This window comes from Aeromonas sp. QDB62 (assembly GCF_027705695.1).
Taxonomy (GTDB): domain Bacteria; phylum Pseudomonadota; class Gammaproteobacteria; order Enterobacterales; family Aeromonadaceae; genus Aeromonas; species Aeromonas allosaccharophila.
The window spans coordinates 57,672-114,181 of sequence record NZ_JAPDCD010000007.1 but is presented as its reverse complement, the minus strand read 5'-3'; the positions used below and the strand labels follow the sequence as shown (position 1 = coordinate 114,181).

Annotated in this window: 52 protein-coding genes and 1 pseudogene (2 of these 53 cut by a window edge); 27 read left to right on the top strand and 26 right to left on the bottom strand. The window is 62.1% G+C overall.

Annotated elements, in window-relative coordinates; genetic code table 11:
- The 3 genes in view from OKC27_RS05485 to OKC27_RS05475 are tightly spaced (at most 27 nt apart) and all read left to right on the top strand, a layout consistent with a single transcriptional unit that may run on beyond the window.
- Window positions 1-1,187 carry the 3' portion of a sucrose-specific PTS transporter subunit IIBC gene (locus tag OKC27_RS05485; protein WP_058053628.1) on the top strand. Its footprint begins 178 nt before the window's first position, so 1,187 of the gene's 1,365 nt are visible here — the last part of the coding sequence; its start codon lies beyond the left edge, outside the window; its stop codon occupies window positions 1,185-1,187.
- Window positions 1,187-2,602: a glycoside hydrolase family 32 protein gene (locus OKC27_RS05480; RefSeq protein WP_270805993.1), complete on the top strand. Its 1,416-nt coding sequence runs from the start codon at window positions 1,187-1,189 to the stop codon at window positions 2,600-2,602. The genes OKC27_RS05485 and OKC27_RS05480 overlap by 1 nt, the downstream gene beginning before the upstream one ends.
- Window positions 2,603-2,629: 27 nt before the next feature.
- Window positions 2,630-3,640, top strand: coding sequence for a substrate-binding domain-containing protein (locus tag OKC27_RS05475; protein ID WP_182939245.1), 1,011 nt, complete (start codon window positions 2,630-2,632; stop codon window positions 3,638-3,640).
- Window positions 3,641-3,735: 95 nt separating this feature from the next.
- Here OKC27_RS05475 and OKC27_RS05470 read toward each other — a convergent pair.
- The 3 genes and pseudogenes from OKC27_RS05470 to OKC27_RS05460 form a co-directional block, all read right to left on the bottom strand.
- A pseudogene (locus OKC27_RS05470) lies at window positions 3,736-4,393 on the bottom strand (MgtC/SapB family protein).
- Between the two features lie 287 nt (window positions 4,394-4,680).
- Window positions 4,681-5,085, bottom strand: coding sequence for a hypothetical protein (locus OKC27_RS05465; RefSeq protein WP_042657035.1), 405 nt, complete (start codon window positions 5,083-5,085; stop codon window positions 4,681-4,683).
- Between the two features lie 421 nt (window positions 5,086-5,506).
- On the bottom strand, window positions 5,507-5,692 hold the full coding sequence (locus OKC27_RS05460) for a YgaP family membrane protein (RefSeq protein ID WP_111807469.1): 186 nt from the start codon (window positions 5,690-5,692) through the stop codon (window positions 5,507-5,509).
- A gap of 88 nt (window positions 5,693-5,780) precedes the next feature.
- Between OKC27_RS05460 and OKC27_RS05455 the strand changes: the two genes are divergently transcribed.
- Genes OKC27_RS05455 through OKC27_RS05415 form a run of 9 tightly spaced genes read left to right on the top strand, consistent with a single transcriptional unit; the run spans window position 5,781 to window position 15,554 of the window.
- Window positions 5,781-6,095, top strand: coding sequence for an ArsR/SmtB family transcription factor (locus tag OKC27_RS05455; RefSeq protein WP_005338008.1), 315 nt, complete (start codon window positions 5,781-5,783; stop codon window positions 6,093-6,095).
- The gene (locus OKC27_RS05450) at window positions 6,095-6,508 is read left to right on the top strand and encodes a YeeE/YedE family protein (RefSeq protein ID WP_270692793.1); all 414 of its coding nucleotides are present in this window, start codon (window positions 6,095-6,097) and stop codon (window positions 6,506-6,508) included. The genes OKC27_RS05455 and OKC27_RS05450 overlap by 1 nt, the downstream gene beginning before the upstream one ends.
- Before the next feature lie 13 nt (window positions 6,509-6,521).
- The gene (locus OKC27_RS05445; RefSeq protein ID WP_182939249.1) at window positions 6,522-6,992 is read left to right on the top strand and encodes a YeeE/YedE family protein; all 471 of its coding nucleotides are present in this window, start codon (window positions 6,522-6,524) and stop codon (window positions 6,990-6,992) included.
- Between the two features lie 41 nt (window positions 6,993-7,033).
- Window positions 7,034-8,104, top strand: a complete 1,071-nt coding sequence (locus OKC27_RS05440; protein ID WP_182939720.1) for an efflux RND transporter periplasmic adaptor subunit — start codon at window positions 7,034-7,036, stop codon at window positions 8,102-8,104.
- The gene (locus OKC27_RS05435) at window positions 8,097-11,273 is read left to right on the top strand and encodes an efflux RND transporter permease subunit (RefSeq protein WP_182939250.1); all 3,177 of its coding nucleotides are present in this window, start codon (window positions 8,097-8,099) and stop codon (window positions 11,271-11,273) included. Before OKC27_RS05440 ends, OKC27_RS05435 begins: the two co-directional genes overlap by 8 nt.
- Window positions 11,274-11,300: 27 nt before the next feature.
- Window positions 11,301-12,440, top strand: coding sequence for an efflux RND transporter periplasmic adaptor subunit (locus tag OKC27_RS05430; protein ID WP_182939251.1), 1,140 nt, complete (start codon window positions 11,301-11,303; stop codon window positions 12,438-12,440).
- Window positions 12,433-13,140, top strand: a complete 708-nt coding sequence (locus OKC27_RS05425; RefSeq protein WP_107684168.1) for an ABC transporter ATP-binding protein — start codon at window positions 12,433-12,435, stop codon at window positions 13,138-13,140. Before OKC27_RS05430 ends, OKC27_RS05425 begins: the two co-directional genes overlap by 8 nt.
- Window positions 13,141-14,355, top strand: a complete 1,215-nt coding sequence (locus OKC27_RS05420; RefSeq protein WP_182939252.1) for an ABC transporter permease — start codon at window positions 13,141-13,143, stop codon at window positions 14,353-14,355. It abuts the gene before it with no gap.
- A complete protein-coding gene (locus OKC27_RS05415; RefSeq protein ID WP_182939253.1) occupies window positions 14,355-15,554 on the top strand; it encodes an ABC transporter permease in 1,200 nt (399 codons plus the stop codon). The genes OKC27_RS05420 and OKC27_RS05415 overlap by 1 nt, the downstream gene beginning before the upstream one ends.
- Before the next feature lie 105 nt (window positions 15,555-15,659).
- On the opposite strand, the gene OKC27_RS05410 is transcribed toward OKC27_RS05415, so the two are convergent.
- On the bottom strand, window positions 15,660-18,122 hold the full coding sequence (locus tag OKC27_RS05410) for a diguanylate cyclase domain-containing protein (protein ID WP_270805992.1): 2,463 nt from the start codon (window positions 18,120-18,122) through the stop codon (window positions 15,660-15,662).
- Window positions 18,123-18,550: 428 nt separating this feature from the next.
- Here OKC27_RS05410 and OKC27_RS05405 point away from each other — a divergent pair, with 428 nt between their 5' ends.
- Together OKC27_RS05405 and OKC27_RS05400 are read left to right on the top strand one after the other, a co-directional pair.
- Window positions 18,551-19,567 (top strand): lipoate--protein ligase A, encoded by a 1,017-nt coding sequence (locus OKC27_RS05405; protein ID WP_270795410.1) that lies wholly within the window; start codon window positions 18,551-18,553, stop codon window positions 19,565-19,567.
- Between the two features lie 222 nt (window positions 19,568-19,789).
- A complete protein-coding gene (locus OKC27_RS05400; protein ID WP_270795408.1) occupies window positions 19,790-21,484 on the top strand; it encodes a pyridoxal phosphate-dependent decarboxylase family protein in 1,695 nt (564 codons plus the stop codon).
- Window positions 21,485-21,630: 146 nt separating this feature from the next.
- Here the strand turns inward: OKC27_RS05400 and OKC27_RS05395 are convergent, their stop codons facing one another.
- On the bottom strand, window positions 21,631-22,260 hold the full coding sequence (locus tag OKC27_RS05395) for an NAD(P)H-binding protein (RefSeq protein ID WP_270805991.1): 630 nt from the start codon (window positions 22,258-22,260) through the stop codon (window positions 21,631-21,633).
- A gap of 184 nt (window positions 22,261-22,444) precedes the next feature.
- On the bottom strand, window positions 22,445-22,783 hold the full coding sequence (gene bamE / locus OKC27_RS05390; protein WP_005337980.1) for an outer membrane protein assembly factor BamE: 339 nt from the start codon (window positions 22,781-22,783) through the stop codon (window positions 22,445-22,447).
- A gap of 165 nt (window positions 22,784-22,948) precedes the next feature.
- Between bamE and OKC27_RS05385 the strand changes: the two genes are divergently transcribed.
- Entirely contained in the window at window positions 22,949-23,911 is a 963-nt protein-coding gene (locus tag OKC27_RS05385) for an IS1595 family transposase (protein WP_270805990.1), read from the top strand.
- 49 nt (window positions 23,912-23,960) lie between these two features.
- On the opposite strand, the gene yiaY is transcribed toward OKC27_RS05385, so the two are convergent.
- Window positions 23,961-25,112 carry an L-threonine dehydrogenase gene (gene yiaY / locus OKC27_RS05380; RefSeq protein ID WP_270805989.1) on the bottom strand — a complete coding sequence of 384 codons (1,152 nt, stop codon included), beginning with the start codon at window positions 25,110-25,112 and terminating at the stop codon, window positions 23,961-23,963.
- 381 nt (window positions 25,113-25,493) lie between these two features.
- Between yiaY and udp the strand changes: the two genes are divergently transcribed.
- Window positions 25,494-26,249 (top strand): uridine phosphorylase, encoded by a 756-nt coding sequence (gene udp / locus OKC27_RS05375; protein ID WP_042018691.1) that lies wholly within the window; start codon window positions 25,494-25,496, stop codon window positions 26,247-26,249.
- A 164-nt stretch (window positions 26,250-26,413) separates the two neighbouring features.
- On the opposite strand, the gene OKC27_RS05370 is transcribed toward udp, so the two are convergent.
- Window positions 26,414-27,142, bottom strand: coding sequence for an RluA family pseudouridine synthase (locus OKC27_RS05370; protein WP_270806000.1), 729 nt, complete (start codon window positions 27,140-27,142; stop codon window positions 26,414-26,416).
- Between the two features lie 221 nt (window positions 27,143-27,363).
- Between OKC27_RS05370 and rihA the strand changes: the two genes are divergently transcribed.
- The gene (gene rihA, locus OKC27_RS05365; protein WP_270795401.1) at window positions 27,364-28,299 is read left to right on the top strand and encodes a pyrimidine-specific ribonucleoside hydrolase RihA; all 936 of its coding nucleotides are present in this window, start codon (window positions 27,364-27,366) and stop codon (window positions 28,297-28,299) included.
- A 33-nt stretch (window positions 28,300-28,332) separates the two neighbouring features.
- A complete protein-coding gene (locus tag OKC27_RS05360; RefSeq protein WP_270805988.1) occupies window positions 28,333-28,800 on the top strand; it encodes a hypothetical protein in 468 nt (155 codons plus the stop codon).
- 98 nt (window positions 28,801-28,898) lie between these two features.
- Here the strand turns inward: OKC27_RS05360 and OKC27_RS05355 are convergent, their stop codons facing one another.
- The 3 genes from OKC27_RS05355 to OKC27_RS05345 form a co-directional block, all read right to left on the bottom strand.
- Window positions 28,899-29,195, bottom strand: coding sequence for a winged helix-turn-helix domain-containing protein (locus OKC27_RS05355; protein WP_139472933.1), 297 nt, complete (start codon window positions 29,193-29,195; stop codon window positions 28,899-28,901).
- Window positions 29,192-29,722, bottom strand: a complete 531-nt coding sequence (locus OKC27_RS05350; protein WP_005344342.1) for a DUF1523 family protein — start codon at window positions 29,720-29,722, stop codon at window positions 29,192-29,194. The genes OKC27_RS05355 and OKC27_RS05350 overlap by 4 nt, the downstream gene beginning before the upstream one ends.
- Window positions 29,723-29,897: 175 nt before the next feature.
- Window positions 29,898-31,520 carry a methyl-accepting chemotaxis protein gene (locus OKC27_RS05345; RefSeq protein WP_270795398.1) on the bottom strand — a complete coding sequence of 541 codons (1,623 nt, stop codon included), beginning with the start codon at window positions 31,518-31,520 and terminating at the stop codon, window positions 29,898-29,900.
- Between the two features lie 232 nt (window positions 31,521-31,752).
- On the opposite strand from OKC27_RS05345, the gene OKC27_RS05340 reads away from it, so the two are divergent.
- A complete protein-coding gene (locus OKC27_RS05340; RefSeq protein ID WP_042058111.1) occupies window positions 31,753-32,385 on the top strand; it encodes a LysE family translocator in 633 nt (210 codons plus the stop codon).
- A gap of 73 nt (window positions 32,386-32,458) precedes the next feature.
- On the opposite strand, the gene OKC27_RS05335 is transcribed toward OKC27_RS05340, so the two are convergent.
- The 8 genes from OKC27_RS05335 to OKC27_RS05300 all read right to left on the bottom strand — a co-directional run bounded on the left by OKC27_RS05335 (window position 32,459) and on the right by OKC27_RS05300 (window position 39,794).
- Complete coding sequence (locus OKC27_RS05335; protein WP_270805987.1) at window positions 32,459-33,667, bottom strand: cation:proton antiporter; 1,209 nt, start codon at window positions 33,665-33,667, stop codon at window positions 32,459-32,461.
- Between the two features lie 31 nt (window positions 33,668-33,698).
- A complete protein-coding gene (locus OKC27_RS05330) occupies window positions 33,699-34,802 on the bottom strand; it encodes a beta-N-acetylglucosaminidase domain-containing protein (protein WP_270796873.1) in 1,104 nt (367 codons plus the stop codon).
- A 43-nt stretch (window positions 34,803-34,845) separates the two neighbouring features.
- A complete protein-coding gene (locus tag OKC27_RS05325) occupies window positions 34,846-36,573 on the bottom strand; it encodes a potassium/proton antiporter (RefSeq protein WP_270805986.1) in 1,728 nt (575 codons plus the stop codon).
- Window positions 36,574-36,843: 270 nt separating this feature from the next.
- A complete protein-coding gene (locus tag OKC27_RS05320; protein WP_270796871.1) occupies window positions 36,844-36,990 on the bottom strand; it encodes a hypothetical protein in 147 nt (48 codons plus the stop codon).
- Window positions 36,987-37,676 carry a M15 family metallopeptidase gene (locus tag OKC27_RS05315; protein ID WP_270796870.1) on the bottom strand — a complete coding sequence of 230 codons (690 nt, stop codon included), beginning with the start codon at window positions 37,674-37,676 and terminating at the stop codon, window positions 36,987-36,989. The genes OKC27_RS05320 and OKC27_RS05315 overlap by 4 nt, the downstream gene beginning before the upstream one ends.
- Window positions 37,673-38,800: a succinyl-diaminopimelate desuccinylase gene (gene dapE, locus OKC27_RS05310; protein ID WP_270796869.1), complete on the bottom strand. Its 1,128-nt coding sequence runs from the start codon at window positions 38,798-38,800 to the stop codon at window positions 37,673-37,675. Before dapE ends, OKC27_RS05315 begins: the two co-directional genes overlap by 4 nt.
- Window positions 38,801-38,809: 9 nt before the next feature.
- Window positions 38,810-39,160, bottom strand: a complete 351-nt coding sequence (locus tag OKC27_RS05305; RefSeq protein ID WP_270796868.1) for an ArsC family reductase — start codon at window positions 39,158-39,160, stop codon at window positions 38,810-38,812.
- Window positions 39,161-39,479: 319 nt separating this feature from the next.
- Entirely contained in the window at window positions 39,480-39,794 is a 315-nt protein-coding gene (locus OKC27_RS05300; RefSeq protein ID WP_005337929.1) for a hypothetical protein, read from the bottom strand.
- A gap of 285 nt (window positions 39,795-40,079) precedes the next feature.
- Here OKC27_RS05300 and dcuC point away from each other — a divergent pair, with 285 nt between their 5' ends.
- Together dcuC and OKC27_RS05290 are read left to right on the top strand one after the other, a co-directional pair.
- Window positions 40,080-41,456: a C4-dicarboxylate transporter DcuC gene (gene dcuC, locus OKC27_RS05295; protein ID WP_201981268.1), complete on the top strand. Its 1,377-nt coding sequence runs from the start codon at window positions 40,080-40,082 to the stop codon at window positions 41,454-41,456.
- A gap of 134 nt (window positions 41,457-41,590) precedes the next feature.
- Window positions 41,591-42,730 carry a M20 family metallopeptidase gene (locus OKC27_RS05290; RefSeq protein ID WP_182939265.1) on the top strand — a complete coding sequence of 380 codons (1,140 nt, stop codon included), beginning with the start codon at window positions 41,591-41,593 and terminating at the stop codon, window positions 42,728-42,730.
- 125 nt (window positions 42,731-42,855) lie between these two features.
- Here OKC27_RS05290 and OKC27_RS05285 read toward each other — a convergent pair whose 3' ends face one another.
- From OKC27_RS05285 to asnS, 4 genes are all read right to left on the bottom strand, one after another.
- Window positions 42,856-43,512, bottom strand: coding sequence for an adenine nucleotide alpha hydrolase (locus OKC27_RS05285; RefSeq protein ID WP_182970740.1), 657 nt, complete (start codon window positions 43,510-43,512; stop codon window positions 42,856-42,858).
- A 143-nt stretch (window positions 43,513-43,655) separates the two neighbouring features.
- Window positions 43,656-44,999: an anaerobic C4-dicarboxylate transporter gene (locus tag OKC27_RS05280; RefSeq protein WP_042062536.1), complete on the bottom strand. Its 1,344-nt coding sequence runs from the start codon at window positions 44,997-44,999 to the stop codon at window positions 43,656-43,658.
- A 377-nt stretch (window positions 45,000-45,376) separates the two neighbouring features.
- On the bottom strand, window positions 45,377-46,129 hold the full coding sequence (locus tag OKC27_RS05275) for a substrate-binding periplasmic protein (protein WP_139407501.1): 753 nt from the start codon (window positions 46,127-46,129) through the stop codon (window positions 45,377-45,379).
- Between the two features lie 110 nt (window positions 46,130-46,239).
- On the bottom strand, window positions 46,240-47,640 hold the full coding sequence (gene asnS / locus OKC27_RS05270) for an asparagine--tRNA ligase (protein ID WP_182939267.1): 1,401 nt from the start codon (window positions 47,638-47,640) through the stop codon (window positions 46,240-46,242).
- A gap of 200 nt (window positions 47,641-47,840) precedes the next feature.
- Between asnS and OKC27_RS05265 the strand changes: the two genes are divergently transcribed.
- Window positions 47,841-48,185 carry a hypothetical protein gene (locus OKC27_RS05265; RefSeq protein ID WP_182939268.1) on the top strand — a complete coding sequence of 115 codons (345 nt, stop codon included), beginning with the start codon at window positions 47,841-47,843 and terminating at the stop codon, window positions 48,183-48,185.
- Between the two features lie 9 nt (window positions 48,186-48,194).
- Here OKC27_RS05265 and OKC27_RS05260 read toward each other — a convergent pair whose 3' ends face one another.
- Entirely contained in the window at window positions 48,195-49,007 is an 813-nt protein-coding gene (locus OKC27_RS05260) for a HAMP domain-containing protein (RefSeq protein ID WP_182939269.1), read from the bottom strand.
- A gap of 177 nt (window positions 49,008-49,184) precedes the next feature.
- Entirely contained in the window at window positions 49,185-50,459 is a 1,275-nt protein-coding gene (gene bioA, locus OKC27_RS05255; protein ID WP_182939270.1) for an adenosylmethionine--8-amino-7-oxononanoate transaminase, read from the bottom strand.
- Between the two features lie 193 nt (window positions 50,460-50,652).
- Here bioA and bioB point away from each other — a divergent pair, with 193 nt between their 5' ends.
- From bioB to htpX, 5 genes are all read left to right on the top strand, one after another.
- Window positions 50,653-51,741, top strand: a complete 1,089-nt coding sequence (bioB, locus tag OKC27_RS05250) for a biotin synthase BioB (protein WP_182970741.1) — start codon at window positions 50,653-50,655, stop codon at window positions 51,739-51,741.
- Window positions 51,738-52,934: an 8-amino-7-oxononanoate synthase gene (gene bioF / locus OKC27_RS05245; protein WP_213393646.1), complete on the top strand. Its 1,197-nt coding sequence runs from the start codon at window positions 51,738-51,740 to the stop codon at window positions 52,932-52,934. The genes bioB and bioF overlap by 4 nt, the downstream gene beginning before the upstream one ends.
- A complete protein-coding gene (gene bioC, locus OKC27_RS05240; protein ID WP_213393645.1) occupies window positions 52,927-53,742 on the top strand; it encodes a malonyl-ACP O-methyltransferase BioC in 816 nt (271 codons plus the stop codon). The genes bioF and bioC overlap by 8 nt, the downstream gene beginning before the upstream one ends.
- A gap of 60 nt (window positions 53,743-53,802) precedes the next feature.
- Entirely contained in the window at window positions 53,803-54,480 is a 678-nt protein-coding gene (gene bioD / locus OKC27_RS05235) for a dethiobiotin synthase (protein WP_163128164.1), read from the top strand.
- A 113-nt stretch (window positions 54,481-54,593) separates the two neighbouring features.
- Window positions 54,594-55,466, top strand: a complete 873-nt coding sequence (htpX, locus tag OKC27_RS05230) for a protease HtpX (protein WP_005337890.1) — start codon at window positions 54,594-54,596, stop codon at window positions 55,464-55,466.
- Between the two features lie 77 nt (window positions 55,467-55,543).
- Here the strand turns inward: htpX and OKC27_RS05225 are convergent, their stop codons facing one another.
- Window positions 55,544-56,510, bottom strand: partial view of a methyl-accepting chemotaxis protein gene (locus tag OKC27_RS05225; RefSeq protein WP_182939275.1) — the 3' portion only. It continues 746 nt past the right edge of the window; the window shows 967 of its 1,713 coding nt (coding positions 747-1,713); the start codon falls outside the window, past its right edge — the gene reads right to left on this strand; the stop codon is at window positions 55,544-55,546.

Genomic DNA, 56,510 nt, shown 5'->3' with positions numbered 1-56,510 from the left:
AAATCCAGGTGATCTTCGGCACCGGTCTGGTCAACAAGGTCTATGCGGAGTTTGTGGCGTTGACCGGTACCGGCACCGCCAGCAAGGCGGAGCTGACCGACATGGCGGCGGCCAAGCTCAACGTGGCCCAGCGGCTGGCGCGAACCCTCTCCAACATCTTCGTGCCGATCATTCCGGCCATCGTCGCCTCAGGTCTGCTGATGGGGCTGCTCGGCATGGTGCGCACCTACGGTTGGGTCAATGCCGACAGCGCCCTGTTTGTGATGCTCGATATGTTCAGTTCGGCGGCCTTTATCATACTGCCGATCCTCATCGGCTTTACGGCGGCGCGGGAGTTTGGCGGCAATCCGTATCTCGGGGCGACCCTTGGCGGTATCCTCACCCACCCGGCGTTGACCAACGCCTGGGGCGTGGCCGGTGGTTTCAAGACCATGGACTTTTTCGGGCTTGATGTGGCGATGATCGGCTATCAGGGCACCGTCTTCCCGGTGCTGCTGGCAGTATGGTTCATGTCCCATCTGGAGAAACAGCTGCGCAAGCGCATTCCGGATGCGCTGGATCTGATCCTCACGCCGTTCCTGACCGTCATCATCACCGGTTTCGTGGCGCTGCTCTTTATCGGCCCGGCGGGTCGGGTGCTGGGGGATGGCATCTCGTTCGGTCTGAGCGCCCTCTATGAGCAGGCGGGCTGGTTGGCGGGGCTGGTATTTGGTGGCACCTATTCGCTGATCGTCATCACCGGCATTCATCACAGCTTCCATGCCATCGAGGCGGGGCTGTTGGCCAATCCGCAAATTGGCGTCAACTTCCTGCTGCCGATCTGGGCCATGGCCAACGTGGCACAGGGCGGGGCTTGCCTCGCGGTCTACTTCAAGACCCGTGATGTGAAGATCAAGGCGATTACCGTGCCGGCGGCCATGTCCTGTCTGCTGGGTATCACGGAAGCGGCGATCTTTGGCGTCAACCTGCGCTACATCAAACCCTTCCTGGCCGGTCTGTTTGGCGGAGCCTGCGGTGGCGCCTACGTGGTGGCAGCCAAGGTGGGGATGACGGCGGTGGGGCTGACCGGTATTCCCGGCATGGCCATCGTTCAGCCCATGAGCCTCATCCACTACATCATCGGGCTGGTGATCGCCTTTGGCACCGCCTTCGCCGCCTCCACCTTGCTCAAATACAAGGTGGAGTGATGAAGGAAAGCGATCTTCTCAACCAGATTGTCCGGTCGTTGCTGGCCGGACAGCTCAAGGCGGCGGCCGATCCCCATCGGCCCCGCTGGCATCTGGCAGCCCCGGTGGGGCTGCTCAACGATCCCAACGGTTTTATCGAGCACGACGGGCGCTACCACCTCTTCTACCAGTGGAATCCGCTGGGCTGCGAGCACCGCAACAAGGGCTGGGGCCATGTTACCTCCACCGATCTGCTGCACTGGCAGCACGAGCCGGTGGCACTGTTGCCCACCGAGGCCTATGAGAGCCACGGCTGCTATTCGGGTTCGGCGGTGAGCGACGAGCAGGGGCGTTTGACCCTCATCTACACCGGCAACGTCAAATACCCGGATGGCAGCCGCACCGCCTATCAGTGTCTGGCCCGCGCCGATGGTGAGGGCGGTTTCGAGAAGCTGGGCCCTGTGCTGGATCTGCCGCAATGCTACAGCGGCCATGTGCGGGACCCCAAGGTGTGGCACGACGGCCAGCAGTGGCTGATGGTGTTGGGAGCGCGCACCCTGGATGACAAGGGCGAAGTGCTGCTCTATCGCGGCGACACACTGCAAAGTTGGCAGCTGGTGGGCCCCATTGCCGGTAGCGGGCGCGGCGGTCTGGGGGAGTTTGGCTATATGTGGGAGTGTCCGGATCTCTTCCCGCTGGGGGATCGCCATGTGCTGATCAGCTGCCCGCAGGGGATTGCCCCGGCGGGCGAGGATTATCGCAACCTCTATCAGTGCGGCTGGTTGGCGGGGGACTTCGATGGCGAGCGCTTCGATCACGGGGCTTTCCACGAGCTGGATCGGGGCTTCGAGTTCTATGCACCGCAAACCACCCGAGACAGTCAGGGGCGCCGCCTCCTGTTTGGCTGGCTGGGTCTGCCGGAAGAGAACGAGATGAGCCAGCCTACGGTCGCTTACGGCTGGATCCACCAGATGAGCTGCCCGCGGGAGCTGTTCTGGCAGGATGAGTGGCTCTGCCAGCGACCGGTGGCGGAGCTCGCGGCATTGAAGGGAGAGCAGACCCGCTTCGAAGGGACGCTCGACGAGTTTCCGGGGCTGGCCATCGACGCGGCCTGGCTCGATCTGGATCTGTGCGGCGAGGGGAGCCTCTGGTTCGGTGCCGTGGCCGAACTGGTATGGCAGCCGGGGCGCATCACCTTGCGGCGCCAGAACTGGCAGAGTGGAGCGTGGGAGACCCGCAGCAGCCCCTGGGCTGGCGGGCGGATCACCGTGCTGTGTGATCGCTCCAGTCTGGAGTGTTTCATCGATGAGGGGCGCCACAGCCTGTCGGCGCGCTACTTCCCCGGAGAAATGCCGCAACTTTCATCAGGTAACGGCGCTGATGGCTGCAAAATTTGCCTCAATCACTGGCCGCTGTCGGCGTGCCTAGTACAATAGCCCGGTTCTAGTCAGCCGGGAGGCCAGGTGGAGAAGAAGAAACGGATCACGATTGCCCAGATCGCCGAACTGGCGGGGGTGTCCAAGGCGACCGCCAGTCTGGTGCTCAACGGGAAGAGTGCGGAGTACCGGATCGCCGACGATACCCGCAAGCGCATTCAGGCGGTGGCGGATGAGTGTCACTACCTGCCGAGCTTTCATGCCCGCTCCCTGCGCGAGACCCGCAGCTACACCTGGGGGCTGGTGATCCCCGACCTCACCAACTTCGGTTTTGCCCGCATTGCCCGCGCCCTCGAGGCCCACTGCCGGGAGGCGGGCATCCAGCTGCTGATCGCCTGCTCCGAGGATGATCCCGCCCTCGAGCAGCGGGTGGTGGACAACCTCATCAGCCGTCAGGTGGATGGGCTGATTGTCGCCTCCAGCGGTCACAGCGATGACATCTATGCCCGCATTCACGATCGCCTGCCGGTGGTGCAGCTCGACCGCCACATCGGCGAGTCGCGCCTGCCCATGGTGATCTCCGATGCCTGCAAGGCCACCGCCGAGCTGGTGCGGGACATGACCAGCGAGTGCGGCGAGGAGATCTACTACTTCGGCGGTTTGCTGGATCTCTCCCCCAGCCGTCACCGGTTGGCGGGCTATGAGCTGGGGCTCCATCGCGCCGGTTTCGAAGCCGATGCAGCCCGGGTGCGCCATCGCGACTATCAGCCGAGCTCCGGTTATCAGCTGATGGCCGAGCTGGTGGCCGAGCTGGGGGCGCCCCCTAAGGGGCTCTTTACCGCCTCCTTTACTTTGCTGGAAGGGGTACTGCGCTACCTCAACGAGGCGGGGCTGATGGAGACGGGCATGCGCCTGTGCACCTTCGATGATCACGACCTGCTCGACTGCATTCCGATGCGCATCGACTCAGTGGCGCAGGATTGCCCGGCGCTGGCCCGCGCCGCCTTCGAGCTGATGCAGCAACTGATCGCGGGCAATCCCCCGGCGCAAACCGCCCAGGTGATCACCCCCAGGGTGCGCTGGCGCAGTCGCCGCTAGCCACGCCGCTTCGCCCATCCCATATGAAAAAGCCCCGCCATGGCTGGCGGGGCTTTTTGCTGTTGGTGGATGGGACCATTCCTCTGACCGAGAGCTCAATCCGTGGTGCTGGCGCGCCAGAACACTTGCTTGATATGGGGGTGGATGGCCAGCTTTTGCATCAGGGCATCCAGCTCGTCGCCATCGATGGAGGTGGCGAGCAGCACCGCCGAGATCTCCAGATCCCCCGCGCCAAACGGCTCGATGTCGAGCTCGCTCAGGGGGTAGTTGGCCTGCTCCAGCATCTCTTCCAGCCAGTGCAGCACCTCTTTTTGATGTTCACGCTGGGTCAGCGCCGTCACCTTGTAGGTCACTTCGGTGTCGGTATTGTCCACCGGGCGGCGGTTGATCTGATTGACCAATGGCCGCAGCAGGGTGTTGGCGGCCAGCACGAACAGGGCCCCCAGAATTGCCTCCATGGCGAGTCCAGCACCACAGGCGGCGCCTACCGCCGCCGAGAAAGCCGATGCCGGAGACGATATAGGCCACCACATGGACCACGTTGTAGTTGCCGCCGTGCAGGTCATAGATGCGCTGGGCCAGACTGACGAACAGGGCGGCCCCCACGGCGACCAGCACGTTGGTGCGAAGGCCCGCGGTACGTTGGCGGTATTGGCGCTCCAGCCCGACCAGACTGCCAAGCACAAAGGCGAGCAGCAGGCTGGCCAGAGTGTCGAGCAGGGAGATCATGTCAATTTGTTGCCACATCTTCATGGCGTACTCCTTCTGATAAGTGCTGGCTTGGCGCAATCCATGATGAAACGCCGGGAGGCGGATGGATCAGGGGATGATTGCGCGGATGGCCAGTAGAAACACAACACAGCGCACCGACTCTCGGGCACCTAGGGGCGAGCCGAGCATGGGCGCGAACATAGGTTCGAACATGGGTGCGAGCATGAACGGCGTATCGGCTATCCGATCAGCCGCAGAGCAAGCTGTTGCTCACGACAAGGGGGCCAGCGTGGCTGGCCCCTTTCACTGTGGTTAACGCAGGTGTGCGGTCAGTTGAGTTCGGGATCGCAGTCGATGCGTGGGCGCAGTTGCCAGCGCACCGGATGTGCTACTCCGACCTGATGAACAAACTGCACCAGATAGCGTCGCTGGGGCGGGGTGCACTGCAGGTTGAGCACCAGCTCACGCCCGCCGCCGCGACCCGGCTTCATCGATTGCATCGGTTGCAGCCCCGCCGGTTGCAGGGTGTGGTTCACCAGATCCAGCACCTGCTCCATATCGGCGCGATCCTCGCAGCGGATCTGCAGCCGGTAGTGGTGCTGACGCTGTTTGCCGCCCAGCCAGCGTGGCAACATGCCACGGCCGAGCTTGCTCAGCAGGGGGTGAGCCCGGGTTGCAACAGAACCTGTTGCGACCGCGCGATCCGCAGCCGGTTTGATTGAGATAAAACGCATAGCAGCCTCCTTGTGGGAAGCAGAAACTATGCAGGCATGGCGACCATGGCGGTTGGCCACTGGTTGCCAGACGTCAAGTGTAAAAAGGGAGAAGAGGGGAGTGGATTTCCGCTTCTCGCAGGGTTGCGAGTTGCGGCAGAGGAAATCTGCGGCTAGCTCGCGACCGGGGTGCCGACGATAAGGGTCGGCAGACATCTGTCACTTGATGAGTTGCCCACTGATGGTCTCCGCTGTGTTAAGAACGGCGAAATGGTACTCATCCAGAGCGGTGAGGTAAAGCCTCAACTCCCTTTCAGCAACATTTAGATACAAGTTTGTCAATAATCGGGGTCGGCTGGCTACTACAAGGACGATGAAAGAGCGGTGAGCATCATCACCGCCCTCGTTCCATCTTCTGCTCTCCCCACCGTCACCCGTGACCCTATTTCAACCCCAGCCGTTTGAGGATCATCGCGGCCGGGCAGAAACCGGTGAAGGCGCTCTGGATCAGGTTGACCCCGACAAAGGCGCTTAACCAGACAAAGCCCGGATGAACCCAGGTGGTAAGGATCAGCGAGAGCAGCAACATGCAACCCGCGACGATTCTGACGCCGTTATCTACTGTCATGGTCTTTCTCCCTATCTACTTTAGATATTGCTAATTTAGTGTTGTTTTATACAATAGAACAAATATCAGCAATTGCTAATTTACGCTTATGAGCCAATTCGACGAGATGAACAGACATGCGACAGCCGCCGCCTCCCTGCTCAAGGCGTTGGCTCATCCTGAACGCCTGATGGTGCTCTGCCAACTGGTGGAGGGGGAGAAGGGGGTCGGGGAGCTGCTGGCCCACAGCCAACTCGGGCAGTCGGCCTTCTCCCAGCAACTTTCGGTATTGAAGCGCTACGGCCTGATCCGTTCGCGTAAGGTCTCCCAGCAGATCTACTACTCGCTAGTGAGCGAGGCGGCCGCCGATGTGTTGGGGGCGCTGCAAACCCATTTTTGTCACTCAGAAAATAAGGAATCTTGATGATGGAAAGCCAATGGCTGCTCTCTTTGGGCGGCGGCATGCTGGCAGGGCTGTCGGCTCTGATCCTGATGTTGTTCAACGGCCGGGTTGCCGGGATCAGCGGCATTCTGGCCGGTGCGCTGCAACACCGTGCGCCGTGGCGGGTGCTGTTTTTGCTGGGACTGGGGGCGGGTGCCTGGCTGGCGCTGACACTGGGTTGGGCCAGCATGCCTGCATTCACCAGTCTGCCCGGCTGGCCGCTGGTGTTGCTGGCCGGTCTGCTGGTCGGCATCGGTACCCGTCTTGGCAATGGCTGCACCAGCGGCCACGGCATCTGTGGCATGGGGCGGCTCTCCCTGCGCTCCATTGTCGCCACCCTGACCTTTATGGCGGTTGGCTTTATCACCGTCTTTGTCACTCATCATCTGCTGTAAGGGGCTGATCGCCATGAAGTTGCTGACAAGTTTGTTTGCGGGCCTGCTGTTCGGGCTGGGGATGGCCATCTCCGGCATGGTGGATCCCGCCCGGGTCACCGGTTTTCTCGATCTGGCCGGGGCTTGGGATCCCAGCCTCGCCTTCGTGATGGGGGGGGCTTTGCTGGTCTTTATGCCGGGTTATTTTCTGCTGGTGAAACCCCGCCGCCAGAGCTTGTTGGGTGAGCCCATCGTCGCCGTACCGGCCCCTCGGCTGGATCGCCGCCTGATCGGCGGGGCCGCGCTGTTTGGCATCGGCTGGGGGTTGGTGGGCATCTGTCCGGGGCCTGCTCTGAGTCTCATTTCCAGCGGACAGCCCATGATACTGTTGTTTATAGCGGCCATGGTGGCCGGGATCTTGCTGTTTGATAGAGGGCTGGCCAGGGTGCTGACCAAGGCGCCAGCTCGGGGAAAGGGTAAGGTGCGCCAGTCCAATACCGACTGATCCCGTGCAGTGACTGATGATGCCAGGGAAGGAGAGTAATGATGGAAAAGATCCGGTTGCTGGGGATCACTTTGCTGGTGATGACATCGCAGGCCATGACATCCAGCCGGGCCCTAGCAGCAGACGGGGAGCCTATTGCCCCACTGACAGAGCCCCCGCAGACAGAGTCCTTGCTGACAGTGGCGCCACAGCCGGTGACCGACTGGCTGACGCTGGATGGCACCGTCACTGCCATCAATCAGGGGACGGTGGCGGCCCAGACCAGCGGCCGGGTCTCCCGCATGCTGGTGGATGTGAACGATCAGGTGCAGGCGGGGCAGCCGCTGCTGGAGATCAGCGGCAAGGAGCAGTTTGCCGCCGTCACGGGGGCCGAGGCGCGGCTGGCCCGGGCGCAGGCCCAGCAGGTGGAAGCCGAGCGCCAGCTCGCCCGCTTTCAGGCGCTGATTGCCAAGGGGGTGATCACCCGCGCCCAACTTGATAATGCCGAGGCCTCCGATCGTGCGGCTCGCGCCGAGGTCAATGCGGCCGATGCGGCCCTCACTCAGGCCCGCGAGGCTTACGGCTATACCCGCATTCTGGCCCCCTACGCCGGGGTGGTGACCAAGCGGCTGGTGGAGCTGGGAGAGACGGTCGCCCCCGGTACCCCGCTGCTCTCCGGCTTCTCCCTCGACACCTTGCGGGTGGAGGTGGAGCTGCCCCAATCCGCCCTGACGCTGGCTCGTGAGCCTGCGGATGTGCAGGTGCTGTTGCCTGATGGCAAGCCTGTCACCCCGGTCAAACTGACCCGCTTCAACTATGCCGACAGCCAGAGCCACGCCTTCAGGTTGCGCCTCGACCTGCCGCCGCAAACCGCCGGGGTGCTGCCCGGCATGTGGCTCAAGGTGCAGCTCAAACAGGGTGAGCGTCAGGTGTTGCAGGTGCCGGATCGCGCCCTGCTGCGGCAAGGGGAGTTCAACGGCGTCTATCTGCAGCAACCTGCTGGCTGGGCCCTGACGCCGGTGCGGGTCGGCCACTGCTTTGAAGGGCAGTGCGAGATCCTGGCCGGGCTGCAAGCCGGTGACAAGCTGGCCCCCGATGCCTGGGCGCGGCAGCAGGAGCTGGCCCATGAGTAGCGAGCTGAACGGCAACAAGGAGAGGCTGGGGCCTGCCGGTCGGCTGGCTGCGCTGTTTCAGGGCTCGGCCATCACCCCGCTGCTGGCGCTGGTGGGGCTCTTGCTCGGCCTGTTTGCGGTATTGGTGACCCCCAAGGAGGAGGAGCCGCAGATCGATGTCACCTTCGCCGATGTCTATATCCCCTTCCCGGGAGCCACGCCGGCAGAGGTGGAATCCCTCGTTACCACCCCTGCCGAGCAGGTGGTCTCCCAGATAAAGGGAATTGATACCCTCTACTCTTTTTCCCAACCCGATGGTGCCCTGCTGGTGGTGGTGTTCAAGGTGGGGGTGAGCCGCGAGCAGGCCATTGTCGATCTCAACAACCAGCTTGACTCCAACCGCGACTGGTTGCCACAGGGGATCGGAGTCGGTCAGCCGCTGGTGAAACCCCGGGGGATCGATGATGTCCCCATCGTCAGTCTCACCTTATGGAGCAAAGAGTGGAACAAAGAGGGGAGCAAGCAACTGGGGGCCCCCGAGCTGACCCGGGTCGCCCATGAGCTGGAGACCGAACTCAAGCGACTGCCCGGTACCCGCGATATTTACACGCTGGGCAGCCAGAGCGCCGTGCTGCGGGTGATGCCGGATCCGGCGGCACTCAGCGCCCACGGCATCAGCTGGGGTGAGCTGAGTCAGCGACTTGCCGCCGCCAATCAGGTAGGCCCGACACAGGCTATCGAGCAAGATAACCGGGAGATCAAGGTGCAGGTGGGGCAGTTCCTGCAAAGCGAGCAGGAGGCCCGCGAGCTGGTAGTGGGGCTGCACGACGGCAAGCCGGTCTATCTGGGGGATGTGGCCAGTGTCTCTCTGGGTCAGGAGACTCCGACCAAACGCAGCTGGATGGGGCAGGGGCAGGCCAGTTATCCGGCGGTGACGCTGGCCATCGGCAAGCAGCCGGGCCAGAACGCGGTCGAGGTGGCCAAGCGGGTTGAGGCGCGGGTCGAGAGTCTCAAAAATCGGCTTATCCCTGCCGGGGTCGAGGTAACGGTGACCCGGGACTACGGCATCACCGCCGAGACCAAATCCAACACCCTGATCGGCAAGCTGATTTTTGCCACCACAGCGGTGGTGCTGCTGGTACTGGTGAGCATGGGCTGGCGCGAGGCGCTGGTGGTAGGAGTTGCCATCGTCATCACCCTGGCGCTGACCCTGTTTGCCAGCTGGGCCTGGGGCTTTACCCTCAACCGGGTGTCGCTGTTTGCACTGATCTTCTCCATCGGCATTCTGGTGGATGACGCCATCGTGGTGGTGGAGAACATCCACCGCCATCGTGGCCTGGGCAAGGGGGCGCTCAAGGATCTTATTCCGGGGGCGGTGGACGAGGTGGGGGGGCCGACCATACTGGCGACCCTGACCGTCATCGCGGCCCTGCTGCCGATGGCCTTTGTCAGCGGGCTGATGGGCCCCTACATGAGCCCCATCCCCATCAATGCCAGCATGGGGATGCTCATCTCCCTGCTGGTGGCCTTTATCTTCTCACCCTGGCTGGCGAGCCACCTGCTCAAGAGCGAGGGACATGTCGCCCACGGTGAGGCCAAGGCTGGCGTCTTCCAGCGGCTGATGACCCCTTTCCTGATCGGTGATGGCGCCAAACGTGCCAGACGCAAGCTCTGGCTGGCGGTGTTGCTGCTGGTCGGGGCGGCCACCGCCATGCCCATGGTGCAGTGGGTAGTGCTCAAGATGCTTCCCTTTGACAACAAGTCGGAATTCCAGCTGGTGCTCGACATGCCGGAGGGGGCGACGCTGGAGCAGACCGAGCGCACCCTGCTGGCGGTCGGGCGGGAGCTTGCCAAGGTGCCTGAGGTGAAGGATTACCAGATCTACGCCGGCACCGCCGCCCCCATCAACTTCAACGGGCTGGTGCGTCACTACTTCATTCGCAGCGGTGCCAACGTGGGGGATATTCAGGTCAATCTGGTAGACAAGCATGAGCGCCATCGCAGCAGCCACCAGATTGCCCAGTCGGTCCGGGCACCGCTGCAGGCCATCGCCAGTGTGGCAGGGGGCAACCTCAAAGTGGTGGAAGTGCCCCCCGGCCCGCCGGTCTGGTCACCCATCGTCGCCGAGGTGTATGGCCCGACTCAGGCCGCCCGCGAAGCGGCTGCTCGCGCCGTTCAGGCCCGTTTTGTGGCCACGGCGGATCTGGTGGATGTCGACATCTATCTGACCGACCCGCAGCCCAAGTGGCGGCTGGTGGTGGATCGTAGCAAGGCGGCCCTGCTCGGAGTCGATCTCGGGGACCTGGTGAGCACCCTCAATGGCGGGGTGGGTTATCAGGATGCCAGTTGGCTGCAGGGGCACGGCGCCAAGTATCCGGTGCCAGTGCGCATCGAGCTGGCACCCGGTGACAAACGGGATCTGGCGGGCGTACTGGCCCTCAAGGTGCGCAGCCAGAGCGGCCAGCTGGTGCGGGTCTCCGAGCTGGTGAGTCGCCGTGATGAGGTGGCCCCCAGCTATATCATGCACAAGAACATGCAGCCCATGGTGATGGTAGTGGCCGACATGGGCGGCCATACCGACAGCCCGCTCTACGGCATGTTTGCCGCCGGTGCCGATATCGACCTGCCCCAATATTACGTACAGCAGCCCGACAAGTTGGGAGAGGTGGCGCTGTTGTGGGACGGGGAGTGGAAGATCACTTACGAGACCTTCCGCGACATGGGGCTAGCCTACGGGGTGGGGATGATCCTCATCTATCTGCTGGTGGTGGCCCAGTTCCGCTCCTATCTGGTGCCGCTCATCATCATGGCGCCCATTCCGCTCACCCTCATCGGGGTGATGCCGGGCCACGCCCTGCTGGGGGCCCAGTTCACCGCCACCTCGATGATCGGGATGATCGCCCTGGCCGGGATCATCGTACGCAACAGCATCCTGCTGGTGGACTTTATCGAGCAGCAGCACAGCGCCGGGGTGGCGTTCGAGCAGGCGGTGATCGAAGCGGCGCAGGTGCGGGCCAAACCCATCATGCTGACGGCGCTGGCAGCGATGATCGGGGCCCTGTTTATCCTCGATGATCCCATCTTCAACGGACTGGCCATCAGCCTGATTTTCGGGATCCTGGTCTCCACGTTGCTCACCCTGGTGGTGATACCCTTGCTCTATTATGCCCTGCTCTCCCGACGCTCATGACGGGAGTCACTAGCGAAAGGATGCGCGATGAAGAGAGGTTGGTTGTGGTGGGGAAGTGGCGCCGTGGTAGCGGTGGCTGCTGTGGCATGGTGGTGGCGACCGCTGCCGACGCCGGTCAAGCTGGTTGAAGTGGGGCGGGGGGATGTGCTGGTCACCGTGGTCAACACCCGGGCTGGCACCATCAAGTCGTGTCAGCGGGCCGGGCTCAGTCTGCCCGGTGGCGGCGTGGTGGAGCAGATCGCCGTCAAGGCCGGGGAGCGGGTGAAACAGGGGGATTTGCTGCTGACCCTCTGGAGTGATGATATCCGTGCCGATCTCGCCCGTGCCCGTGCCCAGCAGGCCCTTGGCAAGACCCAGCGCGAGGAGCGTTGTAGCGAGGCGGCCTACTACGAGCGGGAGGCCAACCGGCTGGCCACCTTGCTGGCCAAAAACCTCACCTCCCGCACGCTTGCGGAGCAGGCCCAGAATCTGGCCGATACCCGCCGCTATATCTGCCGCGCATCCCGTCAGCAGGAGCGGGTCGACGAGGCGCAGGTCGCCCAGGTGGAGGCCCGCCTGAGCGAGCGCCGCCTGCTGGCGCCGTTTGCCGGTGTGGTGGCGGAGGTCAACAGCAAGCTGGGCGAGTACATGACCCCCTCACCACCTGGGGTCGCCATGCCTCCGGTTATCGATCTTATCGACGATCGCTGTCTGTATGTCTCAGCCCCCATCGATGAGGTGGATGCCGCCCGCCTCAAGGTGGGCCAGCAGGCTCGGGTGCTGCTCGACGCCATGCCCGGGCGCGATTTTGCCGCCACCGTGACCCGCATCGCCCCCTATGTGAAGGAGCTGGAGAAGCAGGCTCGTACCGTGGAAGTGGAGGCTGCACTCACTGCCCTGCCCACCGATGTCCCCCTGCTTATTGGCTACAGCGCCGACCTTGAGGTCGAAGTGACCCGCGCCAGCGATGTGCTACGGGTGGCGGCCAGCAGCCGGGCCGACGATGGCAGCGTGCTGCGGCTGGAAGGGGATAAGCTGGTGCGGGTGGTGCCCCGCTGGGGCGTGGAGAACTGGAACTGGATTGAGGTGGCCGAGGGGCTCGCTGCCGGTGATCGGCTGGCGGCCCAGCCCGGACAGATTGTCGGGGAGGGCCCTTTCAGCGCCGCCACGGAGCAGCCGGATGAGTAATCTCATTCGCCTCGATGCCGTCAGTCGTCGCTTTACTCTGGGTGGCAGCGAGGTGGCTGCCCTCGATCGCGTCTCTCTGCGGGTTGCCGAGGGGGAGTATCTGGCGGTGATGGGCCCCTCGGGATCCGGCAAGTCGACCCTGCTCAATGTGCTGGGGTTGCTGGATCGGCCCGACGAGGGGCGCTACTGGCTGGGAGGGGAGGATACCGCCACCCTGTCAGAGCCGGCGCTGGCCCAGCTGCGCGGCCATCGTATCGGTTTCGTGTTCCAGTCGTTTCACTTGATCTCCCGCCTCACCGCCCGTGAAAACGTCGAGCTGCCGCTGATGCTGTGCGGGATTGCTCCCGCCGAGCGCCATCGCCGCAGCCAGCAGTTGCTGGGGGAGTTGGGGCTGGAGAACCGGGCCGGACACCGCCCTGCCGAACTCTCCGGCGGTCAGCGTCAGCGGGTAGCCATCGCCCGTGCCATGGCAATGGCGCCGCGGCTGATCCTGGCTGACGAGCCCACCGGCAATCTCGACTCCCGCTCCGGGGAGGAGGTGATTACCCTGCTGGAGGGGCTCAACCGGGAGCAAGGGATCACGCTGGTGGTGGTGACCCACGATCCGCGCCTCGGTGAACGAGCGGGCAGGCGGATACTGATGAACGATGGCCGTATCAGCACCGATAGCATTGATAGCACTCATAGTGACGGAGGCTGAATGCGGCGGCCCGATGTGATCCGCTTTGCCGCCGTGGCCCTGCTGCGCCAGCGCTCACGGGCACTGGTGCTGATCCTGGCGGTGAGTCTGAGCGTCACTTCGGTGCTGCTGCTCACCGCGCTGGGGGAAGGGGCGAGGCGCTATGTGGCCGACCAGTTCAGCTCCCTTGGCAAGGATCTGCTGGTGATGTTCCCGGGCCGCAAGGAGACCACCGGCGGGCTGCCGCCGGTCACCGGCAACAGCCTGCGGCAGATCACTCTCGATGACATGCACTATCTTGGCCAGCACCAGCCAAACGTGCGGCTGGTACCGCTGGTGATGGGCTTTGCCGAGGCCAAACAGGGGGCGCGGCTGCGCCAGACCATGCTGCTTGGCAGCAGCAACGGGCTGCGCGATACCCACGGGCTGGAGCTGCTCTCCGGCCGCTGGTTGCCGGGGGATGCCGCAGAGGATCGACCGGCCGTCCTGCTCGGGGCCAAGGTGGCCCGGGAGCTGTTCGGTCAGGCCGACCCGGTCGGCCAGTGGCTGCGTTTTGACAATCGCCGTTTTCGGGTGGTGGGGGTCTTCACCAGCCAGAGCAGCAATCTGGGGATGGATATGGCGGAAGCCGCGCTGATCCCGGTCGGCAGCGCCATGCGGCTGTTCAATACCGAGGGGCTGTTTCGGCTGCTGATCCAGCCGCTGGCGGGGCAGGCCGTGCCGCCGCTGGTCAAGCGACTGGAGCAGCTGATGCAGGCGCGCCACGGGGTGCTCGATGTGACCGTGGTGCGCCGTGACGCCATGCTGGCCACCTTCTCCACCATTCTCTCGACTCTCACCCTGGCGGTTGCCGGTATCGGCGCCATCAGCCTGCTGGTCTCCGGCATCATGATGATGAATCTGGCGCTGATCAGCACCCGCCAGCGCACCGGCGAGATCGGTCTGCTCAAGGCGCTGGGGGCCGACAGTCGCCAGATCCGCCAGCTGTTTTTATGGGAGGCGCTGCTGCTGAGCGGCGGTGGCGCGCTGTTTGGCACAGCCCTGGGCTATGCCCTGGTGGCCCTCGCCGGGCTGGTGTGGCCCGCTTTTCCGGCGGCAGTCCCTCTGCTCGCGACCCTCTGCACCATACCGGCGGCCCTGCTGACCGGGCTCTTTTTTAGCTGGCTGCCCGCCTCCCGGGCGGCACGGCAAGATCCGGTCAGTAGCCTGCGCAGCGGGCAATGGAGTGGGGGCTGATGCGCGCCGCTGATCTGCTGTTCTGGCTCTGGCGCGCCTTGCTGGCGGGGCGCAGTCGCAGCCTGCTGTCGGCGCTGGGTATCGCCATCGGGATCGCCTCGGTGACCCTGCTCACCGGCATCGGCGAGGGGCTCAGGCTCTATCTGCTCGACAGCTTCTCCCAATTTGGCACCCGCTTGATCGCCGTGACGCCGGGCAAGACCGAAACCGCAGGCGGCCCGCCCGGTATTCTCTCCAGCAGCCGTCCCCTGCTGCTGGAGGATGCCGATGCCCTCGCCAGATTGCCAGGTATCGAGGCGGCACTGCCGGTGGTGCAGGGGCAGGGGGAGGTGCGCAGCCGCGGGCTGACCCGCAGCACCGCCATTCTGGGCACCGGCCCGGCGGCGCTCTCCGGCTGGCGCCTCACCCTGGTGCAGGGGCGCTTTCTGCCCGCCGATGACAGTGCCATGCCCCGCGCCTATGCGGTGCTGGGCTCCAAGGTGGCAGCGGAGTTGTTCCCCGGTGGGGATGCGCCGGGTAGTCTGCTACGCGCCGGTGATCGCCGCTTTCGGGTGGCCGGGGTGCTGGCCCCCAAGGGGCAATTTCTCGGTTTTGATCTGGACGACATGATCTATCTGCCCGCCGCCCACGCCCAGGCGCTGTTCAACAAGGAGGGGCTGCAGGAGATCGATGTCATCTATCGCGCCGGGCAGACGGAGGCCGACATCTCGGCCCAGATCCGGCGGGTGCTGATCGCCCGCCACGGCGCCGAGGATTTTACCCTCACCTCCCAGCAGGACATGCTGACCAGCCTCGACAAGATCCTCTCCATCATCAAACTGGCGGTTGGCGGGCTTGGCATTATCTCGCTGCTGATCGGGGCGGTCGGCATCTTCAGCATCATGAGCATCGCCCAGCAGGAGCGGATCCCCGAGGTGGGCTTGCTGATGGCGCTGGGTTGCCCGCGGCGCCGTATTCTGCTGCTGTTTCTGCTCGAAGCCGTGGTGCTGGCGCTGCTGGGCGGGGCTATGGGGCTGGCCCTGCTCGGCGGGCTCAAGCTGCTGCTTGCCCTGCTGGCGGCCGGCTTGCCGCTCACCCTCCATCCTCTCTATCTGCTGCTGGCGCTCGGTTGCAGCGCGCTGGTCGGCCTGCTGGCCGGGGTCGCCCCCGCGCTGCGGGCAGTGCGTCTCGACCCCGTGGTTGCCCTGCGGGGTGACTAGGCGATCCCTTCTGCGATCGACACGCTGCGCTCGGACCTGAACAGGGGGGACTAGGCGATCCCTTCTGCGATCGGCACGCTGCGCTCGGATCTGAACAGGGGGGAACTAGGCGACCACCTCCGCGACCGGCAGGTTGCGCTCAGATCTGAACAGGGGGAAGTAGCGGCGATCCGCCTGACTCATGTGGCCGACCACCAGCTCCTGAATGATGAAGTTGAGCAGCTCGTCGTTGCCCAGCGTCCCCGCTTTGGCGGCGTGCAGCAGCTGACCTGCCTTGTTGAGCAGGCGTTGGTGATCCTGACGGTGGCTGGCGAGCTCCCGATAGTCGATCTCCGCCAGCATCTGCTCTTCAAAGGCGAAGTGGTGACGGGCCATCTCGAACAGGCTCTCCAGACTCTCCAGAAACGGGGCCGGGTGTTCGTGTTGATCCTTGACCCGTTCAAGCAGCCGGTTGGTCAGCACGAACAGCTGGCGATGTTCGGCATCGATGCGCGGGTGACCGCACTCGTGGCCGGGCTGCCACAGCAGGGCTCCCTGCTCCGGATCAAGCCCTGCGCTAAAGAGGCAGACCCGGCCACGGCCGCGATGCTTCGCCTGATACATCGCCTGATCGGCCTGGTGCATCAGGGTCTTGGCATCCTCTCCGTGCTCCGGATAGAGCGCCAGCCCGATACTGCTGGAGATAAGCAGCTCCTGCCCCTCCAGCTGGAACGGATCGCGCAACTGGCGGTGCAGCTTGTCGGCCACCGCCAGCACTTCATCGCCGGTATCGGGCAGCAAGATGACGAACTCATCGCCCCCCAGCCGCGCCACCAGATCCTGCTCCCGCACACAGTGACGCATTCGTTCGGCCACCAGATTGAGCAGGATATCCCCGGTCTCATGGCCGAAGGTGTCGTTGATCGGCTTGAAGTGATCGAGATCGATAAACATCAGCGCCAGCGGACGGGGCGCCTCCTGCTCCAGCAGCTCCTTGAGCCGTTGTTGCAGCAGGCGGCGATTGGGCAGGCCGGTGAGGGGGTCGTAAAAGGCGAGGCGGTGCATCATGGCCTCCCGCGCCGCCCGCTCGGTGATATCCCTTGTGACGCCCAGGATCGCCTCGGGTTGGGCCGCGCCACTGCCATGGAGCGTGGTGATGGTCTCGGTCGCCACCAGATGGCCATGCTTGTGACGCAACTGGGTGCGGATGACCCGGCGGGTCTGGTCGTGTTCCCCCTGTTGCCAGGCGGTGAGGGTGGCGGAGATCTCCTCGCGCAGCAGTTGCCGCGAGGCATCTGGCAGCAGTTGCTTGAGTGGCATGGCGAACAGCTCGGGAGCCTCGTAGCCGCTCAGGGCGGCGATGGCCGGACTGACATAGCGAAAGCGCAAGCTGGTGGCATCCATGGTCCAGATCACATCGGCGCTGTTCTCCGCCACGAAGCGGTAGTGCTGTTCGCTCTGGGCCAGTTCACGGGTCAGCCGCTGGCGATCCCGCGCCTCCTGACGCAGCCGCAGATAGAGGTGCAAGAAGATGCCGAGCAGAGTCATCAGGGTAAAGGTGACGAGCATGGCCACCGCCACGCTCTTGTCGAGCAGCTTGCGCTGCTGGCGCAGCCGCTCTTGCGCCGGGTCGTAGATAAAGTGGTCGAGGTTGGGCAGCACCTGGAGCATGCCTGCCTCCAGATAGGTTTTGGCGATCTGCAACCAGCGCTCCTGCTGCATGTAACCCGGTTCGACAAGATCCGGCTGCATCAGCGCTCTGGTTTCGCGGGCCTCGAACGCCAGCTGTTCACGACCCGCGCCGCTCGGGTACTGATCCATGATCAGGTTGATCATCTCTTCGGGGTTGTCCATCGCATAGCGCCACCCCTTGAGGCTGGCCTGCTGGAAGGCGTATACCCGATCCTGTCGGGTGATCAGCTTCCGCTCGGAGGTAAACAGGTTGTCACCGTAGAAATCGAAGCCGACGGTACGCGGTCTGAAGACCCGATAGGGGATCCCTTTTTGCTGCAGATAGAAGGGTTCGGTGGAGCTGTAGGCGCTGATGGCATCCACCTCGCCCGCCAGCAGTGCCTGCAGTCCTCTCTCATAGGGAACGGTGACCCAGTCACGGCGCTCGTTATGCCGGGTCAGATAGGTCAACAGCTCGTTGGAGCCAGGCTCCAGCATCAGCCGCTTGTTGGCCAGATCCGCCGGGTTGCGGATATCGGGCCGCTCCAGCGTCAGCAGCACCAGTGGCGAGTGTTGCAGCAGGGCGGCGAGCACCACCACTGGTCGGCCAGCGGCCCGGTCCAGCAGCAGGTCACTGCCGCTGATGCCAAAATGGGCCTTTCCCGAGATCACCTCGCTGACCACATCGGTCCGGTCGTTCGCCTCGCGCAGGGTGACCCGCAGACCGGCATCCTGATAGAAGCCCTTGGCGATGGCCGCGTAGTAACCGGCAAACTGGAATTGATGTTGCCAGGGCAGTTGCACGATGACCTGCTCCTCGGCCCGCAAGGGGGGAGAGATCAGGGTGGCGATGACCATACTGACCAGCATCGGCAGGAAACAGCTGGGGCGCTGGCGGGGGTCGGTGTTCTCCGTCATACAGCGTTCTCTCGGGAGGCGGTGTCTAAGCTAGATTCAAGCAATTCGTTGTAACCTGCAAGGGGGGTGAAGGCGTTTGCAATGGGGTGTCCGAGACATTAAAAGTCATTTTTGTGTCATTCATCACACTCGATATGCGCATACTGTTTTTTGGCGAGTTATGTGACGAAGAAGAGAGCCATATGGCCAATTAAAGTGGTCGCATTCTAGCCATTTTTTCCCGTTTTTATCGTTGTCTTTGTGGTTTGACTGCATTTTTTTCGTGGTTTCACGTCAAGTTGTGTCGTTATATCAAAAGATACTTTTATGGGACGGTCGGGTGTGAAGCCAATGTATGCATGCTGCTGCGCGCCGGTTAAGGTGAAACGGGTCAGTGGTGGCCCCGTCAGTGTTATCATGTTGCCCCCTGTTCCGGATAAGGTCCTGTTATGTCCCGCTTGCGTCTTCTTATCTCCGACTCTCACGATCCCCTGTTCAATCTGGCTGTCGAGGAGTGCATCTTCCGCCAGATGGACCCCGGCCAGCGGGTGCTGTTCCTCTGGCGCAACGCCAATACCGTGGTGATCGGCCGGGCCCAGAACCCGTGGAAGGAGTGCAATACCCGCCGCATAGAAGAGGATGGCGTGACCCTGGCGCGCCGCAGCAGTGGTGGTGGCGCCGTGTTCCACGACCTTGGCAACAGCTGCTTCACCTTCATGGCGGGCAAGCCGGAGTATGACAAGAGCATCTCCACCGCCATCGTGCTGGGCGGGCTCAAGCGGTTGGGGATCGAGGCCTTTGCCTCCGGTCGCAACGATCTGTTGGTGGCCACCCCGGACGGGGAGCGCAAGGTATCGGGGTCAGCCTATCGGGAGACCCTGGATCGCGGTTTCCACCACGGCACCCTGCTGCTGGATGCCGATCTTGGTCGCCTCGCCAACTACCTCAATCCCGACCCCAAGAAGCTGGCCGCCAAGGGGATCAGCTCGGTGCGCAGCCGGGTGGCCAATCTGTGCGAACTGCTGCCGGGGATCGACCATCAGCAGGTGAGCGAGGCGCTTACCGAGGCGTTTTTCCACCACTACGGTGCGCGGGTCGAACCCGAGCATATCTCCCCGGCGCAGATGCCGGATCTGCCGGGCTTTGCCGAGCCCTTCGCCCGCCAGCGCAGCTGGGAGTGGAACTATGGCCATGCCCCGGCGTTCAGCCATCTGCTGGAGGAGCGCTTTGGCTGGGGCGGCGTGGAGCTGCACTTTGATGTGGAGAAGGGGGTTATCACCCGGGCGCAGCTGTTCAGCGATACCCTGGAACCCGCCCCGTTCGATCTGCTGGCGGCCGAGCTGGCGGGTTGCGACTATCGGTCGGAGGCGGTCGCCGCGCGCCTGCAGCCCTGGCTGGCAGCTTTTCCGCAGCAGCAGAGCGAGCTGATGGAGTTTGCCCAGTGGCTGTTGGCCTCCCTGCGTTGAGGGGGACGCTGGCTGATGGCCGTCTGGTAGTAAGGACTATGTCAGCCAACATGTGAACGAGATCACGAAATGCAAAGAGGCGCCCCAAAGGCGCCTTTTTGCCAGCCCTTGTCATGGCTGATACATGACAAAAAGTAGGGTAGGCCATTAGATATTGTCGCTGTCGGCCCCGCTGGCACAGGGGTATAACGGCCGCACATTTGCTGTACTAATGGTATAAAAATGAGTGACTTAGTTTATCTGAAAGACGAAAGCGTCAACGCCGTCCACCCCGAGTTCTCAAACCGGTTTGCAGCCGTAAAAGCCAACTTTTTCTCGCGCAATCCCGATCTCTGGCCGGTTTTTCGCGAACCCGGCTTTGCCACCCTCAATGAATTTCGGGCCCGTGGCCTGGCCCCGGATGCCCGTCTGAACGCCTGGCCAGATGGCCGCGCCCGCCTTGCCGATCTCTGCGAGACCATGCCGGTGCCCGCCACCATGCGCACCCCGGGCGAGCCGATGGCCGAGCTGCTGTTTGCCGCCGCCCTGTCGAAGGATTGGGAGAACCCCTCCAGCGTCGAGAACGTCATCACCATGTCGGCGGATCCCGCCATCTACGGCGCCCAGCTGGGCATTCTGGCCAACCCCAATCTGGTCTACTCCGAATATGCCGGGGTGGCCGAGGAGCTGGAGAAGAAGGTGGTGCGCCAGATAGCGCTGCTGGCGGGTTATGATCCCGAGCGTGCCACCGGCATCTTCACCCAGGGGGGCACCTTCTGTAACCTCTATGGCTACCTGCTCGGCATTCGCAAAAGCCTGCCGGAGGCCAAGCACAAGGGGCTCGGCCACTATCAGGATTACCGCATTATCAACTCCCAGGGCGGTCACTACTCCAATATCACCAACCTCTCCCTGCTTGGGGTCGATATCGAGAACAAGACCATCCGCATTCAGGTCGGCGAGAACAATGACATCGATCTTGACCACCTCGAGCGCACCCTGACCGCCTGCTTCGCCCTGAAGCACGTGGTACCCACCATCATGCTCACCATGGGCACCACCGACACCTTCGGGGTGGATCAGGTGAAACCCGTGTTCGAGCTGCGCAATCGCCTCTGCGAGCAGTTCGAGGTGACGGTCAAGCCCCATATCCACGTCGATGCGGCCATCGGCTGGTCGATGATCTTCTTCCTCGATTACGACTTTGCCACCAACCCGCTCGCCATCAACAGCGCCACCCTGGCGGGGATCGAGCGCAACGTGGCGCGCTTTGCCGAGCTCAAATATGCCGATTCGTTCACTGTCGACTTCCAGAAGTGGGGCTATGTGCCCTACACCTCCAGTCTGGTGATGATCAAGGAGCAGGATGATCTCAAGGCGATGGAGAATGACCCGGAGAACTTCTCCTATTTTGAGCGGGACATTCAGGGCCAGACCCACCTGCAATCCACCATCGAGTGCTCCCGTGGCGCAAGCGGCCTGTTCGGTGCCTATGCGGCGCTCAACTACATGGGGGTCGAGGGGTATCGCACCGTGCTGGCCCACTGCCTGCAAAATGCCAACTACTTCCGCTTCCGGTTAAGCCAGCTCGGCAACGTCAAGCTGGTGGCGCAGGAGAATCAGGGGCCGAGCGTCGGCTTCAAGATCTACAACCCCGAGTGGGTGAGCGATCCGGAGGCCGAGTTCGCCTTCGAGCTGGCCCGCTCCAGCGATCCCGCCTACAAGGCCCGTTTGCAGCGCAACACCGACTACCACCGCAGCCTGTTCAAGGGGCGCGGCAAGGTGGGGCTCTACACCAACTGGGTGGAGGCGGTGGCCCACTCAGACTACGACGCCCGCGGCAAATACTCCTACATCGCCGGGGAGAAGGCGGTCTTTATGAATCCGGCCTGCACTCGCGAGCAGATCGACGCCTTTATCGACCATATTCGTGGTTGATGGCGCTCGTCCTGACCAGCGACGGCAGTCAATAGTGGCAAGAGGTGGTTGGGGTGTATCACGCCAACAGAGAAACGAAGGGCAAGCCGGTTGGCTTGCCCTTCTGTTTTAACGACGGTATGCGAAAGCGGTGGAAAAGGCCGGGCTCAGAGGGTCAGCAGTTGCTCATTTTCGACAATCTCGCACCCGGCGGGCAGTTGCGAGAGGGCGATCATGGCGCGGGCCACCTGCTGGGCCTCGATGGCGCGCCAACGGGCGAGCCTGCCCACCAGCAGCGGCCGAAACAGCGGATAGATGGCCTGAAAGATCTGCTCCGAGCGGCGCGGCGGTTGGCGATCCCCCAGCAACATGGCGGGGCGCACGATGGCGAGCCGTGGCCAGGATTGGGCCAGCAGGGCCTGCTCCATCTCCCCCTTGGTACGCGGATAGAGAGCCGGAGACGATGCGTTTGCTCCCATGCTCGAGACCACGATCAGCCGCTGGCAACCGTGGCGGCGGGCCAGTTCGGCAAAGGCGAGCACATAGTCGAGATCGACCCGGCGAAACGCCTCGGCAGAGCCCGCCTCCTTGCGGGTGGTGCCGAGCGCACAAAAGGCAATATCCACCGGGCGGGAGAGGGTGACGCTGGCCAGCTCATCAAAATTGACCGGCAGCCAGTGGTGTGCCTCCTTGCCCGGCTTGCGACAGAGCAGGGTCAGTTCATGTTCGGCAGGCAGTTGCTGCACCAGTTCGCGACCGATCAGGCCGCTGGCTCCGGCAATCAGGATCCGGCTCATGGGGATTCTCCCTGTGTCATTCGATGGTGTTGATGCCATGGTGGCTGCTCATCAGCATCAGGCAATTTGCGGGCAGCTGCAATGGGGGGAAATGACTCAGTGTTGCCTGGCAGGATAACGGTCAGGATACATAGCGCGGGGGGTGGATAAAACAAAACCGGCGCGAGGCCGGTTTTGCGAGATATCAGAGCGGGGTATTGAAGGCTGCTGGCAGCGGGAAGTCACCCGTCACTGTGGTCAGCCTGTCATTGGCGAAGGTGACGGTGAGCTCTTTACGCTCCTTGTCGCCGTGGCCCGGCTGGAATTCATAGAGGTAGTACCAGGTGTTGGGGTCAAAGCCGTCGCGCAGCATGGGGGTCCCCAGCACATAGCTGACCTGCTCGCGGGTCATCCCCTGGCGCAGTTTGTCGACCTGTTTTTGTTCCACATAGTTGCCCTGGGGAATATCAATGCGATAGACCAGGCTGCAACCGGAGAGGGTGAGGGCGGTCAAAGCCGCGGCAATCAGGTGTTTCATCCGCATATCGAGTTCAGATCATCCATACAGTCTTTTTGGCTCGGCAAATCATACCGACTCCCTCCACGGAAGTAAAAAGCCATTGATCCATCAGCCAATAAAAAGGCTCTGTCCCAATTACGTGTTGAAAGGCTAATCTTGAAGTAGGCCATCACCTTGAGGTCTACCATCATGGATACCCCAGCCTTTCAACACCTGTTGTCCCTCTTTCCCCAGTTAACCCTGCGCCAGCGTCGTGTTGCCCAGCAGGAACTCACTGCCCCCCACACCATTACCTCGCTCAATACTCAGTTGCCGGCATGCAGTGGCTGCCCACATTGTCAGGCCGATGTCACCGAGCTGGCGCCTTGGGGATGGAGTCGGGGACTGCGCCGCTACCGTTGCAAACTGTGTCTGCGCACCAGCACCGTTCTGACCAAAACGCCCCTGTCACGGTTGCGCAAAGCGCAATGCTGGGAAGACTACGCGCAAGCCCTCATCGAAGGACTGACCGTCCGCCAGGCAGCGCGGCGTTGCGGAATCAGCAAAAACACCGCTTTTCTATGGCGTCACCGCTTCTTGCGTGCCATGGCAGGTCATCAAGCCACACGGGAAGAGGGTATCGTTGAGGTTGATGAGACCTTCTTCCTTGAATCGTTCAAGGGACAACGGGGACTGCCGCGTCCGCCACGTCATCGCGGTGGTAAAGGTCGAACTCGTGGAACCGGGCCAGATTACATCCCGGTGATGGTGGTACAAGACCGTGCAGGCCACCATGCGGATTTTCAGTTGGAGATGATAAATGCCGAGACGGTCATCGCTGTCTTGAAGCCGTTGGTGTCACCGGATGCGGTACTGTGTAGCGATGGTGCGGGGGTGTATGCCTGTTTCAGCAAAGAGCAGGGCGTAACCCATCAGGTAGTGCACAATCGCCAAGGCGAACGGGTGGTCGGTGCGTATCACATCCAGCACGTGAACGGTTATCACCATCGGTTGAAAGAGTGGATGGAGCGGTTCCATGGCGTGGCGACGCACTATCTGAAGAACTATCTGGGTTGGCGCAGGATGCTGGAGCGTTACGGGAGGGGCGTGAATATCAAAGCGTGTTTGCATGAGGCGCTGGGGCGCCCCATGCAACACGTAATTGGGACATAGCCAATAAAAAGGGTCGCACTGCGACCCTTTCTGGCAATCAGGCAACCATTTACATTGCTGCGCGGAAGATGGCGACGATCTCTTCGTGGCTGGCCTGTTTCGGGTTGGTGAAGCCGCAGGCATCTTTCAGGGCGTTGCTGGCCAGGGTATCGAAGTCATCGGCCTTGACGCCGAGTTGCTCCAGACCGGCCGGGATCTTCACATCCAGCGCCAGCTGCTTGATGGCGGCAATGGCAGCGGCGGCGCCCTGCTCGTCGTTCATGGCGCTCACGTCCACACCCATGTAGCGGGCGACATCCTTCAGACGAGCCGCGCTCACCTGGGCGTTGTAAGCCTGAACGTGGGGCAGCAGCACGGCGTTGCAGACACCGTGGGGCAGGTCGTAGAAACCGCCCAGCTGGTGCGCCATGGCGTGAACGTAACCGAGGCTTGCGTTGTTGAAGGCCATGCCGGCCAGGAACTGGGCATAGGCCATCTGCTCGCGGGCGTGCAGATCATCGCCCTGGTTGACGGCGGTGCGCAGGTGCTTGGCAATCAGTTCGATGGCCATCACGGCGCTGGCATCGGTCACCGGGGTGGAGATGGTGGAGACATAAGCCTCGATGGCGTGGGTCAGGGCATCCATGCCGGTGGCGGCGGTCAGACCGGCTGGCTTGGCCAGCATCAGCTCGGGGTCGTTGACCGACATCAGCGGGGTAACGTGCTTGTCGATGATGGCCATTTTCACCTGGCGCGCTTCGTCGGTGATGATGCAGAAGCGGGTCATCTCGGAGGCGGTACCGGCGGTGGTGTTGATGGCGATGAGCGGCAGTTGCGGCTTGGCGGAGCGATCCACCCCTTCGTAATCCTTGATGTTGCCACCGTTGGCGGCGACCAGCGCGATACCCTTGGCGCAGTCATGGGGTGAGCCACCACCGAGCGAAATGACGCAGTCGCAGCCGTTGGCCTTGATCATGGTCAGACCCGCTTCGACGTTGGTCATGGTGGGGTTCGGCTTGGTTTCATCGAAAACCACGCTCTCAATGCCATGTTCAGCCAGCAGGGTGGTGAGCTTGGCGACCACGCCAATCTGGTTGAGGATCTTGTCGGTGACGATCAGTGCCTTGCGATAGCCGTAACCCTTGATATCGGCGGCGGCCTCTTGCAGACAGCCGGCACCCATTAGGTTGATTGCGGGAATATAGAACTTGAATGTAGCCATGATGGACTTCCTGTAGTTAGCCATTAAGTGGTAGTTGGCCGCTAGGCTATCATCTCGAAAGGGATACAAAAGCATCTTGTTTACAACTTTACGGGGTCGATCACGAGTCGTTAATTAAGCGCTGAACCGGGCTTGACTTTCCCTGTTCGAGACCCTTTTTCAGAAAAACGTTTGTCAATTATTTCATTGGGTTAGCAAACGTTTTGCGCGATCTTTGTGACTGTCAATGCGTGGAAGTGTGAGGCGCTTCAAGGAATTGGAAAGCGCTTTCGACCATAGTTGGCGCCTCCCCGAAGAGGGGGTAAAGGCTTGAAAGTATCATAAAGAATCATCTTAACTTGCGCCCTGACCATGCTGGCAGGGGGCAACCAGGAGTCCACTATGTCTGATGTATTTCACTTGGGTTTGAAGAAAGCGGATCTGCAAGGCGCCACCCTGGCGATCGTCCCCGGTGACCCCGAGCGCGTCAAGCGCATCGCAGAGATGCTGGATAACCCGGTGCACCTGGCCAGCCATCGTGAATTCACTTCCTGGCGCGGCGAGATGGACGGCAAGGCCGTGATCATCTGCTCTACCGGTATCGGTGGCCCGTCCACCTCCATCGCGGTAGAAGAGCTGGCCCAGCTGGGTATCAACACCTTCCTGCGTATCGGCACCACCGGCGCCATCCAGCCGCACCTGAACGTGGGTGACGTGATCGTCACTACCGGTTCCGTGCGCCTCGACGGTGCCAGCCTGCACTTTGCACCGATGGAGTTCCCGGCGGTTGCCGACTTCGACTGCACCACCGCGCTGGTCAACACTGCCAAAGAGATGGGCTCCAAGCTGCACATCGGTGTGACTGCCTCTTCCGATACCTTCTACCCGGGTCAGGAGCGTTACGACACCGTATCCGGCCGCGTAGTGAGCCGTTTCCAGGGTTCCATGAAAGAGTGGCAAGCCATGGGCGTGCTGAACTATGAGATGGAATCTGCCACCCTGCTGACCATGTGCACCAGCCAGGGCCTGCGTGCCGGTATGGTAGCTGGCGTTATCGTCAACCGTACCCAGCAGGAAATCCCGAACGCCGAAACCATGGCGAAGACCGAATCTGATGCCATCAAGATCGTACTGGGCGCTGCCCGCAAGCTGATCTGATAGCACCACAAAGAGTGGGGGGTGGGGGCCGTTGCGAAAGCGCGGCCCCTATCTTTATCCGCCGTTTGTCCCTTTTCTTCTCCCGTCTTCTCGCGTCACGCCTTTCTCTATTCCCGCCGCACTCGCGTCTATTGCCATCTACTGACGGCCTCTACTGATTGCTCCTAAAAAGGCGCGGCACAGCGGATCTGCATCGGCTCGCCGCTCACCGGATGTGCAAAATCCAGCTCGCTGGCATGCAACATCAGCCGCGGTGCTTGTTCGCAGTCAGGTGACAGCAGACCGCCGTAGAGATCGCAGCCGAGAATGGGGTGGCCCAGCAGCTGGCAGTGGATCCGTAGTTGATGGGTGCGGCCGGTCTCCGGTACCAGCCTTACCCGGGTCAGTGGCACAGCCTGACCCTGCATCTGCTGCGCCAGCCGCTCAATCACCCGATAGCGGGAGCGGGCGGGTTTGCCGCTGGCGGCGCAGATCTTCATCAGCGGGAAAATCGCCGGATCCTTGGCGATGGGGGCATCGATCACCCCCTCATCGTCAGCCAGATGGCCGCACAGCAGAGCGCTGTAGGCCTTGCTCACTACCCGCTGGCTGAACTGCTGGCACAGCAGGGCATTGATGGCCCTGTTTTTGGCCACCACCATGATGCCTGAGGTGCCGAAGTCGAGACGGTGCACCAGGGTACAGCCGGGGTAATCCTGTACCAGTCGATAATGCACCGAGTCGAGGTTCTGCGGGTTCTTTCCCGACAGGCTCAGCAGGCCGCTCGGCTTGTTGATCAGCAGCAGATGATCATCCTCAAACAGGATCTCGATGGCGGCACTGCAGGGTGGGGCGATAAAGGTGTCGACGATAACAGACATAGGACGCACGGGCTGGAAACGGGGGGCGATCATACCCGAACCGGCGCGGCCGGGCGAATGGGCGGTGCGCTGCCTCGGAAAATGAACGGGATGCGCCATGCAACCTCTTGATAATGAGCTGCTTTGAGCGAGGCGGTGTGCCGTGTAAACCGCCTGGGTCACCCACAAGGCCCCGTTTTGTGACCCCTTCCCGAGTTCATCCGAAGCTTGCTTGTTAAGGTATGGCTCCCTGTTATGTTGTAAGGACCCTTTCCATGGCACTGCCCGTTATTCTCGATTGTGATCCCGGCCACGACGACGCCATTGCCCTCATTCTGGCGCTGGCCAGCCCTGAACTTGAGGTGCTGGCGGTCACCACCAGCGCGGGCAACCAGACGCCGGACAAGACCCTCAACAATGCCCTGCGCATCCTCACCTTGCTGGGGCGGGACGATATTCCTGTGGCGGCGGGGGCGCCGAAACCACTGGCCCGCGAGCTGATTATCGCCGACAACGTTCACGGCGAATCGGGCCTCGATGGCCCCACACTGCCGGATCCTGCCTTTGCGCCGCAGGCGATGACGGGGATTGAATTGATGGCCAGGTGCCTGCGCGAGAGCCCGGAGCCGGTGACTCTGGTGCCGACCGGGCCGCTCACCAATATCGCCCTGTTGCTGGCGGCTCATCCCGAGCTCAAACCCAAGATTGCACGCATCGTATTGATGGGGGGCGCCGCAGGGGCGGGCAACTGGACCCCGGCGGCGGAATTCAATATTTATGTCGACCCACAAGCGGCCGATATGGTGTTCAAGTCGGGTATTCCCATCACCATGTGTGGCCTCGATGTGACTCATGAGGCGCAGGTGATGGACGAGGATATCGAGCGGGTGCGCGCCATCAGCAATCCGGTGGCCCAGTGCGTGGCCGGGCTGCTCGACTTTTTCATGATCTACCACCGGGATCCCAAGTGGGGATTTGCTGGTGCACCGCTGCACGACCCCTGTACCATTGCCTGGTTGCTGGCTCCCGAGCTGTTCCACGGGGTCGAGTGCCGGGTCGATATCGAGACTGGCGGCACCCATACTTGCGGCATGACGGTGGTGGATCGTTATGGTCTGACCGGCAAGCCAGCCAATGCGCTGGTGCTGCTGGGGCTGGATCGTCCGGGCTTTATCGATCTGTTGGTGACGCGGCTGCGGGCATTTGGCTGAGCACCGGTTCATTTTTGCAAGAAGGGGCGGGGAATGTGGAAGAGAGGGGTGGTGCTGCTGGCCGGGTTGCAACTGACAGGTTGTGCGACGCCATTTGAGCGGATGTGGCAGGGGCTGGCGACCTGCGAGTTTACCGATCTCTATGTGGATGAGACGGGCAGAGCCGCCAATCTACAGCTGGCCAACTACACCCCCGACAAGGTGAGCGACGGCTTTGCCTGGTACAAGGTGCACGAGGAGCTGCACGGCCTGCCGGTGGTCGGCTTTATCGTGCCTGCCGCAAGCTTTGAAGTGCACGCTCTCTTTGTCGATACCCCCATCGCCAACGCCCGCCGCTTGACTCACAACGCCTACGGCAGCGAGTTTAGTGACGAGCAGAAGCATGACGAGGGGTTGACGCCCCTGCTGCTGCGCGATCCCAACAACCCCAAGCGATCCATCATCGATTGCACCAGAGGGGAGTCGGAAGAAGAACTGGAAGATTCGGCCATGCCCGAGTAGGGCGACCTGCCACACCATCGGCCTGGAAATCGGCCTGGAAATAGAGGGGCCAGCCTTGTCGGCTGGCCCCTCTATTTTATTGCTGGCAGGCTTCCGGATCAGGGGTAACTCAGCGTCTCTTTGATAAGAGGCAGTTGGGCTGCAATCCAGTCAGGATTGATGGGACCCCAGTCGCTGATACGGTAGTGCCCCTGCAGGTGGCGAGCCCCCTCGGTCTGCTCGAAGGCGCAGCTGATATCGAGTTCGGCCAGCGCGCTCAGGGTATCTTGCGCAGTGCGGCGCGGCATACCGGTCGCTTCCATGATGGCGGGCACTGTATCCGTGCCCTGGCTGATCAGCCAGGCCACGTAGAGCCGCCGGTAGAAGCTGGTGCGGGTTTTACTCGGCTCACTCATATCTCGTCCTCAAGACGATCGAAGTAGCGCCAGGTCGCAATGGCCGCTTTGCCCATCACCAGTGCCCAGAGGCCGAACCAGAACCAGCGGAAGAAGCTCCAGGTGGAGGCATCGGGTTCGGTGCTCTCAATCTTGGTGACGTTGGGGAACATGGAGAACATGTTGATGCGCCAGCCGTAGGAGGTAATGATGGCCAGACGCTTCTCGAACTCCATCGATTTGGCCTTGGCCTGCACGTCGGCGGCGTTGAACTTGAAGTAGAAGGGCCAGCCCCACTCAGTATCTTCATTGCGGAACACCCGGATCTTCTCGCCGGGACGCTCGGTATAGATGTAGTAGACGTCGGTGGTGGGGCCGTCAGCCGGGTTCTTCTGGCTGATGGGGCCATCCTTGTCGGTGCGCTTTACCTCGACTCCGGTGATGGTGGCGATGGTGTGCTCCGGCAGATAGTAGTCGAGCCAGGCGGCGGAAATGAGGGCGATGAGCCCCAGGGCGATAAAAGCGGGTTTCTTGAATCTCAGGCTCATGGTGTGCTCACGTGAGGGGGAATAACGTGCCTCTACCATACCGATATTTGACTGGGCAGCCCAGCCCCTTATGGCACCAACGGCCAAAAAATAGCGTTTAAAACAGGGACAAACGGATTGCCCCGTGAATCAAAAAGGCCCTCGCGGGCCTTTTTGTCTTGTTCACTTCCTGTGCTTACAGCTGGAATCGGGAAAGCTGCTTGCGCTGCTGCTCGGCGAGCTGCGAGAGTTCGTTGCTGGCAGTGGCGCTCTGGCTGATACCAGCGGAGCTCTGGCTCACGATCTCGTGAATATTGGTGATGTTGCGGTTGATGTCGGCGGTGACGCAGGACTGCTCCTCGGCGGCGGTGGCGACCTGGGCGTTGGCGTCGTTGATCTGGCGCACGGCACCGGTAATGCCACTTAGCAGATCCTGCACCTGAGCCGAGAGGCGCTGGTTATGGCTGAGGATCTCCAGCGTCTCCTGCACGCCGTTGTTGGCGGACTGGGACTGGCTCTGCAGCCGCTCGATGATGGTCTGGATCTCCTTGGTGGAGTCCTGGGTGCGGGCGGCCAGCATTCTCACCTCATCGGCCACCACCGCAAAACCACGCCCCGTTTCACCGGCACGGGCCGCTTCGATGGCGGCATTGAGCGCCAGCAGGTTGGTCTGCTCGGAGATCCCCTGGATCACTTCAATCACCTTGCCGATCTGCTCGGACTGGGATTTGAGCTGGGCCACGATGGCGGCGGCATCTTCCAGACTGCCCGCCATCCGGCTGTTGGCAGCGATGCTTTCGGTAAAGAGCGCGAGCCCCTGTTCGACCCGGCCATTAGCATCCCGCGCCAGCTCATCGGCGATGGCGGCGTTGTGGTTGACGTTGTCAGCGGTGCTGGATAGCTCGGTCACGGCGGAGGCAACCTGTTCAATCTCGCTGTGCTGCTGCCTTGCATTGGCCTCGGACTGGGTCATCACGGCAGCCAGTTCGGTGGCGGCGGAGGCGACGCTGTTGCTGATGCCGGTCAGGCTCTCTATGGTGCTGCCGAGCTGGGTCAGGGTGAGGTTGATATCTTTGGCCAGACGGGTCAGCTCGTTGTTGCCCTCCGCCTTGGCACGGACGTTGAAGCGCCCTTGCGCCACCGCGTGCATCACTTCCTGCAACTGGGCGATGGGGCTGACGATACGACCGGAGAGCACCCAGCCGCAGATCAGCGCCGCCAGCAGGGTGCCGGCGGTGAGCAGCAGGGTACGCAGCACGGTAGCGTCATAGTGGGCCTGCTCTTCGGCCAGCTCTTGCTGGGTCAGCTGGTTGATGTGGGCAGACATGCTGTCGATCTGCTTGATCAGCTGTTCACCCAGCTCGCGGAAATGGAGGCGGGCCGCCTCGTAGGCGACCGGATCGCCGCCACCCTGATGTTTTTGCGCCAGCAGCGGCAGCATGTTGCCGCGAGTATGGCCCAGGTAGGCCTGCAGGGCGGCAGCGACCTGACGGTTATCCTGCTCGGCACCGGGGATCACCAGACGAGCGAGGATGCTGTTGATCTCCTGCTCGGCGCTGTTGAGGTTCGCCGGCAGCGCGGCAAACAGCTTGGCATCGTAGAGGCCATAGATGGCGCTGGTGCGCAGCCGGTAGGTGGCGTGGATCAGTTTGGCAATGTCGTCCTTGTTCTGGACCACGCTCTGGGTCGTCTCATCTATGTCACGGATGGCTTCGTCCAGCCCCTGTTTACTGATGGCGATCATCACCAACATCAGCAGGCTGGCCAACAGCAGCGGTATCAGGATTTGGACTCTTATTGATAGATTATTCAATGACATAAATAGTTCTAATCCGAAATTGGAGGAGCCGACATATTACACATTAGCGTCAGGAGCTGTCACAGGCTTTTATTGCTGAAATGTGCTGAAGAAAAGGTTTTTCCTTGTGCGCAAGGAGCCGTTTAGGCATGATTGAACGCTTAATCCCCTGAATATGTGGTACAACTGGCTGTATTGATTCAATATTGTCCGGTTTCCGTTATTCCCCGCTCTCGTCCCATGGAGGTGTGTTGTGTCCAGCTGGATCGATCCGGCCATTCTGGCTCTGTTTATCCCGACCTTTTTCTTTGTCTCGGTGACCCCCGGCATGTGCATGACCCTGTCGATGACGCTGGGGATGAGCCTGGGTGTGCGCCGTACCCTGCACATGATGTGGGGGGAGCTGATCGGGGTAGGGTTGGTCTCGGTACTGTCGGTGATCGGGGTGGCCGCCATCATGCTCAACTATCCGGGGATCTTCGCCGCCTTCAAATATGTCGGGGGCGCTTATCTGGTGTGGCTTGGCATCCAGATGTGGCAGGCCAAAGGGAAGATGGCCATTCCGGCGGATCTCTCGGCCGGTCAGCAGACCAGCGCCATGGGACTGGCGGTGCAGGGCTTTGTCACCGCCATCGCCAACCCCAAGGGGTGGGCCTTTATGATTTCCTTGCTGCCCCCCTTTATCTCTGCCGACAAGCCGATGGCACCGCAGATCAGCGCGCTGGTGGCGCTGATCCTGGTCATCGAGTTCTCCTGCCTGCTGCTCTACGCCAGCGGTGGTCGCACCCTGCGCCACTTCCTCGCCAGGAGCGGCAACGTCACGTTGATGAACCGCATCGCCGGTACCCTGATGTTGGGAGTGGGAGTCTGGCTGGCGCTTGGTTGAGTGCCGTCATTTACCCTCGCCACCAAAGAAAAATGCCACCGGTCGGTGGCATTTTTTATGGGCGCGGCCTGGCTCAGCGAGCTTTGAAGCGCTCGACCCAGGGGTTGGCGGTCAGACCGTGGAGCAACACGCTCAGAATGATGGTGCAGAGCACGGTGGCGATGATGGGGCGTTGGCCGATCAGCGCCGGCTGGTTTTGCAGCACCATCACAGCAAAGACGATGCTGGCAAGGCCCCGTGGCCCGAACCAGCCGATAAAGAGCTTGAGCTCGGGCTTGAGGCCGGTGCCGATAAGGCTCAACCAGACCGGCACCATCCGCAGCAGGGTGAGGCTGGCAATGGCATAGAGCCAGTATTGCCAGTGCATCAGCTCCGGCAGCATGGGGAGCAGGGTGGCGCCAAACACCATCCAGATCACCACAGAAAGCAGGTCGCCATACCCTTCGCAGCTGTCCATATAGGCGTGCTTGTGTTCACCGAGTCTGCGCCCGATAAAGAGGCCGCCGACAAAGGCGGCGATAAAGCCGCTGCCACCCAGGCTCTGAGCCAGCGCAAAGCAGAGCAGGGCCAGCCCCGGCATGGTGAGCTGGCGCCACAGCGGCAGTTGCCAACCGTTGAGATTGGAGATTTTCAGCAGCCGGATGGTGAGGCTGGTCAGCACGAAGGCAACCAGCAGGCCAATGCCGATCTCCTCCAGCATCAGGGTGATGGCCAGCGTCGCGGTGCCCGCATGTTGCTCGGTGGGGGCGATAAGGGCCAACAACAGGAGCAGTACCGGCACGCAGATACCGTCGTTGAGGCCGCTCTCCTGATTGAGCCCTTCACGCACCGGTGCCGGTACGGCCGGGTTGCTGACCACCGCCTTGCCGAGCGCCGCATCGGTGGGGGCAAGTATGGTGGAGAGAATGGCCATCTCCAGCAGTGGCAAATCGGGGAAGAGCCAGTGGCCAAACAGGGCGCCACAGACCAGGGTGAGGGGCAGGCCTATCAGTAGCAGCCGGATCGGCAGTTGCCGGTTGGCCAGCAATACCTGCCAGTTGGTATTGGCGGCATCGTTGAACAGCACGATGACCAGCGAGAGCTCGGCCAGCAGCTTGATGCCATCGCTGTCGATGGAGAGGGCGATCAGCTCCACACCACCCGGCCCGAGCAGCCAGCCCGCCAGCATAAACAGCAGGGGGCCGTTGACCAGTTTTGATTCAAAGCGCCCGGCGAGCAGGCTATAGACCAGCAAGAAAGCGGCGATCACCGCCAGGTTCTGGTAAAGCAGGTGTGCATCCATACAACCTCCTTTCTGCCCCTGCGGGGGCGGTTTAATCGGTCAGGCAGTCGGGGTCGAACACATACTCCCCGTCGAGCCAGCGCACGATTTCGTCGACGCAGGCTTGATCCCGAAACGGCAGGTAGCGGGCCTTGAGGGCGGCAATCTGCTCGGGGGTGAGCTGCGCCAGCCCCAGATCCTGAAACAGCGGCAGGTCAGCTTCGATCATCGCCGAGATCTGCGGGCCGCAGGTGGCATTGAGGGCGGCGTGCAACGCCTTGTCGGGATCGTACTGCTTGCCGAGCCGGTAGCTCATCGGCAGGGTGGCAAGCGGCAGGGCCGACAGCGCCGCCTGCTTCATCGGGTTGACCGCATGGCCAGCGACCAGCTCCGCCAGCTCGGCGGGGCGGTTCTCGAAGGCGCGCAGATGGAGGTAGCTGCTCGCCTTGCTGCCATCGTTGACCGGGTAGTTGTCCCACAAAAAGGGCTTGCGGCCGAGCAGTTCGGTCACCTGCTTGAGGTGTACCGCCGGATACTCGGTCGAGCAGACCTTGGGGCCGGTCCAGAAGATCTCGAAACGGCGGTCGAGCTGCTCGCCAAGCTCTTCCAGATAGCGGGGAGGCATGGCGCCGAACACCTTCTCCAGCACCGGATCGGTCGAGTAGTAGCTGGGGCAGAAGATGAGGCGGCTCGCCTTGCTGTGGGCCGCGATATCGTGGGCGATGGTGAGCTGGTGGCGGGCCAGGTCCGGGGTATCCCCCTTCATGTCGTCAAATAGCACCGCCAGAATATCGGGCTGAAGCATCTCGTCGATCAGGCGCACTTTTTCAAGCAGCGCCGGGCGCTTGCGATCGTAGTCGTGGTGCGCCCCCATCGGGCTCAAGCCCACCCCGAAGGCGAGCCCGTTGGCGCGGCACTGGCGCGCCAGCTCGGCGAGATCGGCCAGCTGCTGCTCTGGCCAGGGGAGGGCCCAGTGCTTGCGCAGATAACCATCCTCTTTCGGGGCGTAGATATAGAAGCCGTAACCGTGGCGCGGCAGCCACTGGGTGTAGCGGGCGCGGGCCTGCCAGCTCCATCCCTTGCCAAAAAAGCCTTCAATGACCCCCAGATTGGCAGCGGGGGGCAGGGGGCCGGACAGCAAACTTTGATATGGCATAACTCTCTCCCTTCTTGCTGGGGACTTGATACGGGACGGTCGGTCAGACCGGGTCCTCTTCCTGAAAACGCACCCCGATCTTGCTCGGCACGCTCTCGTCCATTTCGGCCACGGTCCAGATCAGGCCCTGCCATTCGATGTTGTCACCGACCACCAGATTATCGCCCAACTGGCTGGCAATAAAATCGCCCAGTGTCTGATCCACCACCTCGCTCACATCCAGCCCGTAGAGAGGGGCGAGATCCACCAGCCGTGCGTCCGCTTCCAGCAGGAAGTCGCCGAAGAAGCGGGGGCCGAGATCTTGCTCCGGCGCCTGACTGAACAGTTGGCCGAGGGCAGGGAGGTCGCGTTCGTGACCGATCACGCAGAGGATGTCATCGGCCTGCAGACAGGTACTGCCCGAGGGGTGGAGCAGCTCGCGGCCGCGAAACAGGGCGCAGATCCGGGTGCCGGCGGGCATCTGCAGATCCCGCAGTGGTGAGCCGATGCACCACTTCTCCTCCCCCAGTTGGTAGACGAAGGTCTCCCACTGGCTGTCGAGATCGATCTCGAGCCCGGAGCGGTTGATGGGCGACGGCGGCGCTGGGACTTCCACCCGCGCCAGTTTTGAGGCCAGCGGCAGCGAGCTGCCTTGCAAAATCAGCGAGACCAGCACCACGAAGAAGGCGACGTTGAAGTAGAGCTGGGCGTTGGGCAGCCCCGCCATCATGGGGAACACCGCCAGAATGATCGGCACCGCGCCGCGCAGGCCAACCCAGGAGATAAACCAGCGTTCGCGCGGGGCGAAGTTCTTGAACGGCAGCAGCCCGATCCAGACCGACACCGGGCGAGCAAACAGGATCATCCAGGCTGCCAGCGCCAGTGCGGGCAGGGCGATGGGCAGCAGCTTGTGGGGCGAGGCGAGCAGCCCCAGCACCAGAAACATGCCGATCTGGCTGAGCCAGGTCAGACCGTCCAGCACCGACAGGGTGGTGCTGCGGCTGCGCAGGGAGAGGTTGCCGAGCAACAGACCGGTGAGATAGATGGCGAGAATGCCGCTGCCACCGACCGCCGTGGTGAGGGCGAAGATCAGCAGGCCGCCGCTGACGGTGAGCAGCGGATAGAGCCCCGGCGCCAGACGGGCGCTATTGATGAGGCGCCACAGCAGCCAGCCGCCGCCAAGACCGATCCCGGCGCCAAGGCCAAACTGCTTGACCAGTTGCAGCAGCAGGAAGCCCGCATCCAGCCCCTGCTGGGCGGTTGCAAGTACCTCAATCAGGGTGACGGTGAGAAACACCGCCATCGGATCGTTGCTGCCTGACTCTATCTCCAGGGTGGCGCTCACCCGCTCGTTGAGGCTGCGCCCGCCGAGCAGGGAGAAGACCGCCGCTGCATCGGTGGAGCCGACGATGGCGCCGATCAGCATTCCCTGCATCAAACTGAGGTCAAACAGCCAGGCGGCGGCCAGACCCGTAAGGCCGGTGGTGATGGCGACCCCGACCGTGGCGAGCGACAGCGCAGGCCAGAGCGCGACCCGAAACGAGGAGACCCGGGTGCGCATGCCGCCGTCGAGCAGGATGATGGCAAGTGCCAGGTTGCCCACCAGATAGGCGATGGAGTAGTCGGCGAAGTGGATGCCACCGGGGCCATCCTCACCGGCCAGCATGCCGACGGCGAGGAAGATAACCAGAATGGGAATACCGAGGCGGGAAGAGAGGGCGCTCAACAGTACGCTGGCTCCCACCAACAGGGCAGCGACAAAAAAGAAACTGTTGATGGTAGCGGCATCCAAGGGCGAACTCCTTCCTGGTAATGTGCAAAGTAGGCACATTATATGCAGTTAGGCCCCCCTTGTGTGGCTTGATTGTGCATTAATTTGCATTTTTTTACATTTTTCACCTCATGCCTGCGCCATATGATGACCGCGACAAGGTGAACGAAAGCGGAGCCAAAGGAGCGTTGATTTCAGGGTGAGAAGACGGGGTGTAATGGGGGGCCAGTGAGGTCGGGCAGGAGTGGGGCAGGGGAGCACAAGGGCGCTCCCCACGGGATGAGGCGGGATTCAGTCGTCCTCGTCATCCTTCACTTCGCGGATCTTGTCCTTGTAGTTGGGCAACTGCTTCTCCAGCCGTTTCATGTCTTTGATGGCATTGAGAAACAGCCCGAGCAGGAACAGCAGCGGCAACCCTATCCACAGCCAGAGAGTCATGGGATTTTCCTTTCATCAGGACAGGTGATGACATAACGGGCCAAAATGTCATCAAGGTTGGCCAGTATGGTCGACTTGCCTTCAATATCCGCCTGTTGCAGGCAAAGCGCCAGTGCCGTGGGATCGAGCCGTTGCTCGTCGGACTCCAGCGAGAAGCTGATATGCCAGGGCTCGTAGGCGACCCCGCTTCCCGCCCCGACCGGTTTGGCATAAGGGAGGAAGAAGCCGAAGTCGCTCATATGGTCGCTGAGCCACTCGCTGAGATCTGCAAACCAGCCCCCGGCTTCATACTCCCAGGGCTCCAGCGCCAGTTTGGTGTCGGCGGGCAGGCAGTCCGGGTCGTAGATATCGAGATCGGTACCCCAGTGGTGACGGCTGGTGCCGGGCAGGGCGCTCCAGCGCAAGATGGCGTGCAGCCGCTCTGTCTCGCAGAGTTGCAGGGCATCGATGGGCTCGCTGTTGGCATCGAGCAGTGGCCGTTCGCCGCGCCACTTGCCATTCCAGATGGCGAGCTGGCGCTCGAAGCTGCGCCAGCTGGAGGCCGCCTGCAGGTTGAACCCCTCATAGGCGGCCGCCACCTGCATGTCGTTGAAGGCCGCCGCGGTGGCGGCGGTCAGACGATGGGGGCCGCGCCCCACCACAATAAGATGGCTCTCTTCGAGCCCCATTAGTTGTTCCTGCGTCATGCCAGCAATCTCTCGAGCACCCCTTGGTACATGTCGGCCAGCAGATCCAGATCGTCCGCCTTCACGCACTCGTTCACCTTGTGAATGGTGGCGTTGACGGGGCCAAGCTCAATCACCTCGGCGCCAGTGGGGGCGATAAAGCGCCCGTCGGAGGTGCCGCCGGTGGTGAGCAGGGCTGGCTGCTGGCCATTGACCGCCTCGATGGCCGCCACAGCCGCATCGAGCAGCGCGCCGGTGTCGGTGAGGAAGGGCTGGCCGGAGAGGGTCCAGCTCAGCTGATAATCGAGGCCATGTTTATCCAGCAGCGCTTCGACCCGCTCGCGGATATCCATGTCGGTCAGTTCGGTGCTAAAGCGGAAGTTGAACTGCACCTGCAGCTCGCCCGGAATGACGTTGGAGGCGCCGGTGCCGGCCGAGATGTTGGCGATCTGGAAGCTGGTGGGGGGGAAGTAGGCGTTGCCCTCATCCCACACGGTGGCGGCGAGCTCTGCCAGCGCCGGCGCGGCCTTGTGAATGGGGTTGTCCGCCAGATGGGGATAGGCAACGTGGCCCTGCACCCCGCGTACCAGCAGATCACCGGTGATGGAGCCGCGGCGGCCGTTCTTCACCACATCGCCGACCACGGCGGTGGAGGAGGGCTCACCGACGATGCACCAGCGGATCTTCTCGTTACGGGCCTCCAGGGTGTCGATCACCCGGGTGGTGCCATTGATAAAGGGCCCCTCTTCATCGGAGGTGATGAGAAAGGCGATGGACCCTGCGTGATCCGGATGCTCGGCCACGAAGCGCTCGACTGCCACCACCATGGAAGCCAGCGAGCCCTTCATGTCGGCGGCGCCGCGCCCGTAGAGCACGCCATCCTTGATGGTCGGCTCGAACGGCGGGGTGTGCCATTTGTCCAGCGGCCCGGCGGGCACCACGTCGGTGTGCCCGGCGAAGCAGAACAGCGGTCCTTCGCTGCCACGGCGGGCCCAGAGGTTGGTGGTGTCTTCAAACACCATGGGCTCGATAACGAACCCTAGCTTGGCGAGGCGCTCCGCCATCAGGGTCTGGCACCCTTCATCAAGGGGGGTAACGGAGGGGCGGCGGATCAGATCCTTGGCCAGTGCGATGACATCCGACATCAGTTGTCCTTAACGGGAGAAGAGGGATTGGTAGTGATCAGCCTTGAAGCCCAGGGTCAGTTCGCCGTCAAGGTCCAGCAGCGGGCGCTTGATCATGGCCGGGTGCTCCAGCAGTAGGGCGCGCGCCTTGGCGGTGTCGAGCCCCTGTTTGGCCTCATCCGGCAGGGCGCGGAAGGTGGTGCCGCGGCTGTTGAGCAGGGCTTCCCAGCCGAGTTGTGCCAGCCAGCAGTCCAGATCGTCCGGGTTCAGACCATCGGCGCGGTGGTCGTGAAAGCGGTAGTCGATACCGGCCTCATCCAGCCACTTGCGGGCTTTCTTGATGGTGTCGCAGTTCTTGATGCCATAGAGGGTGGTGGCCATGGGGAGTCCTTCTCTTGTGGGCGCATGCCGTGGGCAAGGGCCCGAAAATCCGAATGAAAACAGTGCAAGGGCCTGATTCTGGCATTGTGGCGATCTCATGGCAACGCTGATGGTCTGGAGTGAGGGGATTCTCGTGACTGGTCGCACCTGAACGGTGCTTTCGAGCTCAGGTCAGGATCACTGTGGCGGGAGTGCCCGATGGGGGCGGTTATTCTGGGAGAAAAGCGGTTATTGCGAGAGAAAAAGAGAAGGGGGCAAACGCCAGATAGCCAAAACGCGCCAGCGGGCGCGTTTTGGTCGGCATCTTCAAGCACGTCAATCAGTGCAGGGTGGTCCATTCATGATCAAAGACCCGGGCCCGTTCCCAGGGGGCATCAGGCAGGCTGGAAGAGAGGCCAGTGTATTTGCCCACGTCGTCCACCACGATGGCGGAGAGGATCGGCAGGTTGTTTTCGGTGCAGTACATGCGGATGCGTTGCAGCAGGGTGCGCAGTTCATCCTGGCACTGCTCCAGCCCGGCCTGCTTGGCCAGTTTGGAGTAACGAATGGTAGTGCGTTCCTTTGCAGACTCGACGAGGATGTCCCACAGCTTGTAGTCGCAGGTCGAGGCACCTGCGGTGGCTTGGCTTGTCATAACTCTCTCCGGCGCGAAATGGTCGCTATATGTCGAAGCGCATCTTCGCCAGTTCGGCGCCGTCATATGTTGATCCAACGCAAAAAAGAGGGGAGTCGCGTCACACAATTCCCCGATAAGGGCGGACAAAGGTTTTCCAGTAGTTGAAATAACGAAAATTTGTTACATGACCGACATATTATGCTGATGAATCCCGATGACGGCACCTTTCTTGATAGGGATCAAAGGCAAACTGTGGTCAGAACACTAGATTTCGCTCTTCGATAAATTTATCAGGAGTGAATATTGGAACTGCTATTCGTCTTGCTCGTACTGGTTGCCGTGGTCTACGGCATTATCAAGGATTACAACCCGCAGGCGGTGCTGGCGCTGGCGGGCATGGCCATTTTTGCGGTGGCCTACTGGCTGGGGCTGCACCCCATTCTCCCCGCTGACAAGAGCACCGGCTTCGCCCTGTTCGACCTGTTCGAAGTGTTCAAGGGGATCTTCTCCTACCGCGCGGCGGGGCTGGGCCTCACCATCATGGCAGTCGCGGGCTTTGCCACCTACATGTCCCATATCGGGGCCTCTCAGGCGCTGGTGCGGGTGGCGGTCAAACCGGTGGCGGGCATCCAGTCCAGCTACCTGATGCTCTCCATCTGTTATCTGGTGGCGGTATTCGTCTCCCTGTTCGTCACCTCCGCCACCGGCCTTGGCCTGCTGTTGATGGTCACCATGTATCCGGTGATGCGCAACCTCGGCATCAGTCCGGCCTCCGCCTGTGGTGTCATCGCCACCTCCCAGGCGTTCGAGATTGGCCCGACCCAGACCAACGCCATCTTCTCCGCCGGCCAGTCCGGCATGGATCCGACCAGCTATTTCGTTGACTACCAGATCTGGCTGGTAGCCCCCATGCTGCTGGTGACCATGGTGTTGCACTTCTTCTGGCAGCGGCACTGTGACCGCAAGGATGGCTGGGATCCGGCCCAGCATCGCGGCGATCACGCCGAGCTGGACGAGCAGGGCGCCGAGAGCGTGCAGGCGCCCACCTGGTATGCCCTGCTGCCGATCATCCCCTTCGTGCTGATGATGACCTTCTCCAAGTTGCTGGTGAGCGACATCAAGATGAGCGTGGAGGTGGCCATGCTGCTGTCGGTCTTTATCGGCATGCTGTGCGAGCTGCTGCGTAGCCGCTCGGTGCGCACAGCCATGGCGGGGCTCTCCAGCTTCCTCGACGGGATGGGCAAGGTGTTTGGCCCTGTAGTGGCACTGATCGTCTGTGCCGAGCTGTTTGCCGAATCCCTCAAGGCCATCGGTGCCATCGATACCCTGCTGCACTCAGCCAGCAATGCCGGGATCGGCAGCGGTCTGATGACGCTGGTGATGGTGGCGCTGATCATGGTGGCAGCGGTCATCATGGGCTCCGGCAACGCGGCGTTCCTCAGCTTCTCGACCTTGGCACCGGCGGTAGCGGCCAAGTTTGGCGTGCCTGCGGTGACCATGCTGCTGCCGATGCAGCTGGCCTCCAGCATTGGCCGCACCATCTCCCCCATCGCGGCGGTGCTGATCGCCTGTGCGGGGATTGCCAAGGTATCGCCCTTTACCGTGGTCAAGCGCACCAGCGTGCCGATGGCGGGGGCACTGGTGACGGCGTTGACCCTCAACTATCTGCTGTTCATGTAGTGATATGAGTTATGTAGTGGTGTTTGGAATTTAGCGGTCGGGCGGGTGGCATGGCTGCCCGCCTTTTTCTCACTGTGTCGCATAGTTGCAATTGACGATCGGCCATCAACGCTGATTGTTGCATGGAGAAGATAATGACAGTTGTAAAGAGCCCGTTTTCCCTCGATAGCTATCTGGCCGATCTGGCCCCGCTGATCAATCTCGATTGCGGCACCCGCACCCCGGCCGGGGTGGCTCGGGTGGCCGACATCATGACCGAGAAATATGAGGCTATCGGCTGGCAGGTGACTCGCCATCAGTTTGCCGCCGAGTGCGGCCCCTGCCTCGAGATCACCAATGCGCCGGGCGCCGATCACTACGACGTGATGCTGTGCGGGCACATGGATACCGTCTTCCCCGAGGGGACGGCGGCCAAACGCCCGCTGAAAATCGAAGGCAATCAAGCCTTTGGCCCCGGCGTGTCGGACATGAAGAGCGGCCTGCTTTCCATCTGGTATGCCCTTAAAGAGATGGATCCGGCCCAGCTGGCCAGGCTCAAGGTGCTGGTCTGCTACAACTGCGACGAAGAGATTGGCTCCCCCTGGTCGAAGAATTGGCTGGTCGAGCGAGCCAAACAGAGCGGCTGCGTGCTGGTGGCTGAAGCGGCGCGCCCCAACGGGGATCTCATCAGCGCTCGCAAGGGTAATGCCAAGTACCGCATCACCTTCCACGGCAAGGCGTCCCACGCCGGTTCGGCGCTGACCGAAGGGGTCTCTGCCATTACCGAGCTGGCGCACTGGGTGCTGGCCATCAACGAGCAGGTCAATATGACCACGGGCACCACCATGAACGTCGGCGTGGTACAGGGTGGCACCGGCGTCAACGTGGTGCCGGACTTTGCCGAGGCGATCGTTGATCTGCGCTTCTGGAGCAACGAAGAGGCCGCTGCGGTGCACGACCGGCTCACCTTTATGGCCAACAACCCCTTCCTTGCGGGCTGTCGGGTCGAGGTGGATCGCCAGACCTTCAAGCCAGCGATGCGCCCGAGTGGCGATACCGAGGCGCTGATGACGCTGGTGGCGGCGGCGGCCAAGGAGGAGGGGATCCCTTTCAACTGGCTGGAGGCCGGTGGCGGCTCGGATGCCAACTTCACCGCCGCCGCGGGCGTACCGTCGCTGGATGGCTTCGGCCCCATGGGCGGCGGCTTCCACTCGGAGGCAGAGTTCCTGCTGCTCGACAGCATCGAACCGCGCATCCGTCTGTTGCAGCGGGTGCTGGGCAAGCTGGCGAAATAAGCCGGTTTATCCCTTGTTCGGGTCATCAAAGGCCCTGAAGGATCAAAACGGGAGGCTGTTGCCTCCCGTTTTTTTATCTCGATTTTGCGCGCGCTGAGCGAGCGGGCCAGATGGGCTTGGCGCCGTTACCCCTGTGGCTCGGCCAGATAGGCCAGATGATCCTGCCGCGCCACCTGCCAGCCATCGAGGTGCAGCGGGGCGGCAAAACCCGGGCCGTCAGTCACCATGGTGTGGTACTCCCCCTGCTCGCCGCAGGCATCGAATCCTTCACGCTCGGCCAGTTGCTGCAGATCGCTGAGGGTGGCCGCATCTAGGATTCGCCCGGCCCACTCGGGGGCCAGCACCCGGGTATCGACGCAGGAGAGGTGGGCGACGATGCCGCGGGCCATCATATCCGCCAGCAAGGCTTGGCGAGATTGCTGCCAGAGCGGGGTATGGACGGTGAGCCCGAGCGGGCGGCAGCGTTCACGGATCCAGTTTGGTGCGCCCCCCACGCTGTCGATATCGCCGGTCACCACCCCATCCAGAACCCACTCCTGCTGCAAGCGGCTCAGCGCCGTCTCATAACTCTGCTCGAACGGCGCTTCTATGGTGACCAGCAGATGGGGCAGCCCGAGGGCCGCCGCCTGACGGCGCACCAGCGGCAAGGGGTGAGCGAGAAATCGGGGCTCTGGCGGGGCAAAGGTGGCCAGTGCCACCACCTGATGGCCCGCAGCGCGGGCATGACAGAGGGCCAGCATGGCATCTTTGCCACCGCTCCAGAGCAGGATGACGCGAGACATGGGGGAGATTCCGGTGGTGAACGAGGGGGCATGCTACCCAGCGGCGGGGGCGCAGGTAAAGCGGATGGGTCAATCGGAGCGCAAAAAAGCAACGGGCCCGCGATGGGGCCCGTTGAGCGGTGACGTGATAAACGGCGCTGCGATTACAGCAAAATGGTGGTCAGCAGATAACCCACGGCACTGGCGCTGCTCACCCCGATCAGCCCCGGAATGATGAAGCTGTGGTTGATGATGAACTTGCCGATGCGGGTGGTGCCGGAGCGGTCGAAACCGATACAGGCCAGATCGCTCGGGTAGGTCGGCAGCACGAAGTAGCCGTAGCTCGCTGGCAGGAAGGCGATCAGCAGTTTCGGCTCAACGCCCAGTGCCAGACCCATGGGGGCGATGGCGGTCAGGGCGGCGGCCTGGCTGTTCACCAGCTTGGAGATGAGGAACAGCACCAGGGCGTAGGTCCAGGGCTGGGCCTGTACCACGTGGGCCAGGGTCTCTTTGAGCAGCGGCATGTGGGCCTGGAAGAAGGTCTCACTCATCCATGCAACCCCGAACACGGAGAAGATGGCGACCATGCCGGCCTTGAAGACGGCACCGTTGGAGATATCACCCGGCTTGACCTTGCAGCGCATCAGGATGATGGCACCGGCGATCAGCATCATCATCTGGATCACCAGGTTCATGGAGAGCGGGCCGGTCTTGTCCTTGATGGTGAACACCGGACGCAGACCTTCGTTGGCACCGAGCAATACCACGGCGGCGATGGCGGCGAAGAAGATCCAGGTAGACCAGTAGGCCTCTTTCGGGAACTTGGTGTTGAGCAGGGTTTCACCGCCGCCGTAGATGAAGGCGCGTTGCTCCGGATCCTTGATCTTGGCCTGGAACTCTTCGTCCTTGTCCAGATCCTTGCCGCGACGCAGGCTCCACAGGGCCGCCATGACCACACCGGTCAGGGAGGAGGGGATGGCGACCATCAGGATGTCGAGCAGGCCGTAAGCCTGACCGATGCCGTGACCGGCAGCCAGAATGGAGACCATGGAGACCACGGCAACGGAGACCGGGGAGGCACAGATCGCCATCTGGGAGGCAACGGATGCCACGGCCATCGGACGCTCGGGACGGATGTTCTTCTGCAGCGCGATGTCAGCGATGATGGGGAACATGGTGTAGACCACGTGGCCGGTACCGCACAGGAAGGTGAGGGTCCAGGTCGTCAGCGGCGCCAGGATAGTGATGTATTGCGGGTGACGGCGCAGCAGACGCTCGGCCACTTGCATCATCAGGTTGAGGCCACCGGCAGTCTGCAGGGTGGCGGCACAGCCGATCACCGCCAGAATGGTCAGCATCACCTGCACCGGCGGTTCGCCCGGCACCAGGCCGAAGACGAAGGTCAGCAGGAAGAGACCGATACCACTGATGAGACCGAGTCCCATGCCCCCAAAGCGGGTACCCAGCAGCAAGCAGCCGAGTACCACTAAAAATTCCATCAAGATCATTCCGTTACCTCGTGTGATTCAACCCATATTGCCGCGGGGAGCCTGAACCATGAATTGTCGTTGTCTGTTTTATTTAGCCCAAAAGGGTTAGTTGCTATTCTGCTCCCCTGCAAAAGTGAAAAAATTGAGTTACTTCAATAACTCGATGAATTTTAGATTAAACCACTTAAAAACCACGTGCTGATAAAAGCATCACTTCTTCAAGGGTATGGTATCACTCTGGACTCACCCGACAGGTCGCTACAGAGGGCGTCATGACGGGGAAAAAGGCTGCAAGGGAGGCGTCAGAAAAGGTCTGGATCACCGGAGAATAGGTGCTAAAAGCGCGGGTTCGGATGATAATTCCCGCCAAGTTGGGGGTTCTACGAGTCTGATTGTCAGGGGGCGGGCGGTGACTGCAGATAGCGGCGTTGATAATCCTCGCTCAGCTGCACAATATCGAGTCTTGCAATAGCCTGAGCCACCCGTTGTTGCAGTGCCTGCTGGTCGGGGTGAAACATGATGTGCAGGCTCTTGTGCTCGAGGATCCGCGGGTGAAACTGCAATCCGGCCACTTGCAGCTGGCGGTCGTGATTGATCAGCCAGTGAAAGACATCCCGGTCGATCACTGCCAGATCGAGCCGGTTGCGCTGCAGTTTGCGCAGATTGAGCAGATCTTCATCGACGGCAAACGTATTAAGGCGCTTGTTCACCATCAGGGTATCGAACTCTCGGGTATTGACGTACCCCTCCACCACGCCGATCCGGTAGGGGGCGAGATCCTCGAGCTGCTGCCAGAGGATGGGCGCCCCGGCACGCTGCGCCATGCCCAGCACACTGTCGCCCACGCTGGGGGAGCTGCGCCACAGGGTGGGCAGGGTGTCGGAGAGGTACTCGGGAAAATAGCCGCTATAGGGCTCGGCCGGATCGGCGGCCAGCCGTACCGCCCGTTGCCAGGGGTAGAAGTCGAACTCCACTTCCAGTCCCGCCTCGGCAAAGGCACGCTTGACGATGTGACCGGTGAGGCCGCCATCGGGCAGACTCTGGCTGGTGTAGGGGGGCCACTCCAGAGTGGCCAGACGAACGGGCTTGGCCCACAGTGGAACAGGCATGCAGAACAGCAATAGCGAGAACAGCAGGCGATATCCCATAGGCGACGAGTTCCTTGTGCCGTTTGATCCTGAGTATCACCCATAACGGTGACAATAAAAAAGCCGACCCACAGGTCGGCTTTTGCAATGCAGTGGCAAGATACCGCTGATCAGAACTCGGCAGTACGCGGAGTACGCGGGAACGGGATCACGTCGCGAACGTTGCCCATGCCGGTCACATAGACCACCAGACGCTCGAAGCCCAGACCGAAGCCGGAGTGCGGCACGGTACCGTAGCGACGCAGGTCGCGATACCACCAGTAATCTTCCTTGTTCAGGCCCATCTCGGCCAGACGGGCATCCAGCACGTCCAGACGCTCTTCACGCTGGGAACCACCGATGATCTCGCCGATACCCGGTGCCAGTACATCCATCGCGGCAACGGTCTTGCCGTCGTCGTTGAGGCGCATATAGAAGGCCTTGATATCTTTCGGGTAGTTCTTCACCACCACCGGAGACTTGAAGTGCTCCTCGGCCAGATAGCGCTCGTGCTCGGAGGAGAGGTCGATACCCCAGGAGACCGGGAACTCGAACTTTTTGCCGCAGTTTTGCAGCACTTCGATGGCATCGGTGTAGTCGATCTGGGCGAAGTCGGAAGAGACGAAACGCTCCAGACGGTCGATGGCATCCTTGTCCACGTGCTGGGCGAAGAACTCCAGATCGTCGCGACGCTCGGTCAGCACGGCGTTGAAGACGTACTTCAGCATGGCTTCGGCCAGTGCGGCGTTGGCGGCCAGATCGTTGAAGGCCACTTCCGGCTCAACCATCCAGAACTCGGCCAGGTGACGGCTGGTGTTGGAGTTTTCAGCGCGGAAGGTCGGGCCGAAGGTGTAGACCTTGGAGAGGGCGCAGGCATAGGTTTCGGCGTTCAGCTGGCCGGATACGGTCAGGAAAGCCTCTTTGCCAAAGAAATCTTCGTTGTAGTCCACCTTGCCGGCGTCGGTGCGCGGCAGGTTTTCCATGTCCAGGGTGGAGACGCGGAACATCTCGCCGGCACCTTCGGTGTCAGAGGCGGTGATGAGCGGGGTCGCAACCCAGAGGAAACCCTCTTCGTGGAAGAAACGGTGAATGGCTTGCGCCAGGCAGTGACGAACGCGGGTCACGGCGCCAACGATGTTGGTGCGCGGGCGCAGGTGGGCCTGTTCACGCAGGTATTCGATGCTGTGGCGCTTGGCGGCCATCGGGTAGGTGTCCGGATCTTCGACCCAGCCGATCACCTTCACCTCGGTCGCCTGCAGTTCGAAGGCCTGGCCGCTGCCCTGAGAGGCGGCAACCACGCCGGTCACTTCCACGGAGCAGGCAGTGGTCAGACGCAGCACTTCATTCTCGTAATTGGCCAGGGTATTGGGGACAACCGCCTGTACCGGATGGAAACAGGAGCCATCGGATACGGCCAAAAATGAGATCCCCGCCTTGGAATCACGGCGAGTCCGGATCCACCCTTTTACAGTTTGGGTGGTGCCGACCGGATACTTACCGGCCAGCACATCTACTACGGATGCGTGCGTCATCGAAATATTGTCTCCAGCTTGTTCTTGCAGCGCTATTTGCAACACTAGGGAGTCTGGCCCGGGCACAGATGGCCCACCATGGCAGACTAAGCCGACAATCTTACCCGCGCGGGTTTGATAAACAAGCAAAAATGTCGGACTCTGGTGGGGTTTTCGGCATGGTTCACTCAACAAGAGTGTCACGGGCGCAGGAGAGGTGGGTGAAAGAGCGGCGGCAGGGGCCAGATTGGCTGACACGGGTGTTGCGGGTGCTGGTGCTGCTCTGCTGGGGCGGCTTTATCGTGCTGCTCTCGCTCTATCACTATGCCCGCCCGGAGATTGCCTACGGTTTTCTGGTCTATGGCGGGATCAAGGTGCGCGACTATTGGGATCCGGCGCTGACCCCCTGGCTGGTACACGGACTCTGGGGCTGCTGCGCCCTGACGCTGGCGGTGTTGCTGCTGGAGCGCAACCGCAGCCGCCGTCGGGATGATGCCCTGCATGTCAATCTGGCGATCCTGTTGCTGGTGCTGATCGCCGGATTGCTCTTCTATTACGTCGGTTAATCGCCCGCCTCAACGGGGCTGATCCGGCTCCTGCCTGCTGGCCTTGGGGCGCTTGCCGAGCTGGCGCTCCACGCTGTCGAGCATCTGGTTGTAGGCCACAGCCACCCGGCCAATCTCGTCGCCGTCATCTCCCTCCAGCCGGTGGCCGAAGTCGTGCAAATCGGTCGCCTCTTCCATGGAACGGGTCAACTGGTTGAGAGGGCGCACGATCCAGGTGCGGATGACCCAGAGGGTCAGCAGCAGCCCCAGCCCGAAGATGCCGGTGAGAATGAGCGCCGAGGTGAGGATGTTCTGTTCGACCCGGGTAAACAGCGAGTCGAGGGAGTAGTCAAAGCGCACCGCGCCGAGCACGGTATTCTCCGGCACCAGATGGCAGCTGGTGCAGTCGGTGCCGCGAAAGTCCTTCTTGGCCAACAGCGGTCGGGTCACCACCAGACGGCTGTGCATGCCGTCGTGAACGACTTCCAGACTCCCTTTACCGGCCAGTGCCAGCTGATCATATTCATCCTTGCTCTGTTCGCTCTCCCGGCCCGGCCCGTACAGTTTGCTCACCGCCTCGCCACGGACGATGCGGGCATCCTCAACATGGGCATGATCGAGAAACTTGCCGCGCAGGGTATCGCGGGCATCCATCTTGCCGGTCAGCATCAGCATGTTGAGGCCGTCGAAGTAGGCTTCGGTCTGCTCGCGGCTCTGCTCCTTGATGAGGGTCAGGATGAGATCGCGCTCGCGCACCGCCTGATAGGCGGCGGAGAAGACCAGTACCATGGAGAAGATGAAGAGCAGGAAAAAGTTGATTTTGGCAGCAATGGAGAGGCGCATGGGCAGTCTTTCTTGATGGTAAAACCGCAGCAGTTTACCCCTCTTGGCGCCTCAGGTCTGGTGTTTTGCTCACATTACGGCAAGTGAAACCGCAGTGACGGGGATAAAGTTGCCCTCTTTATATATCAAATGCGGGCAGTCAAACGGGCGGCCCGAGATGGCCGCCCGTCCCGTGCCTTAAAACTCGCCCTCGGCGATGGCCTGACTGATGGCGCCGGTCAATACACGCAGTTCTTCCGGGGTGATGACGAAGGGAGGCATCAGGTAGATCAGCTTGCCAAACGGGCGGATCCAGGCGCCCAGTTCGACAAACTTGCGCTGGATGCGCGCCACATCCACCCGCTCTTTCATCTCCACCACCCCGATGGCGCCGAGTACCCGCACGTCGGCGACCGCCGGGTGCAGGGTCAGCTGCACCAGCTCGGTACGCAGTTGATGTTCGATGGCGCGCACCCGCTCCTGCCACGGCGAGGCCAGCAGCAGATCGATGGAAGCGTTGGCCACCGCGCAGGCAAGCGGATTACCCATAAAAGTAGGGCCGTGCATAAAGACCCCCGCCTTGCCGTCGCAGATGGTGCGGGCGACATGCTCGGTGGTCAGGGTCGCCGAGAGGGTGAGATAGCCGCCGGTAAGCGCCTTGCCCAGACACATGATGTCGGGGCTGATCCCCGCCCAGTCGCAGGCAAACAGCTGGCCGGTGCGGCCAAAGCCGGTGGCAATCTCGTCGGCAATCAGCAGCACACCGAACTCGTCGCACAGGGCGCGCACCCACTGCAGGTAGCGGGGGTGATAGAAGCGCATGCCGCCAGCCCCCTGCACTATGGGCTCGAGCACGATGGCGGCGATCTCTTCGTGATGATCGGCTACCAGCGTTGCCAGCTCCACCACGCACTGCTCGTCCCACTCGGCGTGGAAGCGGCAGCTGGGGGCCGGGGCGAAGTAGTGCTCTGGCAGGAATCCCTGGTAGAGCTCATGCATCCCGCCCTCCGGATCGCAGACGCTCATGGCGCCAAAGGTATCGCCGTGATAGCCGCTGCGCAGGGTGAGGAACTTGGCTCTGGGCGTTCCTTTGCTGTGCCAGTACTGCTGGGCCATCTTGAGCGCCACTTCCACTGCCACCGAGCCGGAATCGGCCAGAAACACCCGATCCAGACCCGCCGGGGTGATCTCCACCAGTTTGCGACAGAGCTCGACCGCCGGAGCGTGGGTCAGGCCGCCGAACATCACGTGAGACATCTTGCCGAGCTGGGCGGTGGCGGCAGCGTCCAGTTCAGGCACCTGATAGCCGTGCACGCAAGCCCACCAGGAGCTCATGCCATCCACCAGTTCGCGGCCATCGCTGAGGGTGAGGGTCACGCCCTTGGCGCTGGCCACTTCATAGCAGGGCAGGGGGTGAGTGAGGGAGGTATAGGGGTGCCAGATGTGGTGCAGGTCGAATTCTTGATTGGTCATTTGTTATTCTGTTGTCAATTGGTTTGATCTGGTCGGTGTTGACAGTCTACGCGTGCTCTCTACACTAGCCAACAATTTCAGCCACTTGGCACTGCGCATCACCCTGAGCGCGCAGGCCCGGCGGCGGGTTTTGTGGCCGTCCATCCCAAGATGGCGGGCGCAGGATCCCACTAATAACAACCGGAAGCCATGTATGAATGCTCTCACCGCGGGCGGTCACGCCCTTCGTCATGACTGGACTCTCGCCGAGGTTCAGGCCCTGTTTGTCCTGCCATTCAACGATCTGCTGTTCCAGGCCCAGACTGTCCACCGCGCCCATTTCGACCCGAATGAAGTACAGGTGAGCACATTGCTCTCCATCAAGACCGGTGCCTGCCCGGAAGATTGCAAATATTGCCCCCAGAGTGCCCGCTACCACACCGGGCTCGAAGCCGAACGGCTGATGGAGGTGGAAAAGGTGCTGGAGCGGGCCCGCGAAGCCAAGGCCAACGGCTCGTCACGCTTTTGCATGGGGGCCGCCTGGCGCAATCCCAAAGAAAAAGACATGCCCTACATCATCCGGATGATTGAAGAGGTGCGTGGGCTGGGGATGGAGACCTGCATGACCCTGGGGATGCTCACCGCCGATCAGGCGGCGCGTCTGGGCGCTGCGGGGCTCGATTACTACAACCACAACCTCGACACCTCGCCGGAGTTTTATGGCGAGATCATCTCCACCCGCACCTATCAGGATCGGCTCGATACGCTGGAGCATGTGCGCGGCGCGGGCATGAAGGTCTGCTCCGGCGGCATCGTCGGTATGGGCGAGCAGGCCAAGGATCGGGCGGGCCTGCTGATAGCGCTGGCCAACCTGCCACGCCACCCAGAGAGCGTGCCCATCAACATGCTGGTCAAGGTGAAGGGGACGCCGCTGGAGAACGAAGAGAACCTCGATCCGTTCGAATTTATCCGCACCATCGCGGTGGCACGGATCATGATGCCCGCCTCCCATGTACGCCTCTCCGCCGGGCGGGAGAAGATGAACGAGCAGATGCAGGCGATGTGCTTTATGGCCGGGGCCAACTCCATTTTCTACGGCTGCAAACTGCTGACCACGCCTAACCCGGACGAGAACAGCGATATGCAGCTGTTCAAGCGGCTCGGCATTCGCCCTGCCCAGCGGGCCCAGAAGCCGGATCAAGTACAGGAAGAGGAGCTGCTGGCCGAGGTGGGCCGCCAGAGCGAGCCTGCCGAGATGTTTTATGACGCCACCCGCCCCCGTGCCGGGGCCGTGCGGTCATGACTGGCCCTGCAGTCACAGGCCCCTTTGCATTGGGCGCCGCGCTGGCCGAGCGCGAGCAGGCCAATCTGCTGCGTCGCCGCATCGCGACGCAAGGCAGCGTGGCAGGGCGGTTACAGGTGGCCGGGCGTGATTATCTCAATTTCTCCGCCAACGACTATCTGGGGCTGGCGGATCATCCCGCCATCAAGGCCGCCTTTAACGCGGGGATTGAGCGTTATGGCACGGGCTCCGGCGCCTCGCCGCTGGTGACCGGTTACAGCTCTGCCCACCAGCAGTTGGAAGAGACGCTGGCCGAGTGGCTCGGGGTGGAGGCGGTGCTGCTGTTTAACTGCGGTTTTTCTGCCAATCAGGCGGTGCTCAAGGCACTGCTCGGCAAGGAGCACCAGCTGTGGCAGGACAAACTCAACCACGCTTCCTTGCAGGAGATGGGCAGCCAGCTGCCCTGCAAGATGAAGCGCTTCGGCCACAACGATATGGCGGCCCTTGAGCGGCAGCTTGAGCCGAATCGCGGGCTGATTGTTTCGGAAGGGGTGTTCAGCATGGACGGGGATCAGGCTCCCTGGCACGAGCTCGCAACCCTCGCTGCCCGGAGCGGCAACTGGCTGATGATCGACGATGCCCACGGCCTCGGCGTGCTGGGGCCCGAGGGGCGTGGCACCCTGGCGGCGCAGGGAGTTAACCCGGCCAGCGTGCACATCCAGATGGGCACCTTTGGCAAGGCGCTCGGTGTCGCCGGGGCCTTTGTCGGCGGCAGCCGCGAGCTGGTGGAGTATCTGGTCAACTTCGCCCGCCACTATGTCTACAGCACCCATATGCCCGCCGCGCAGGCTTGCGCGGTCAGCAAGAGTATCGAACTGGTGCAGGCTGCTGACGATGCCCGCGCCCATCTTGGTCAGCTGATCGCCCGCTTTCGGCAGGGGGCCGATGCGCTCGGCTGGACGCTGGGTGCAAGCGAGACCCCGATCCAGCCGCTGCTGGTGGGGGAGAGCAGTGCCGCCCTGCAACTGGCCGAGCGGTTGCGGGATCGCGGTGTCTGGGTGAGCGCCATTCGCCCGCCCACTGTGCCGGTCGGTACCGCGCGGCTGCGCATTACCTTGAGCGCGGCTCACCGCGAACAGGATGTGGATCGCCTGCTCGATGCCCTCGGCCCCTGCTCAGGCAGTGCCACTTCGGAGGGGGCTCACCATGGATGAGCGCTTCCAGTCGGTGGACAAGGCGCGGCTTGCTCGCCGCTTCGGCGCCGCCGCCCGTCATTACGATGCCCACGCCCGCTTCCAGCAAGAGGTTGGTCAGGCGCTGCTGGAATGGATGCCGGACAGGCCGGTTGGCACTGATCTGACGGTGAGCGGGCTGGATCTGGGCTGCGGCACCGGTTTTTTCTTGCCCCAACTGGCGAACCGCTGTCACCAGCTGGTGGGGCTGGATCTCGCCCCCGGCATGCTGGCGCAGGCTGCCCTGCGTGGCAGCGGTGCCCGCCTGCTCTGCGGCGATGCGGAGCTGCTCCCTTTCGCCGACAATGCGTTCGACTGGGTCTTTTCCAGTCTGGCGCTGCAGTGGTGCGAGCGCCCGGCTCACGCCTTTGGCGAGTTGCTGCGGGTGGTCAAACCGGGTGGCCAGATCTTTTTCTCGACCCTGCTCGATGAGTCGCTCTGGCAGTTGCGAGCCGCCTGGCAGCAGCTTGATGGTCGCGCCCATGTCAATCGCTTCCTCAGCCTGCCACAATTGGAGCAGGCGCTCGCCGCCGCCGGGGTAGCCTCTCCCGAGCTGCGTTGTATCACCTGGGATCTCGCCTATCTTGAATTGCCGCAGCTGCTGCGCGATCTCAAGGGGATCGGGGCCAATCAGGTTAACGATAATCAGGGGGGCGCCGCCCCGGCCGGTCTGAGCGGTCGCGCCAGATTGCAGCAGCTGGCTCAGGCGTATGAGGCGTTTCGCCAGCCCGACGGCAGGCTGGTCGCCAGTTATCGGGTGTGCCTCGGCCGTATCAGCAAGCCTCGCTGAGCGCCGGGAATCGCAGTATGTGCAGGGCAGTGCGCCACTCCCTGCCAAGGAGAGAACCGTATGAAATCATTCTTTATCACCGGCACCGATACCGATGTGGGCAAGACGCTGGTGGCGCGCACTTTGCTGCGTGAATTCAGCGCACAGGGGATCAAGTGCGCAGGCTACAAGCCGGTCTCGGCGGGGTGTGCCCGCACTCCGGACGGGCTGCGCAACCTCGATGCCGTCCTGTTGCAGGAGGCAGCGAGCCTGCCGCTGCCCTACGAGGTGGTCAATCCGTTTGCCTACGAGCCACCGATTGCGCCCCACATCGCCGCCAGCGAGGCGCGTCAGCCCATCACCATGGAGGGGCTGAGCGATGGGCTGCGCAAGATAGAGCAGGCTGGCGCCGAGATCACGGTGGTGGAGGGGGCGGGGGGCTGGTATCTGCCGCTCGATCGCAAGCACCTGCTGTCAGACTGGGTCAAGCAGGAGAACATGGCGGTGATCATGGTGGTGGGGGCCAAGCTGGGTTGCCTCAACCATGCGCTGCTCACCTTTGCCGCCATTCGCAACGATCAGCTGCCGGTGGCGGGCTGGGTAATTAATCGGCTCCATGGTTCCATGAGTCATTATCAGGAAAATCTGGACACCCTGAGGGGCTTGCTGCCAGCCCCCTTCCTCGGTGAAATTCCGTTTATAAACAATCCGCTTGAAGCCAATTTGCAGGGGCGTATCGATATCTCGCCGCTACTGTGACGGCATATTCAGCGAACATTCATCGAATCTCCCTAGAATGTCGACATTAACATGATCAGGTGGGGATCCCGAGTGGTCCCCGGTCATGTCCTTTATCTTCACAAGGAGTCTATATGAAGCGAATTATGCTATTCCTGGTGACCAACCTGGCCGTCATGCTGGTGCTGGGGGTGGTACTCAATATCCTGTTCTCGGTTCTGGGGATCAACAAGTCCAGCATTTCCGGGCTGTTGGTGTTCTGTGCCGTGTTCGGTTTTGGGGGTTCCTTTATCTCCTTGCTGATGTCCAAGTGGATGGCCAAGCGCAGCTATGGCGTCCAGGTCATCGAGCAACCCCGTAACGAGACCGAGCACTGGCTGGTGAGCACTGTGGCTCGTCAGGCCCGCGAAGCGGGTATCAAGATGCCGGAAGTGGGGATCTACGACTCGCCGGAGATGAACGCCTTTGCGACCGGTGCCCGCCGTGATGATTCGCTGGTGGCGGTCTCCTCCGGTCTGCTCTACAGCATGAGCCGTGACGAGGCGGAAGCAGTGCTGGCCCACGAAGTGAGCCACGTGGCCAACGGCGACATGGTGACCCTGACCCTGATCCAGGGGGTGGTGAACACCTTCGTGATGTTCTTCGCCCGTATCGTGGCTGGCGTCATCAGCAACTTCTTCAGCTCCAACAACGAGGAAGAGAGCAGCAGCACCGGCGGTTTTGCCTACATGATCACCGTGTTCGTGCTGGAGATGCTGTTCGGTATTCTGGCCTCCATCATCGTCATGTGGTTCAGCCGTCAGCGCGAGTTCCGTGCCGATGCCGGTGCCGCCAAGCTGGCCGGTCGTGACAAGATGATTGCCGCCCTTGAGCGCCTCTCCCGCGGTGCCGAGCCGCAGCTGGAAGGCTCCATGATGGCCTTTGGCATCAACGGCAAGCGCTCCATGAGCGAGCTGTTCATGAGCCACCCGCCCATCGAGCAGCGCATCGCCGCCCTGCGTGGATGATCGATGCTGGATGACAGGGGATAACCCTGAATAAAAAAACGGCTGCCTTTTGGCAGCCGTTTTGCTTTGCAGCATTTTTAAAGTTTGAAGTGCCCCATCTCCTGGCGCAGCACCCGTGACAGCTGCTTGAGCTTGGCCGCCTCTTGCGACACGTGGCGGGCGGCATCCCCCGATTGCTCGGAGAGAGAGGTGATGTTGCCGACGGTAGAGACCACCTCGTTGGCGGCGGTGGACTGCTCGCGCAGGGTGTGGCTGATCTCCCCCATCAGGCCGGTGAGGTTGGAGGCGTGACTCTGGATACTGGCGATCGCCTCGCCGGTCTGGTTGGCCAGCGTGACCCCGCGGGAGACGTTGTTGACCGTGTTCTCCATGCTGCGGATGGAGGCATCCGCCCCGCTCTGGATCTTGCTGATCATCCCGGTGATCTGCTGGGTTGACGCCGCCGAGCGACTGGCCAGATTGCGCACCTCGTCGGCCACCACCGCAAAGCCGCGCCCTTGTTCACCCGCACGCGCCGCCTCGATGGCGGCGTTGAGCGCCAGCAGGTTGGTCTGATCGGCAATGCCGCGGATCACCCCGATGATCTCCGAAATCTGCTGGGTATGACCATTGAGTTCGGAGATGGTGCTGGCCGCTTCCCCTACCGTGGTGGAGATGTTCTCGATGCTGCCGAGGGTCTCCTTGATAACGCCGGATCCCTCCTCCAGGGTATTGGCGGAGACCTTGCTCAGCTCGTCGGCATGGGTGGCATTGTCGGAGAGATGGCTGATGCTCACCACCAGCTCCTCGATAGCAGCGGCCATGGTCTGGGTACTGGTCTGCTGGGAGGTGGCGAACTGGGCGGTCTGTTCGGCGATCTGGGCGATGCTGTCGGCAGAGTCGGACAACTCTTCGGTGGAGTGGGAGACCTTGGCGATGATCCCTTTGAGGGTGGTCTGCATGCCGCCGAGCAGGCCGATCAGGCTCTCTTTCGAGCCTTGCGGCACCTTGATGGGACGCGAGAAGTCCCCTTCCGCCAGCAGATGAAGATCGGTCTTGAGCTGT

Coding starts and splice junctions, on each gene's coding strand:
- OKC27_RS05480 (WP_270805993.1), top strand. CDS start 1,187: ATGAAGGAAAGCGATCTTCTCAACCAGATTGTCCGGTCGTTGCTGGCC.
- OKC27_RS05465 (WP_042657035.1), bottom strand. CDS start 5,085: ATGCGTTTTATCTCAATCAAACCGGCTGCGGATCGCGCGGTCGCAACA.
- OKC27_RS05460 (WP_111807469.1), bottom strand. CDS start 5,692: ATGACAGTAGATAACGGCGTCAGAATCGTCGCGGGTTGCATGTTGCTG.
- OKC27_RS05455 (WP_005338008.1), top strand. CDS start 5,781: ATGAGCCAATTCGACGAGATGAACAGACATGCGACAGCCGCCGCCTCC.
- OKC27_RS05450 (WP_270692793.1), top strand. CDS start 6,095: ATGATGGAAAGCCAATGGCTGCTCTCTTTGGGCGGCGGCATGCTGGCA.
- OKC27_RS05445 (WP_182939249.1), top strand. CDS start 6,522: ATGAAGTTGCTGACAAGTTTGTTTGCGGGCCTGCTGTTCGGGCTGGGG.
- OKC27_RS05440 (WP_182939720.1), top strand. CDS start 7,034: ATGGAAAAGATCCGGTTGCTGGGGATCACTTTGCTGGTGATGACATCG.
- OKC27_RS05435 (WP_182939250.1), top strand. CDS start 8,097: ATGAGTAGCGAGCTGAACGGCAACAAGGAGAGGCTGGGGCCTGCCGGT.
- OKC27_RS05430 (WP_182939251.1), top strand. CDS start 11,301: ATGAAGAGAGGTTGGTTGTGGTGGGGAAGTGGCGCCGTGGTAGCGGTG.
- OKC27_RS05425 (WP_107684168.1), top strand. CDS start 12,433: ATGAGTAATCTCATTCGCCTCGATGCCGTCAGTCGTCGCTTTACTCTG.
- OKC27_RS05420 (WP_182939252.1), top strand. CDS start 13,141: ATGCGGCGGCCCGATGTGATCCGCTTTGCCGCCGTGGCCCTGCTGCGC.
- OKC27_RS05415 (WP_182939253.1), top strand. CDS start 14,355: ATGCGCGCCGCTGATCTGCTGTTCTGGCTCTGGCGCGCCTTGCTGGCG.
- OKC27_RS05410 (WP_270805992.1), bottom strand. CDS start 18,122: ATGACGGAGAACACCGACCCCCGCCAGCGCCCCAGCTGTTTCCTGCCG.
- OKC27_RS05405 (WP_270795410.1), top strand. CDS start 18,551: ATGTCCCGCTTGCGTCTTCTTATCTCCGACTCTCACGATCCCCTGTTC.
- OKC27_RS05400 (WP_270795408.1), top strand. CDS start 19,790: ATGAGTGACTTAGTTTATCTGAAAGACGAAAGCGTCAACGCCGTCCAC.
- OKC27_RS05395 (WP_270805991.1), bottom strand. CDS start 22,260: ATGAGCCGGATCCTGATTGCCGGAGCCAGCGGCCTGATCGGTCGCGAA.
- bamE (WP_005337980.1), bottom strand. CDS start 22,783: ATGCGGATGAAACACCTGATTGCCGCGGCTTTGACCGCCCTCACCCTC.
- OKC27_RS05385 (WP_270805990.1), top strand. CDS start 22,949: ATGGATACCCCAGCCTTTCAACACCTGTTGTCCCTCTTTCCCCAGTTA.
- yiaY (WP_270805989.1), bottom strand. CDS start 25,112: ATGGCTACATTCAAGTTCTATATTCCCGCAATCAACCTAATGGGTGCC.
- udp (WP_042018691.1), top strand. CDS start 25,494: ATGTCTGATGTATTTCACTTGGGTTTGAAGAAAGCGGATCTGCAAGGC.
- OKC27_RS05370 (WP_270806000.1), bottom strand. CDS start 27,142: ATGATCGCCCCCCGTTTCCAGCCCGTGCGTCCTATGTCTGTTATCGTC.
- rihA (WP_270795401.1), top strand. CDS start 27,364: ATGGCACTGCCCGTTATTCTCGATTGTGATCCCGGCCACGACGACGCC.
- OKC27_RS05360 (WP_270805988.1), top strand. CDS start 28,333: ATGTGGAAGAGAGGGGTGGTGCTGCTGGCCGGGTTGCAACTGACAGGT.
- OKC27_RS05355 (WP_139472933.1), bottom strand. CDS start 29,195: ATGAGTGAGCCGAGTAAAACCCGCACCAGCTTCTACCGGCGGCTCTAC.
- OKC27_RS05350 (WP_005344342.1), bottom strand. CDS start 29,722: ATGAGCCTGAGATTCAAGAAACCCGCTTTTATCGCCCTGGGGCTCATC.
- OKC27_RS05345 (WP_270795398.1), bottom strand. CDS start 31,520: ATGTCATTGAATAATCTATCAATAAGAGTCCAAATCCTGATACCGCTG.
- OKC27_RS05335 (WP_270805987.1), bottom strand. CDS start 33,667: ATGGATGCACACCTGCTTTACCAGAACCTGGCGGTGATCGCCGCTTTC.
- OKC27_RS05330 (WP_270796873.1), bottom strand. CDS start 34,802: ATGCCATATCAAAGTTTGCTGTCCGGCCCCCTGCCCCCCGCTGCCAAT.
- OKC27_RS05320 (WP_270796871.1), bottom strand. CDS start 36,990: ATGACTCTCTGGCTGTGGATAGGGTTGCCGCTGCTGTTCCTGCTCGGG.
- OKC27_RS05315 (WP_270796870.1), bottom strand. CDS start 37,676: ATGACGCAGGAACAACTAATGGGGCTCGAAGAGAGCCATCTTATTGTG.
- dapE (WP_270796869.1), bottom strand. CDS start 38,800: ATGTCGGATGTCATCGCACTGGCCAAGGATCTGATCCGCCGCCCCTCC.
- OKC27_RS05305 (WP_270796868.1), bottom strand. CDS start 39,160: ATGGCCACCACCCTCTATGGCATCAAGAACTGCGACACCATCAAGAAA.
- OKC27_RS05300 (WP_005337929.1), bottom strand. CDS start 39,794: ATGACAAGCCAAGCCACCGCAGGTGCCTCGACCTGCGACTACAAGCTG.
- OKC27_RS05290 (WP_182939265.1), top strand. CDS start 41,591: ATGACAGTTGTAAAGAGCCCGTTTTCCCTCGATAGCTATCTGGCCGAT.
- OKC27_RS05285 (WP_182970740.1), bottom strand. CDS start 43,512: ATGTCTCGCGTCATCCTGCTCTGGAGCGGTGGCAAAGATGCCATGCTG.
- OKC27_RS05280 (WP_042062536.1), bottom strand. CDS start 44,999: ATGATCTTGATGGAATTTTTAGTGGTACTCGGCTGCTTGCTGCTGGGT.
- OKC27_RS05275 (WP_139407501.1), bottom strand. CDS start 46,129: ATGGGATATCGCCTGCTGTTCTCGCTATTGCTGTTCTGCATGCCTGTT.
- asnS (WP_182939267.1), bottom strand. CDS start 47,640: ATGACGCACGCATCCGTAGTAGATGTGCTGGCCGGTAAGTATCCGGTC.
- OKC27_RS05260 (WP_182939269.1), bottom strand. CDS start 49,007: ATGCGCCTCTCCATTGCTGCCAAAATCAACTTTTTCCTGCTCTTCATC.
- bioA (WP_182939270.1), bottom strand. CDS start 50,459: ATGACCAATCAAGAATTCGACCTGCACCACATCTGGCACCCCTATACC.
- bioB (WP_182970741.1), top strand. CDS start 50,653: ATGAATGCTCTCACCGCGGGCGGTCACGCCCTTCGTCATGACTGGACT.
- bioF (WP_213393646.1), top strand. CDS start 51,738: ATGACTGGCCCTGCAGTCACAGGCCCCTTTGCATTGGGCGCCGCGCTG.
- bioC (WP_213393645.1), top strand. CDS start 52,927: ATGGATGAGCGCTTCCAGTCGGTGGACAAGGCGCGGCTTGCTCGCCGC.
- bioD (WP_163128164.1), top strand. CDS start 53,803: ATGAAATCATTCTTTATCACCGGCACCGATACCGATGTGGGCAAGACG.
- htpX (WP_005337890.1), top strand. CDS start 54,594: ATGAAGCGAATTATGCTATTCCTGGTGACCAACCTGGCCGTCATGCTG.